Source organism: Paenibacillus sp. NPDC056579, assembly GCF_042793215.1.
Classification (GTDB): domain Bacteria; phylum Bacillota; class Bacilli; order Paenibacillales; family NBRC-103111; genus Paenibacillus_S.
The window spans coordinates 230,685-288,355 of record NZ_JBHTVD010000010.1 but is presented as its reverse complement, the minus strand read 5'-3'; the positions used below and the strand labels follow the sequence as shown (position 1 = coordinate 288,355).

At 52.7% G+C, this 57,671-nt stretch carries 48 protein-coding genes (2 of these 48 cut by a window edge); 47 read left to right on the top strand and 1 reads right to left on the bottom strand.

The features are described 5' to 3' along the window. The 13 genes from ACFQ88_RS31100 to ACFQ88_RS31040 form a co-directional block, all read left to right on the top strand. Positions 1 to 1,123, top strand: partial view of an MATE family efflux transporter gene (locus ACFQ88_RS31100; protein ID WP_379460442.1) — the 3' portion only. 245 nt of this gene lie to the left of the window's left edge; the window shows 1,123 of its 1,368 coding nt (coding positions 246–1,368); its start codon lies beyond the left edge, outside the window; its stop codon occupies positions 1,121 to 1,123. Between the two features lie 91 nt (positions 1,124 to 1,214). Further along, positions 1,215 to 1,982: a ThuA domain-containing protein gene (locus ACFQ88_RS31095; RefSeq protein ID WP_239634059.1), complete on the top strand. Its 768-nt coding sequence runs from the start codon at positions 1,215 to 1,217 to the stop codon at positions 1,980 to 1,982. 37 nt (positions 1,983 to 2,019) lie between these two features. Beyond that, positions 2,020 to 3,300, top strand: coding sequence for an MFS transporter (locus tag ACFQ88_RS31090; protein ID WP_379460438.1), 1,281 nt, complete (start codon positions 2,020 to 2,022; stop codon positions 3,298 to 3,300). Between the two features lie 65 nt (positions 3,301 to 3,365). Continuing rightward, the gene (locus tag ACFQ88_RS31085; RefSeq protein WP_379460436.1) at positions 3,366 to 4,391 is read left to right on the top strand and encodes a Gfo/Idh/MocA family protein; all 1,026 of its coding nucleotides are present in this window, start codon (positions 3,366 to 3,368) and stop codon (positions 4,389 to 4,391) included. A 92-nt stretch (positions 4,392 to 4,483) separates the two neighbouring features. Next, a complete protein-coding gene (locus tag ACFQ88_RS31080) occupies positions 4,484 to 5,251 on the top strand; it encodes a ThuA domain-containing protein (protein WP_379460434.1) in 768 nt (255 codons plus the stop codon). Positions 5,252 to 5,273: 22 nt separating this feature from the next. Next, positions 5,274 to 6,242 carry an ABC transporter permease gene (locus tag ACFQ88_RS31075; protein ID WP_239634063.1) on the top strand — a complete coding sequence of 323 codons (969 nt, stop codon included), beginning with the start codon at positions 5,274 to 5,276 and terminating at the stop codon, positions 6,240 to 6,242. A 56-nt stretch (positions 6,243 to 6,298) separates the two neighbouring features. Further along, the gene (locus ACFQ88_RS31070; RefSeq protein ID WP_379460432.1) at positions 6,299 to 7,195 is read left to right on the top strand and encodes a carbohydrate ABC transporter permease; all 897 of its coding nucleotides are present in this window, start codon (positions 6,299 to 6,301) and stop codon (positions 7,193 to 7,195) included. A 95-nt stretch (positions 7,196 to 7,290) separates the two neighbouring features. Continuing rightward, the gene (locus ACFQ88_RS31065) at positions 7,291 to 9,027 is read left to right on the top strand and encodes a type 2 periplasmic-binding domain-containing protein (RefSeq protein ID WP_379460430.1); all 1,737 of its coding nucleotides are present in this window, start codon (positions 7,291 to 7,293) and stop codon (positions 9,025 to 9,027) included. Positions 9,028 to 9,147: 120 nt separating this feature from the next. Next, the gene (locus ACFQ88_RS31060) at positions 9,148 to 10,788 is read left to right on the top strand and encodes a response regulator transcription factor (protein WP_379460428.1); all 1,641 of its coding nucleotides are present in this window, start codon (positions 9,148 to 9,150) and stop codon (positions 10,786 to 10,788) included. Then, positions 10,785 to 12,644, top strand: a complete 1,860-nt coding sequence (locus ACFQ88_RS31055; RefSeq protein WP_379460426.1) for a sensor histidine kinase — start codon at positions 10,785 to 10,787, stop codon at positions 12,642 to 12,644. Before ACFQ88_RS31060 ends, ACFQ88_RS31055 begins: the two co-directional genes overlap by 4 nt. Positions 12,645 to 12,805: 161 nt before the next feature. After that, on the top strand, positions 12,806 to 13,294 hold the full coding sequence (locus ACFQ88_RS31050; RefSeq protein ID WP_379460424.1) for a GNAT family N-acetyltransferase: 489 nt from the start codon (positions 12,806 to 12,808) through the stop codon (positions 13,292 to 13,294). 17 nt (positions 13,295 to 13,311) lie between these two features. Beyond that, a complete protein-coding gene (locus ACFQ88_RS31045) occupies positions 13,312 to 14,400 on the top strand; it encodes an LLM class flavin-dependent oxidoreductase (protein ID WP_379460422.1) in 1,089 nt (362 codons plus the stop codon). Positions 14,401 to 14,756: 356 nt separating this feature from the next. Next, the gene (locus ACFQ88_RS31040; protein ID WP_379460420.1) at positions 14,757 to 16,094 is read left to right on the top strand and encodes an ABC transporter substrate-binding protein; all 1,338 of its coding nucleotides are present in this window, start codon (positions 14,757 to 14,759) and stop codon (positions 16,092 to 16,094) included. 94 nt (positions 16,095 to 16,188) lie between these two features. On the opposite strand, the gene ACFQ88_RS31035 is transcribed toward ACFQ88_RS31040, so the two are convergent. Beyond that, positions 16,189 to 16,704, bottom strand: a complete 516-nt coding sequence (locus ACFQ88_RS31035) for a C40 family peptidase (protein ID WP_239634071.1) — start codon at positions 16,702 to 16,704, stop codon at positions 16,189 to 16,191. A 483-nt stretch (positions 16,705 to 17,187) separates the two neighbouring features. On the opposite strand from ACFQ88_RS31035, the gene ACFQ88_RS31030 reads away from it, so the two are divergent. The 34 genes from ACFQ88_RS31030 to ACFQ88_RS30865 all read left to right on the top strand — a co-directional run. Then, the gene (locus tag ACFQ88_RS31030) at positions 17,188 to 17,919 is read left to right on the top strand and encodes a GntR family transcriptional regulator (protein WP_239634072.1); all 732 of its coding nucleotides are present in this window, start codon (positions 17,188 to 17,190) and stop codon (positions 17,917 to 17,919) included. A gap of 29 nt (positions 17,920 to 17,948) precedes the next feature. Next, positions 17,949 to 18,905, top strand: a complete 957-nt coding sequence (phnD, locus tag ACFQ88_RS31025) for a phosphate/phosphite/phosphonate ABC transporter substrate-binding protein (protein ID WP_239634073.1) — start codon at positions 17,949 to 17,951, stop codon at positions 18,903 to 18,905. A 19-nt stretch (positions 18,906 to 18,924) separates the two neighbouring features. Continuing rightward, complete coding sequence (gene phnC / locus ACFQ88_RS31020; RefSeq protein WP_379460416.1) at positions 18,925 to 19,671, top strand: phosphonate ABC transporter ATP-binding protein; 747 nt, start codon at positions 18,925 to 18,927, stop codon at positions 19,669 to 19,671. Beyond that, the gene (phnE, locus tag ACFQ88_RS31015; protein ID WP_379460415.1) at positions 19,668 to 20,495 is read left to right on the top strand and encodes a phosphonate ABC transporter, permease protein PhnE; all 828 of its coding nucleotides are present in this window, start codon (positions 19,668 to 19,670) and stop codon (positions 20,493 to 20,495) included. Before phnC ends, phnE (ACFQ88_RS31015) begins: the two co-directional genes overlap by 4 nt. Further along, positions 20,492 to 21,331 carry a phosphonate ABC transporter, permease protein PhnE gene (phnE, locus tag ACFQ88_RS31010; RefSeq protein WP_379460414.1) on the top strand — a complete coding sequence of 280 codons (840 nt, stop codon included), beginning with the start codon at positions 20,492 to 20,494 and terminating at the stop codon, positions 21,329 to 21,331. Before phnE (ACFQ88_RS31015) ends, phnE (ACFQ88_RS31010) begins: the two co-directional genes overlap by 4 nt. A 1-nt stretch (position 21,332) precedes the next feature. Continuing rightward, complete coding sequence (phnG, locus tag ACFQ88_RS31005) at positions 21,333 to 21,773, top strand: phosphonate C-P lyase system protein PhnG (RefSeq protein WP_379460412.1); 441 nt, start codon at positions 21,333 to 21,335, stop codon at positions 21,771 to 21,773. Next, on the top strand, positions 21,760 to 22,428 hold the full coding sequence (gene phnH, locus ACFQ88_RS31000) for a phosphonate C-P lyase system protein PhnH (protein WP_379460411.1): 669 nt from the start codon (positions 21,760 to 21,762) through the stop codon (positions 22,426 to 22,428). The genes phnG and phnH overlap by 14 nt, the downstream gene beginning before the upstream one ends. Beyond that, complete coding sequence (locus ACFQ88_RS30995; protein ID WP_239634078.1) at positions 22,416 to 23,618, top strand: carbon-phosphorus lyase complex subunit PhnI; 1,203 nt, start codon at positions 22,416 to 22,418, stop codon at positions 23,616 to 23,618. The genes phnH and ACFQ88_RS30995 overlap by 13 nt, the downstream gene beginning before the upstream one ends. Next, positions 23,587 to 24,468, top strand: a complete 882-nt coding sequence (locus tag ACFQ88_RS30990) for an alpha-D-ribose 1-methylphosphonate 5-phosphate C-P-lyase PhnJ (RefSeq protein ID WP_379460409.1) — start codon at positions 23,587 to 23,589, stop codon at positions 24,466 to 24,468. The genes ACFQ88_RS30995 and ACFQ88_RS30990 overlap by 32 nt, the downstream gene beginning before the upstream one ends. Beyond that, a complete protein-coding gene (locus tag ACFQ88_RS30985) occupies positions 24,459 to 25,379 on the top strand; it encodes an ATP-binding cassette domain-containing protein (protein ID WP_379460407.1) in 921 nt (306 codons plus the stop codon). Before ACFQ88_RS30990 ends, ACFQ88_RS30985 begins: the two co-directional genes overlap by 10 nt. A 14-nt stretch (positions 25,380 to 25,393) precedes the next feature. Continuing rightward, the gene (gene phnL / locus ACFQ88_RS30980) at positions 25,394 to 26,125 is read left to right on the top strand and encodes a phosphonate C-P lyase system protein PhnL (protein ID WP_379460405.1); all 732 of its coding nucleotides are present in this window, start codon (positions 25,394 to 25,396) and stop codon (positions 26,123 to 26,125) included. Positions 26,126 to 26,140: 15 nt separating this feature from the next. Then, on the top strand, positions 26,141 to 27,328 hold the full coding sequence (phnM, locus tag ACFQ88_RS30975) for a phosphonate metabolism protein PhnM (RefSeq protein ID WP_379460403.1): 1,188 nt from the start codon (positions 26,141 to 26,143) through the stop codon (positions 27,326 to 27,328). A 64-nt stretch (positions 27,329 to 27,392) separates the two neighbouring features. Beyond that, positions 27,393 to 28,349 carry a sugar phosphate isomerase/epimerase family protein gene (locus ACFQ88_RS30970; protein ID WP_379460401.1) on the top strand — a complete coding sequence of 319 codons (957 nt, stop codon included), beginning with the start codon at positions 27,393 to 27,395 and terminating at the stop codon, positions 28,347 to 28,349. 394 nt (positions 28,350 to 28,743) lie between these two features. Beyond that, positions 28,744 to 30,672 (top strand): hypothetical protein, encoded by a 1,929-nt coding sequence (locus ACFQ88_RS30965; RefSeq protein WP_379460399.1) that lies wholly within the window; start codon positions 28,744 to 28,746, stop codon positions 30,670 to 30,672. A gap of 272 nt (positions 30,673 to 30,944) precedes the next feature. Beyond that, positions 30,945 to 31,820: a radical SAM/SPASM domain-containing protein gene (locus ACFQ88_RS30960; RefSeq protein ID WP_379460397.1), complete on the top strand. Its 876-nt coding sequence runs from the start codon at positions 30,945 to 30,947 to the stop codon at positions 31,818 to 31,820. A 1,489-nt stretch (positions 31,821 to 33,309) separates the two neighbouring features. Further along, complete coding sequence (locus ACFQ88_RS30955; protein WP_379460394.1) at positions 33,310 to 34,626, top strand: ABC transporter substrate-binding protein; 1,317 nt, start codon at positions 33,310 to 33,312, stop codon at positions 34,624 to 34,626. A gap of 16 nt (positions 34,627 to 34,642) precedes the next feature. Next, positions 34,643 to 36,397 carry a sensor histidine kinase gene (locus tag ACFQ88_RS30950; protein WP_379460392.1) on the top strand — a complete coding sequence of 585 codons (1,755 nt, stop codon included), beginning with the start codon at positions 34,643 to 34,645 and terminating at the stop codon, positions 36,395 to 36,397. 5 nt (positions 36,398 to 36,402) lie between these two features. Next, positions 36,403 to 38,016, top strand: a complete 1,614-nt coding sequence (locus ACFQ88_RS30945; RefSeq protein WP_379460390.1) for a response regulator transcription factor — start codon at positions 36,403 to 36,405, stop codon at positions 38,014 to 38,016. Positions 38,017 to 38,088: 72 nt separating this feature from the next. After that, positions 38,089 to 39,438, top strand: coding sequence for a GntP family permease (locus tag ACFQ88_RS30940; protein ID WP_239634090.1), 1,350 nt, complete (start codon positions 38,089 to 38,091; stop codon positions 39,436 to 39,438). 64 nt (positions 39,439 to 39,502) lie between these two features. Further along, the gene (gene gnd / locus ACFQ88_RS30935; RefSeq protein WP_379460388.1) at positions 39,503 to 40,405 is read left to right on the top strand and encodes a phosphogluconate dehydrogenase (NAD(+)-dependent, decarboxylating); all 903 of its coding nucleotides are present in this window, start codon (positions 39,503 to 39,505) and stop codon (positions 40,403 to 40,405) included. Position 40,406: 1 nt separating this feature from the next. Then, the gene (gene gntK / locus ACFQ88_RS30930) at positions 40,407 to 41,978 is read left to right on the top strand and encodes a gluconokinase (protein ID WP_379460386.1); all 1,572 of its coding nucleotides are present in this window, start codon (positions 40,407 to 40,409) and stop codon (positions 41,976 to 41,978) included. Between the two features lie 301 nt (positions 41,979 to 42,279). Next, entirely contained in the window at positions 42,280 to 43,839 is a 1,560-nt protein-coding gene (locus ACFQ88_RS30925; RefSeq protein ID WP_379460384.1) for a PucR family transcriptional regulator, read from the top strand. A 129-nt stretch (positions 43,840 to 43,968) separates the two neighbouring features. Then, positions 43,969 to 44,688 carry an SDR family oxidoreductase gene (locus ACFQ88_RS30920; RefSeq protein ID WP_379460473.1) on the top strand — a complete coding sequence of 240 codons (720 nt, stop codon included), beginning with the start codon at positions 43,969 to 43,971 and terminating at the stop codon, positions 44,686 to 44,688. A gap of 197 nt (positions 44,689 to 44,885) precedes the next feature. Further along, positions 44,886 to 45,233 carry a PadR family transcriptional regulator gene (locus ACFQ88_RS30915; protein ID WP_239634093.1) on the top strand — a complete coding sequence of 116 codons (348 nt, stop codon included), beginning with the start codon at positions 44,886 to 44,888 and terminating at the stop codon, positions 45,231 to 45,233. Then, the gene (locus ACFQ88_RS30910) at positions 45,226 to 45,777 is read left to right on the top strand and encodes a DUF2812 domain-containing protein (RefSeq protein WP_239634094.1); all 552 of its coding nucleotides are present in this window, start codon (positions 45,226 to 45,228) and stop codon (positions 45,775 to 45,777) included. The genes ACFQ88_RS30915 and ACFQ88_RS30910 overlap by 8 nt, the downstream gene beginning before the upstream one ends. A 142-nt stretch (positions 45,778 to 45,919) precedes the next feature. After that, positions 45,920 to 46,906: a LacI family DNA-binding transcriptional regulator gene (locus ACFQ88_RS30905; protein WP_379460381.1), complete on the top strand. Its 987-nt coding sequence runs from the start codon at positions 45,920 to 45,922 to the stop codon at positions 46,904 to 46,906. A gap of 292 nt (positions 46,907 to 47,198) precedes the next feature. Continuing rightward, complete coding sequence (locus tag ACFQ88_RS30900; protein WP_379460379.1) at positions 47,199 to 48,272, top strand: Gfo/Idh/MocA family protein; 1,074 nt, start codon at positions 47,199 to 47,201, stop codon at positions 48,270 to 48,272. Between the two features lie 29 nt (positions 48,273 to 48,301). After that, entirely contained in the window at positions 48,302 to 49,600 is a 1,299-nt protein-coding gene (locus ACFQ88_RS30895) for an ABC transporter substrate-binding protein (protein WP_379460377.1), read from the top strand. An 88-nt stretch (positions 49,601 to 49,688) separates the two neighbouring features. Further along, entirely contained in the window at positions 49,689 to 50,573 is an 885-nt protein-coding gene (locus ACFQ88_RS30890; RefSeq protein ID WP_379460375.1) for a sugar phosphate isomerase/epimerase family protein, read from the top strand. A 25-nt stretch (positions 50,574 to 50,598) separates the two neighbouring features. Beyond that, a complete protein-coding gene (locus ACFQ88_RS30885; RefSeq protein ID WP_379460373.1) occupies positions 50,599 to 51,354 on the top strand; it encodes a sugar phosphate isomerase/epimerase family protein in 756 nt (251 codons plus the stop codon). Positions 51,355 to 51,360: 6 nt separating this feature from the next. Beyond that, the gene (locus ACFQ88_RS30880) at positions 51,361 to 52,797 is read left to right on the top strand and encodes a sulfatase family protein (RefSeq protein ID WP_379460371.1); all 1,437 of its coding nucleotides are present in this window, start codon (positions 51,361 to 51,363) and stop codon (positions 52,795 to 52,797) included. Positions 52,798 to 53,005: 208 nt separating this feature from the next. Then, a complete protein-coding gene (locus ACFQ88_RS30875) occupies positions 53,006 to 55,213 on the top strand; it encodes a glucoamylase family protein (RefSeq protein ID WP_379460369.1) in 2,208 nt (735 codons plus the stop codon). A 314-nt stretch (positions 55,214 to 55,527) separates the two neighbouring features. Then, entirely contained in the window at positions 55,528 to 56,451 is a 924-nt protein-coding gene (gene cysD, locus ACFQ88_RS30870; protein WP_239634102.1) for a sulfate adenylyltransferase subunit CysD, read from the top strand. Continuing rightward, positions 56,451 to 57,671: the 5' portion of a GTP-binding protein gene (locus tag ACFQ88_RS30865; protein ID WP_379460367.1), read on the top strand. 489 nt of this gene lie beyond the right edge of the window; 1,221 of the gene's 1,710 nt are visible here — the first part of the coding sequence; the start codon lies at positions 56,451 to 56,453; the stop codon falls past the right edge of the window. The genes cysD and ACFQ88_RS30865 overlap by 1 nt, the downstream gene beginning before the upstream one ends.

The window sequence follows — 57,671 nt, the reverse complement described above, 5'->3', positions numbered from 1 at the left end:
AACGGCGGCGGTCATGGCGGTGCAGCTGACGCTGGTTCCCGGCGCGATACTGAGTGTCGCTTTGTACATGGGAGCCGGACGGATTGCGGCATGGCTGCAAATTCCGGCCGAGCTGCTTGCATTGGCGAACACGTATATCTCGGTTGTAGGCAGCGGCACCGTCTTGACAGCGTTGATGTTGGCTCTGAGCACGATCATCCGCAATACGGGCAACACGAAGGGACCTATGGTAGTAGCCCTCGGGATGAATGCGGTCCATGTGGTGCTGAACTACTTGTTCATCTTCGGAGCGCTCGGCTTCCCGGAATGGGGACTCTACGGTGTTGCGCTGTCCACCGTCATCAGCAGGGGACTTGCCATTGTGCCGCTGCTTTATTTGCTGCGGCGCTCGTTCGCGAAGCCGGTCGGCTGGGGCGATGCGGGGCTGTTCTCGGGTCCGCTGCTTAAGGAGATGCTGCGTATCGGCTGGCCCGCATCGCTCAATGGGGCGTCGTGGACCTTCTCGCAAATGACGATATTTGCCCTGATCGCCACGATGGGGGCGGTAGCGTTGACTACGCGGACGTATATGAACACGTTGGAGTCGTTTTGTTTTCTTTGCGGCATGGCGTTGTCGATGGCGGCGCAAATCCGCATTGCCCAGCAGTACGGCGCCGGACGGCTGGAGGATGCTTACCGCGGAGCTTGGGAGGCGCTGAGGTCCGGGCTCTGCGTTGTCGTAGTGAACACGGTCCTGCTTGTGATTCTGTGCGGGCCGATTTTGCGATTTTTCACCGGCGACCGTCAGGTCGTAGCTCTAGGAACGACCGTGCTGCTAATGAACGTGCTGCTGCAGCCGGCCAAAATGTTCAGCAACGCGTTCATCAGCGCGCTTAGCGCCATTGGGGATACGCGGTTCATTGCCGCGGTAGGCATCTCCTCCATGTGGACCGTCTCTGTAGGGTTGACGTTCTTCCTTGGCATGGAACTCGGTTGGGGGCTGATCGGCGCCTATATCGCCATGCTGCTCGACGAGATCGTCCGCAGCACCTGCTACATCGCCCGCTGGCGCAGCAAGAAAAGATTATGGCAGCTGAACGGAAGTGTGAAAACGGTTCATTTTTCGTTGGATCGTCGTATATAAAACCGGGCGCCGGCTTCGTACAATAAGCTTGTAGGCAAGTCAAGTCAAGGCGCCCATTCAACTATAACATTACGTAAAAGGAGATTTGGTCATGGCTGGCACAATCCGAGTTACCGTATGGAATGAATTTTGGCATGAGCAGCATCAGGACAACATTAAGGCAGTGTATCCGGACGGAATACACCGTGTCATCGCGTCCCATCTGGAGAAGCAGTCCGATATGGAGGTAAGGACGGCAACGCTGTACGATCCGGACCACGGATTGACAGATGAGACGATAGAGTCCACCGATGTGCTGATTTGGTGGTCGCATCTTCGTAACGACCAGGTGCCGGATGAGCTTGTCGATAAGCTGTATAAGCGCGTATTGGCCGGAATGGGAACGATCTTCCTCCACTCTGCGTCCGGCTCCAAGCTGTTCAAGCGGCTGCTCGGTACGCCCGGAGGCCACAAGTGGCGGGAAGCGCATGAGAAGGAGCGGCTCTGGGTGCTGAAGCCGGGACACCCGATTGTGGACGGCATCGGCGAGTACTTCGAGCTGCCGGAGGAGGAAATGTACGGCGAATACTGGAACATTCCCGAGCCGGATGAGCTGATACTTGCGAGCTGGTTCGAGGGCGGGGAGCTGTTCCGCAGCGGGATTACCTACACGCGGGGGAAAGGCAAGATGTTTTATTTCCGGCCGGGACATGAAGAGTATCCGACCTATTATAATGCGAACGTGCTGAAGATTATAGAGAACGGGGTGCGCTGGACGGCACCGCAGAAGGAATCGCCGGCAATAACCAGCGGTAACGTGCCTTCGATGGAGCCGATCAACGGTCATATCCGGGACGGCCGCGGCAACCGGATCGATTGAGGACAGATGCTTCCTTGCGGAAGGAGAATTGCTCATTATGGCTACGGAACAAACGGGAACGGCGCCGGCGGCAAACGCGTCAAGTGCATCCCATCCGTCCGATTCAACGGTTTACCCTATTCTGATAGCGGTCAGCGCCGCCCATCTGATCAATGACGCGCTGCAGGCCGTCATTCCGGCTTCGTACCCGATCATTCGGGATTCGCTTCATCTGTCGTATACGCAGTTAGGCGTGATTACATTTATTCTGTATTTCTCCTCATCGGTGATACAGCCGTTCATCGGGGCTTTTGCGGATGCACGGCCGACGCCCTATATTTTGCCTGTCGGGATGCTGCTTTCTCTGCTTGGCATATTGGGGCTCGCCTTCGCTCCCGGCTACTGGACGGTGCTGGCAGCGGTGGTCGTTATCGGGATCGCGTCGGCCGTCTTTCATCCGGAAGGGTCGCGGATCGTCTATTTAAGCTCGGGGACAAGGCGCGGACTGGCCCAATCCGTCTTTCAGGTCGGCGGGAACGCCGGAAGCGCCATGGCTCCTCTCATAACGGCTTTCATCTTTTATCCGCTCGGCCAAAGAGGAGCCGCTTGGTTTGCTCTGGTGGCAGTGCTGGGGATAGCTCTGCAGAGCTGGATAGCGGGCTGGTACAAGAATTATATTCATCAGGCGCGGACAGCCAGGAAACCGAAGGAGCAGGAGGAAGAAGGGCTGCTGCACAAAAAGGTGATCGGAGCCATCGCCATCATCATCTTGATTTCGTTCGCCAGATCTCTGTTCGGCTCGAGCATCGGGACGTACTTCGTCTTTTACTTGATGGAGCAATTCCGCATGTCCATTCCGGAAGCGCAAATGTATTTATTCGTGTACGCAGGAGCGGGCATCGTCGGAACGTTTCTCGGAGGTCCGTTATCCGACCGGATCGGTCGAAAACATGTCATGCTCCTATCGGTGTTAGGCGCCGCGCCGTTCGCGATGTTATTGCCGCATGCGGATCCGATATGGATCTATCCGCTTCTTCTGCTGCTGGGCGTCATTAATCACAGCAGCTTCTCCGTAACCGTCGTCTACGTGCAGGAGCTCGTTCCCGGCAAGGTAGGGACGGTGTCCGGACTCATCACGGGACTCGCTTTCGGGATGGGGGCCATCGGCACGGTTGTCGTCGGCGCGATGATCGATTTGACGAGCTTGACGACGATCATCATCGCCTGCTCCTTTATGCCGCTGTTCGGCGCTATCGGCTTTCTTCTCCCGCCCGACCGGAGGAAGCGGGGGACGATGCACGAGGCGCAGAGCACTGCTGAAGGTACAGGCAACGGATGATAACGGCAACAAGTACATGGCTAAGTCGAAGGTACCGGAAACCTATTATTGAAGGAGGTTTACATATGGAACGCATGAAAGTGATACAGGTTGGGGTCGGCGGATTCGGAAAGTATTGGTTGTCTAATATTAAATCGGTCCAATCGATCGAAATCGTGGCGATAGCCGATGTGCAGCAAAGCAATCTGGATGAGGCGCAAAAGCTGCTTGGCGATTTGCATATACCGGCTTACTTGTCTCACGAGGACGCTTTCCGCGAAGTGAAAGCAGACCTTGCGCTGCTCATTACTCCGCCGCCTACCCGCCACCGGCTGACGCGCGATGCGCTTGAAGCCGGGATGCACGTCATCGTCGAGAAGCCGATGGCATCCACCTACCGGGAAGCTTTGCAGCTGGTGGATATAGCCCGGTCGTACGACAAAGTCGTATCGGTCAATCAGAACTACCGCTGGGCGCCCGAGATGACCGCTGTCAAGACGGCTCTGGAGTCCGGCCTCATCGGCAAGGCGGAGGTCGTGGAGTGGCAGTTCGACCGCGACGGTTCGAGAAATCGGGGACCCCAGTCCGAGTGGAGGCGAAACCGCGAGGAGCCGCTGCTCACAGAGCTTAGCATTCATCATTTTGATCTGATGAGATATTTGTTGAGCGCACAGCCGGTATCGCTGTTTGCCAAGAGCTTCTGCACGTCGTGGAACGAGCGGGGAGGCAATGCGTCGGCATCCGCCATTCTCCAGTTCTCGGGTGGAACCCATGTCAACTATTTTGCAAGCAGCAGCAATAAAGGCAAAGACACGACATGGACGGGGAATTTCCGCATCGTCGGGCGTCTCGGGGCGCTGGAGTTTACGGACGGCGTACCGTATCACGTAACGGAAGACGGGGAGAGACATCCGTTGGAGCTTCCTTCGCAGCAGTACACCAATGTGGACTATACGGTGGATGAGTTCGTCCAGGCGGTTCGGGCGGGGCGCAATCCGGCCACAGTCATTGCCGATAATCTGATCAGCTTCTCTATGGTAGGGGCGGCGGTGGAGTCATCCAAGACGGGTCAGGTCGTTCGGCTGGACACCGGGTTTTATCACGCGTATTGATCACTGGACAATAAGAACCGGTGGGCAAAGGGGACTTCTCCGCATTTGCGGAGAGCTTCCGTCCCATACGGATAAGAGAGGGGAGCCGTCTTATGGCGCAGCCGATTCGCGTAACGGTTTGGAATGAGTTTTATCATGAACAGCACTTGGATATTGTGAAGCAAGTGTACCCGGACGGCATTCACCGGGCGTTGGCCGGCTATCTGGAGCAGCAGCCGGGACTCGAGGTTACGACCGGCACATTATACGATCCGCAGCATGGGTTGCCGGATGAGGTTGTCGAGCGTACCGACGTTTTGATCTGGTGGTCGCATATGAAGGACGGCGAAGTGCCGGATGAGCTGGTCGACAAGCTGTACAAACGCGTCATGGAGGGAATGGGAGCGATCTTCCTGCATTCGGCTTCCGGCTCCAAGCTGTTTCGGAGGCTGATGGGAACGGGGGGAGGAGGCAAATGGCGGGAAGCGCACGAGAAAGAGCGGCTCTGGGTGCTTAAGCCCGGACACCCGATTGTGAGCGGGATCGGTGAATATATCGAGCTGCCTCATGAGGAAATGTACGGCGAGCCGTCCAACATTCCGGAGCCCGACGAGCTGCTGTTCATGAGCTGGTTCGAGGGCGGCGAAGTGATGCGCAGCGGCAATGTGTATACGCGAGGCAAAGGACGGGTGTTCTATTTCCGTCCGGGGCATGAGGAATATCCGACCTATTACAACAAGGATATATTGAGAGTCATCGAAAATGCCGTCCGCTGGGCGGCTCCGAGTACGGAGCCTCCGCAGATTACCACGGGCAATGTATCCTCGCTCGAGCCGATCAAAGGAGTACGCCGGGATTGGCGGGGGAATCCGCTGGAATAATACGGAAAAGGGGGTACAGTCAATGGATCAATCATCGGCTGCGATACCGTCACCCCGTAGGCTTGAAGGGCGGTCTGTCCTCTGGAAACGCATGAAGCAGCACAAGCTTCTGTATTTGTTTCTGCTTCCGGCCTTCGCTGTGACCGTTGTCTTCTCCTTTACGCCGATGCTCGGGCTGATTATGGCGTTCCAGGACTACACGGCTGCACAAGGCTTTCTCGGCAGTCCGTTCGTCGGACTGAAGCATTTTACCCGGATGTGGTCCAATCCGGAATTTCTGCTTGGTCTGAAAAACACCGTAGCCTTGAACGGCCTTCTTATTGGAATCGGATTTCCGTTACCTATCTTGTTCGCGCTGCTGCTGAACGAAATCCGAAACGTTCTGTTCAAACGCGTTTCGCAGACGATTTCCTACTTGCCTCACTTCATTTCCTGGGTTGTCGTAGCAGGGCTTGTCTATAAGCTGCTGGAGGAGGACTTCGGGAGCGTAAACCTGCTGCTGCAAGCTTTCGGCTTTGAGAAAATATCGTTTATGAGAGAGACGGACTATTTCCGCGGTATATTTGTTACTACGGTGATATGGAAGGAGCTGGGCTGGAATTCGATCATTTTTCTGGCAGCGCTTACTTCCATCGATCAGGACCAGTATGAAGCAGCAACCATCGACGGTGCCGGAAGGCTTCAGAAGCTCATTTATATTACATTGCCAGGGATCGCAACAGTAATCGGACTTATGTTTATATTCAAGATCGCCACCATATTCGGGGGCGGTGGCGGAGGAGCAAGCTTCGACGCCGTATATAACATGGGCAACCCGCTTGTGGCCGATGCATCGTTGACGCTCGATTACCACGTATATTTAGCCGGAATCCGGCATGCAGAAGTATCGTACGGCACCGCCGTCGGCCTTGTGTTATCCATTTTGTCGTTCGGCATTCTAGTCATATCCAACCGGATCAGCAAAAAAATAAGCGGCTACGGGGCGTTTTAGGCAGCTTCATTTTCCGCCTTCAGCTCCCGCAGCCATGAAAGGAGGCGGTTCGGCCCATGGGGAAGGATCGGCGGTTCCAATTTCCGGTTGCAGATATCGTGATTACGCTTGTGATGCTGCTTATATGTTTCGTTACCCTATACCCGTTCTGGTATGCAATCGTCTACTCATTCAGCAGCAGCGGCGCGACGATGAGCCATCCGGTGACTTTTACGTCCATTGATTTTACGTTATCGAATTATGCCACCGTGTTTGAAAATTCACAGATTTTCCGGTCGTTTCTCGTTACCGTCGCAAGGACGCTGGCCGGCATCGTCTATGCCGGGACGATAGTGGCGTTGGCCGCCTATGCGATTTCCAAACGATCGCTGCCGGGCAACCGGATCATTGCCATTATTCTGCTCATTCCGATGTATTTTAGCGGCGGGCTTCTGCCGAGCTACATTCTGATTTACAAGCTCGGGCTGTTCAATCACTTTCTCGTGTATATACTGCCGCACGGCTTCTGGGCGTTCAACATGCTGATCATGAGGACGTTCTTCGATTCGCTGCCTTCGAGCTTGGTCGAATCGGCGATGATCGACGGAGCCGGCGACTGGAAGGTGTTTTGGAAAATCATCATCCCTCTGTCGATGCCTGTCACTGCTACCATCGCCATGTTCAACGGCGTGTTTCACTGGAATTCCTGGTTCGACGCGATGCTGTATGTAAGCAATGAGAGTCTTCAACCGCTATCGTTTATTTTGCAGCGGATCTTGAAAGAAACGCTCGCCGCCCAGCTGCTGGCATCCCAGGGTCTGGTCATGGCCGTCGATATGCAGGCCGAGCAAACGTCACCCGAGTCGCTCAAAATGGCTACGCTGGTCGTAACAACCGTACCGATTATTGTCATTTATCCTTTTTTGCAAAAATATTTCGTCAAAGGCTTCATGATCGGAGCGGTCAAAGGGTAGCCTCCGCATCGGGCAGACGTCCGCCGCACGCCCGAGAGCCAGTCGTTAAGCGATTGTCATGCGTGTGATCAAATAAACATAAAGGGGATATGTCCATGGCAAGGAAGATGCTTCAACTTCTGCTGATCTGTTCGTTAGGGTTCGTGACTGTGGCGGGATGCTCGGGCGGGGGAGACGGTCCGGTCAAGCCGGATGCGGCCAAAACGCCTGAAGGCGGCTTACAGCCGGCCAAGATGCCGATCCGCTGGTACAGTCAGGGCTACCAGACGAAGATCGACGTCGCATCGCATGATGTCGTGACTCCGTATATTCAGAACAAATTCAACATCGAATTTACGGATATGTATGTCAACAACGATCAGCCGCTCAAAGAGAGGCTGAACCAGTGGATTGCGACCAAGAACTTGCCTGACGTAGTCATGATGGATAAGGCTGGAGCCAGCTATGCGATCAGCACAGGGCAATTCGCCGATTTGACGGAATACATCAAAGACATGCCGAATTTGAAAAAATGGTTTCCGGAGCAGTATTGGAGCCGCTTCACGAACGACGGGAGAAATTATCAGATCCCGACGCCTCTCGTGAACACGAACTCTAACGATCCGAAATATGCCGACGATCCGTATAACTCGGGCAAAAGGCTGACCTCGCTCTACGTACGGGAGGATCTCCTCGCGAAGGCGGGGTACAAATTCAAGCCGTTGAAGGAAATTCAGAAGGAGACGGTCGATAAGGGGAAAAAGCCGACGCTGGAGGATTTCGCCATTGAGCCCGCGATCAAAACGCCGGAGGACTTCTATCAGCTGCTGAAAAAAATGAAGGAATTGAACGTCTCGGCCAACGGTAAGCCGCTCATCCCGATATCGTTCCCGATTTGGGCGCAGTTTCATTTCGGCTCGATGTTCGATTTCGGACATTGGACGCTGGATAAGGACGGTACGGTCGATGGATTCCTTGGGTCCAAGGACGCGAAGAAGTACCATGAGTTTATGAACCGGTTGTATCAGGAAGGGCTGCTGGATAAAGACTTCATTATCCAAAAGGACGACCAGCTGCAGACGAAAGCCGCAACCGGGCAGCTTGGAGTCATTCTGGCCGTACTGAATTTGGATGCCGTAAGGCAATCGCTCTTGAATATCGATCCTTCAATGGAGCTTCGCGCCATTCCGTGGCCGAAGGAGAATCCGGATAAAGGATATTACGATATATACGAAGGCTCGTTCTGGCGTCTGCTCATACGCAAAGATTTTCCGGATATAAAACGGCTGATACAATACCTTGACTGGACGCTCAGTGACGAGGCGCTCGATCTCATGTCCTGGGGACCGGAAAACGCCGGTATCTGGAAAATGCAGGACGGCAAAAAGGTGTTCGTCGATCCTCAGGTCGAAAGCGACATGCTCACCGGCAAGCTGGGAGGGAAGGGGGCCGACTATTACGGCCTGTTCTCGCGCCAATTTTACAGCAAGGCATCCTATTTCGGGCTTGGATGGTATCTGGTGAGGGACTATAATCCGAAAAGTCCGCTTCGCAGTTATCCGGCCAAATACGATCTGTATGTGATGAACAGCGGCATGGTTGCGAATAAGTCGTATAACGTCTCGGGAACGGCGTCCTACGGGGATGGGAGCAAGGAAGCGGAAGCGGCATCCAATACGTACTGGACGTTCACTACGCTCGATGTCGCCAAGCTGCTGACGCCGAAGACGAAGGAGGAGTTCGACAAAAACTGGAATGCCATCATAACGAAATATATGAAGGATACGAACTACGAGCAGGCCTCGAAAAATATGGTGAAATGGTTCAAGGATAATCCTCCTGCCAAGCAGTGACGGAATCAGAAAGCTATGAACGGGACTTCCGAATGGAGTCCCGTTTCGGCGTACCATGCCGTCTTAATAAGATTTGGTCAGAGGATTAACATTGCATATTTGATGTCCGGGAGGCGGAAGATGATTAAGGTGCTGATTGTGGACGATTTTCAGATAGATCGGGATAACCTGGTGCAGATGCTGGAAAAAAGCCCGGCTTTCTCTCATGTGACCGTGACCGGCTCCTGTGGGAACGGGAAGGAAGCGCTGGAATGGTTGAAGCTGTGTGAGCCGGACCAGCCGGACATAATGATCACGGATATCGAGATGCCTCTCATGGACGGGTTCGAGCTGGTTCGATCGGTGCGGCAGCTGTATCCGCAAATCAAAATCATTTTTTCCAGTATGTACAACGAATTCGAGTACGCCAAAAGCGCCCTGTACCTCGGTAGCTACGGCTATCTCTTGAAGCCGATCGATGCCGGCGAGCTTCTGCTGTGCATCCGCTCCGTGACCGATAAAATCGACAGCGATCTGAAAGCGCGCAAAGACTACGAGCAGCTATACGGGCAGCTGGTGGAGCAAAGACCTTATCTAATCGAGAATTTGATCACCGGCCTGATGTACGGAACGATAAGCGACGCGGACTTTGTCTCGGAGCAGCTGGAGCTGCTGGAGCTCGCACCGGAGCTGTCGGGCAGCCGGGTTGTCGCATCTCTGATCGAAATAGACGGCTTCGCTCAGCTGACACGTGAAATGAGCATCCAGGCGAAGCACCTGTTCCGGATGAAGGTGCTGAATCGGGTCCGTACCTTGCTTGGAACGGGGCGGCATTACACAGCGATATCCCTTAATGATGCGCATATCGGGGTCGTCTTTTTTATCTGCGGGGTAACCATGCCGGAGGAAGGGCAGCGGCAAGTGCATCGCTTGCTAAACGGCATACTGCTGGATTTTGCCAAATCGGATATCAGTTTATCCATTACAGTTAGCGGTTACTCCAACGATCTGTTAAGCATCAAGTTTTTATATGAGCAGTGCCTCTATATATTGAGATACAAATATTTGCTCGGCGGCGGCAAGGTCATGCATACAAGCGATATCCCGATCAGCAGGGAGAAGCCACGGTGGGATTATAACGCCATTGAGAAGGAACTGCAAATCCTGCTGAATACCGGATCGCCTGATGAGATGACGGCCTATGTGAATAACCTTGCCGCCCGCTTGACCGGAAACGGTTCTCCCAAGGAGCTTAGAGGTTTTTTTTACTTCCTGATGATTTGCCTGCAAAATGTCGTTCATGCCAATCCCGAAGCCTTCGCTGGCAGGCATTCGTTAACCTCTCCTGCAGCCTGGGAAGATTTGCTGGCGCTTGAGACTGTATCCGATGCGGTAGAGTGGATCAAGGATCGCCTGCTGCTCGCCAACCAATGTCTGCGGGATCGGGAAGGCCACAAGAATAGGGCTCTAGTCAGCAAAATCAAGATTTACGTCGAACAGCATTACCGCAGCAATGTGACGCTCGAGAGCTTGTCGGAATCGCTATATTACAGTCCCAATTATCTTAACCATATTTTCAAGCAAGAGACGGGACGAACGATTCTCGATTACGTTACCCGTTTCAAGATGGAGAAGGCCAAGGAAATGCTTGCGGATGACCGTTACAAGCTGTATGAAATCGCTGAGCAGCTGGGGTACCAGCATACGGCTTATTTCAGCAGCCTGTTTAAGAAATATATGGGCTTTACGCCCAAAGACTTCCGAAGGCAGCTGGAATTATGAAGGTCTGGTGGCGGACAACAACGACGGCGGTTCTAAGGCTTCATGAGAATACGAAGCTGAAATATAAGCTCATGTGGGCTTACTCGCTATTGTTCATGACAAGCATTGTATTCGTCGGTATGACGTCCTACTACCACTCCCGGGACTTCATGACGCAATCGGAGAAAAATGCTGCGGCTCAGAGCATGATTCAGCTGCACAATGCGATCGACAGCTTTCTGGAGATGTATTTCAACAAAAGCGAGATGGTGTTCTTCAATCTGCAGCTGCAGAAGCATTTATCCGCGCCACACAAAGAAATCGACGATCTGGTCTATACGCTTAAGGATATTAACGATACGGTCAATCAAATGATGAGTGACGTAAAGCGGCCGTATTTGAAGCATTCCAATTATTTGGGCGGCAATCTCCAGCTGCTTTTGTATACAAAGAACCCGACGCTTTTCTCCGATGGACAGACGATATTCAAATACGATGAAATCAAGGATGCTCCGTGGAACCGGTGGATGCTCGATAACGACATGTATTTCGTATGGGAGAGCGGGGTCCGCTTCAGCAATCAGACGTATATTGCATTGAACCGGCGGTTGATCGACTTCGGCACGTCTACGGATCTTGGCGTCATGAGGCTGCTCATTCCGGTCGACCGTATTCAGAACATTATTGACCGGAGTCTCGGGCATTCCGATTACTTGCTCGTCTATGCAGATGAAGAGGGCAGGAGAATTACAAGCTACGGCCCCATACAATCCGGCTCCGCGTCGATTCAAAGTCTTGTAGAGAGACTGGTGCCGAATGCAGGAGTGTCGGAAGAAATGATGGATGGCACACGGTACCTGGCCGGCGTGATGAAATCGGATATGACGAACTGGAAGCTCCTGTATATGACCCGAATGGATAATATCACAAATAAGGTGAATCGTATTACGTATTCGATCATTGTATCCGTCGTCGTTTCCGTCGTCCTTTGTATTTTTGTCGCACTGCTTATTTCAACGTATATGACCCGAAGAATCGATGTTCTAGTCCGAAAAACCGATATGGCAAAGCAGGGAAACCTGATAATTTCGGACGTGATCAGGGGCAATGACGAAATCGGCAGGCTGGACCAAAATTTCAACGGCATGATGGAGCGTATACGGCATCTGATAGAGGTGGAGTATAAGTCTCAGCTGGTGCTGAACCATACGAAGCTGGAGCTGCTTCAGGAGCAGATCAATCCGCATCTTCATTACAATACGCTGGCGATGATTGCAGCGCTAGCCCATCAATCGAACCAGACGGATATTTATGAGGTTGCCAACCATCTCATTGATTTTTATAGGACGATGCTGAATAAAGGAAAGCTGGTTATCGCGCTTGCGGATGAATTCGAAATGCTCCGGCACTATCTGGAGCTCAGCAAATTTGCATATTCACTTGATCTGGATATCGTTATCGAAGTCGAGGAGGAGGTGCTAAGCTGCTATTCCGTCAAAATGCTGCTGCAGCCCTTGGTTGAAAATGCAATTTTTCACGGCATCAAGCCTTTAAGGCAGGGAACCGTAATCATCGGGGGCAGACCGGTGGAGGATGGCATCGAGCTTTATGTTTCCGATGACGGAGCGGGTATGCCGGAATATAAGCTTGAATACGTAAATTCACTGCCATATGAAACGGGTGAGAGACACGGCTGCGGCTATGGGTTGACCAATGTGTACCGGCGGCTTCAGCTGTTTTTCGGCAATTCGTTCCGCTTTGAATGCGAAAGTGCACAAGGGATGGGCACGACATTCATCGTTTTCATTCCGAGGTTCACCGAACAAGAAATACAGTCGTTTCTGGGGAAAAAGTTGATGCATGATCAAGAATTGTAAGGGTAACGACATAGCCTCAATAGAATCTTTCGATGGCTAAATAGAAAAAGCTTCATCTACATTGCTTCGCACTGCAGCCGATGATACATTAGGATCACGAATGAATAACCGACAAAACAAGTTTGAATTATCGGAATTAAAACTGGTTAGGAGGATTCGTCATGACCCATGTCATTACGGCTGCAGCCGAGAATGTCCGCAGTGAAGATGCGGAGCAATTAATCAAGGAGCTGAGTGCCGAGCTTGCGGCTCTCTATGAAGCCTCCGATGGAACGGCCGGATTCCATCCGTCCGATGTGGAAGTGCCGCGGTCGGCCTTCGTTATCGCCCGCCTCGACGGTCATCCCGTCGGCTGCGGTGCTTTGCGGCCGCTCGACGACAGCTCCGTTGAGGTCAAACGTGTGTATACGCGAGCAGGCTACCGCCGGCTTGGAGTCGCTCAGGCGATTATGGCCGAGATCGAGCGTCTGGCGGCCGAATTCGGGTACACCAGCATCAAGCTGCAGACCGGACCGAAGCAGCCGGAAGCGGCAGCGCTCTATGAGCGCGTCGGCTACTACCGTATCCCGAGATTTAGGGGAGAGTGGGAGCTGGTACTCGCGTTCCAGAAGGATTTGGCGCATGCTCCTGAGATCAGCGTGGGTAACTGAAGGGGGAGCGGCCTGAAATGAAATTCGCCTTGTTCAGTCTCATGATGAATCTTCCCAATGCCATTACAGGCGAGTCCTGGACGCCAACGCAAAAGTTCGAAAATGTGCTCAAGCAAGCGATCCTAGCCGAAGAGCTGGGCTTCGATGCATACGGAGTCGGCGAACGGCACGGGGAGCCGTTTCTCTCCTCCTCTCCCGCCGTTGTTCTGACGGCGGTTGCAGCGAGAACGTCGAGGATTCGTCTGCTGACGACGGTGACCGTCCTAAGCGTCCTGGATCCGGTTCGGGTAGCGGAGGATTACGCCACGTTAGACCATCTCTCCGGCGGCAGGCTGGAGATGATTATCGGGAAAGGCAACGATCCCCGCCATTACCCGCTGTTCGGCATAACCGAGGAGGAGCAGTGGGAATCGCTGGCCGAGAGATATGCTCTCCTCAAACGGCTGTGGAGTGAGGAGCAGGTCACTTGGGAGGGGCGGTACCGTTCGCCGCTGCATCAAGTAACGACGCAGCCGAGACCGCTCCAGCGTCCGATTCCGGTATGGCACGGCAGCGCATCCAGCACGCTCTCGACGGAGCTGGCCGCAAGACTTGGCGAGCCGATTTTTTCCTCCAACACGTTTCATCCCCAAGCGAAATATAAGGCTCTCATCGATCACTATCGGGAGCGTCTCGCCTACTATGGCCACGATCCCGGCAGGGCGGTCGTCGGTGCGGGGGCCGGCAGCCTGTATATCGCCGATACGTCCGAAGAGGCTATTAGGCGATATCGCCCCTACTACGACAGCTTCCGCGCCACCGCTTCGGCGCAGCATAACCGCTCCCCGTTCAAGGATCTTGAAGACAATATCGCGAACGGTCCGATCCTTGCAGGAAGCCCGGATTTTATTATCGAGAAGATATTGTCCTATCACGAGGCGTACGGCCATCAAGTGCTCAGCATTAGCGTGGACGGATTGACGGAAGCGGAGCAGCGTGAGCAGATCGAGCGGTTTGCCAAGGAGATTGCGCCGGTGCTGAGACGCGAAATTCCAAGCTCGGTTTGGGAGACGAAAGTGCAGCCTAAGCCGCATAATGAGACGGTAACGGTGCAGTCGAAGGCTTGAACGGATTTCTAGAAATGTTAAAAAATGAAAAGGAATGTAAGAAACAAATACATATAATATAGCTTCAAGTACACTCAGTCTATCGCAGGATAGGCTGATTTTTTTTGCGTTTAAAGTTGGCTTCGATAGTTATCAACATATTTTGCTAATAACTTACAATAGTATAACAACATTTAATATTAACGTAACAACACATTTTTTAGATTCGTATTGCTATAATTACGTGGAAACGTTTCCTGAAACCGTTTCATTCCAACTTGAAAGAGGCGATAGGATCGGTACGGAAATAAAAGGGTACTTAGTCGCACGTCAGCTATTGTCCAATTCTATTTAGAAAAAGCACAGGAGGGGTAGAGGTGAAATTTCAAAAGCTGATTCCATTAGTTGCATTAAGCATGTTGTTTACTGCCTGTTCAGGAGGAAGTCAAGGAGCTGCGGATACCAAAACGGCGGAGTCCGGGGATGCTGTTCCGCAAAACAAAGAGCCGGTAGAGCTGGTCTTTGCTTCGGATGCAGGCAAAACGCCGGATGATTTCGAGAAGGAAATTGCCGAGCCTCTGCGCAAAAAGTTTCCTTGGCTGACCGTAAAATATATCGAGCGCGGACAAGGCACCAATATCGGAGATCTTGTGACGGCCGGAACGCCGCCGGATATTTACTGGTATGTGTACAATCGGTTCCCGAACCTGGTGCAAGGGCTGGGGCTTGATTATGACATGACCGAGTTGATTAAAAAATACAAATTCGATACAAACCGTTTGGAAGCGGCTTCAATGAAAGCGCTTGATCAGTATACCGGGGGCAAAGGCATCTACGGACTCCCGTTCATATCCAGTACAACGGTTATGTACTATAACAAAGACATCTTCGATAAATTCGGCATGGCTTATCCGAAAGACGGCATGACTTGGGATGAAGTTTACGAGCTGGCGAAAAAGATGACTCGGGAGCTCGATGGTGTCAAATATCGCGGATTGTCCACGTTCCACGGCTATTTACTGAGGGAAAATCCATACGGCCTAAGACCGCTTGATCCTGCAACCGGCAAAGCGAGCCTGAACACGGACGAATGGAAGAAGCTGTATCAAAACCTGGCTCGTATCTATGCCATTCCGGGCAACAATAGACCTAACTCGAGAGCTACGAATCCTGAGCTGCAGGCGTTCGCCAAAGAGCAGACGATTGCGATGGCGGTCATCAACAACGACCTGAACCATGTCAAGCTAATCCCTGAAGGCATGAACTGGGATGTCGTTTCCATGCCTACGTTCCCGGATAAGCCGAATGTAGCGGATCAGCCGTCTCCATGGATGTACAGTATCATGAAGACAAGCCAGCATAAAGAAGCTGCGTTTGAAGTGTTGGCCTACATGCTGTCCGATGAGTTTCTTATGATGGAATCCAAACGGGGGGTACGGACTCCGTCAACCAACGATCAAATCAAGAAAGCCTTCGGTTCGGATTCGCCGTTTATGAACGGGAAGAATGTAGGCGCTTATTATTATCATAAATCGGCGGATACTCCGTCGTCCGGCGGAGATCCGAAGCTCATGGCATTGATTCCCGGCGGCGCCGATGCGGTTGTGAACAATAAGCTCCTCGATGTCATATTGGAAGGAAAAGATATTAACACGGCCTTACGAGAAGGCGACGAGGAAATCAATAAGCTGATTGAGAATTCCAAGAAACAATAGATCAATGATAGGATGAGCCCCCAACCGCATAGGTTGGGGGTTTTATGTACCTTACCTTATGATGCAAGGTACGGGGAGTGTGAAGCGAAGCGTCCTACTTAATAACCCGTCTTGCGACAACAAACCGGTCTTTGTAATAGCTTCCGCTATATATATTCGAAATGACCACATCGTTCTTCCCGTTGGCGTTATGAATCATTTTTCCATCACCGATGTAAATACCGACGTGACCGACATCGCTCTTATTTTTGGAGCTGCTGTTCCAAGTAAAGATCAAATCACCTTTTTGGAACTGCCCCCATGCCACTTTCTGGCCGACTTTGGCTTGATCGTCATCATCCCGGTTGACCAGATTGACATCGATGTTGGCAAGCTTGTAAACGAGATAGGTGAAACCGGAGCAATCCGTTTTATAAGGAGCATGCGCCTCTTGGCGTTGCTTCCAATTGACATATTGGACTTGGTTTTTCAACTTTAGCGCGGTTTGCACCACCTTGTCTCTTTTGGCGCTGACCGACATGGCTGCATCGGCTTGTTGAACATAGGCTGTAACAGGCAGGCTAAGGGCTAGTAGTGAAACGAAAAGTTTGGTTGTAATTCCCTTTCTCAAAATCTCACTCCTCCTCGTAGTTTCTACCCGTATTATATAGAGTCGGATGAAGGTGTTGGTATGCGCAAAAATTGGCAAGCGCTTGCATAATCTTTCGCTGATACGCAAAAAAGTCCAGTCGCAATGCGGGTTTCCTGCCTGTCCATTCCATTTGCTTCACTTAAATGAATATTTTTTAATTTGAAAAGCCACCATATATATGGTAAGATGCCGTCCTTTTGCTAAAAAGGCATAAATAGGTCATGAATCAATCCGCCATTCATACTACTTTCCGCCAGCCATTCGCCTGCCTTCGCAGGCTTTTTTGCGTTGATTTCATAAAAAATACGTAAGCGATGCACCAAAGCTTTGTTAATAAATTACTGCCGTTTGTGAAAACCAATGTAAGCGTAAATCCAACTTCATACAATCTTAAAGCTTGTTTTACACTGCTCTGATGTCGACAAGTTACGGTTGTTTCAGAGTGATGGAGGTGAAGCGATTGTGAAGAGATACGCAGAACCGAAGGAGGAGATTACGCGTCATGTCATTGCCGACATTTTGCAGTCCGAAATTGACGGGGGAATGTACATGGTTGGAGAGAAGCTGCCATCGGAAGCCGAGCTGTGCCGCCGATTTCAAGAAAACCGTTATACGGTGAGACAAGCGCTCGATTTGCTAGTAACGACAGGAATTATTCGCGCGCATCAAGGCAAAGGACATTACGTTTGCGAGAAGCCGCTCGATATTTCGTACACGATTACTCCGGGAATGCGGTTTTCCGACGTGATCAGCCGTCTCGGCTGCCAGCCGGGGGCTCAAGTGCTGAAGCAGGATGTACTGATTCCGCCGCCTCAAGTGGCTCATCATTTGCTGCTGGTAGAAGGTGAGCAAGCCTATAGGCTTGAGATTCTTCGACTGGCCGATAACGTCCCTCTCAGCATCAATGTTACGTGGCTGCCGGAGAGGCATTTTCCAGATTTTTTCATGCACACCTCTTCATTTTACTCACTGTATGGATTGTTGGACGAGCATTACGGCATTCGGCTCCAGCGAATATGGTCCGCGTTTCAGGCCACGTTTCCGAATGCGCAGGAAGCCAAGTTTTTGAACATACCTCCCAATACCAATCTGCTCCACATCGAAAGCCTGATGCGTGATCAGCACGGCAGGCCAATCGAATTCACTTCAGCGAAGTATCGCGGTGATTTGTGCAAGGTTTCCATTTATTGTTAAAAAATACAAAATCGAAGGGAATGTTTCTTGTGAAATCATTCAAGGTAATGGCTGCATCTCTCCTCATCCTGGCTTTGGCCGGGTGCGGAACGACGAGCAAGCAAGCAGGCGGAAATGTAGAGCAAGGAAGCCAGGGAGGTCAATCCGTACAGGCGGCTTCGTCGTCCAATTGGCCGACCGTGCTTCGTTTGGGCGTACTGCCGGGCGAAGAAGAAGGGAAGCTGTCGCGCGGGAACAAGCAGTTCGTTGAAGATTTGGGCAAGGAGCTTGGCATTAAGACGGAGCTGTATGTCGGAGAAGATTATACGGCGGTTGTAGAAGCGATGCGGACGAAAAAAATCGACATTGCCTCGTTCGGCCCGTTCTCCTATATTATTGCGGCTGAACGAAGCGGTGCGGTCGCCATGGCAGTCAAGGCGGTGAATGAGAAGGAAGCTACTTATCAAAGCTTGATTGTTGTACCGGCGGCATCCCCGGCGCAAAAAATCTCCGATTTGAAAGGCAAGACGTTCCTGTTCGCCGATCCCGCATCCACCTCGGGGCATTTGTTCCCGCGCGCAGCGATGATCAAGGAGCTTGGGATTACGAACGATAAGATTGAGTCGTTTTTCTCCAACGTTTCGTTCTCCGGAGGACACGACAAGTCGATTCTCGCCATTGCCAAAGGTACGGCGGACGGCGCCGGAGTATGCGACACCTGTATTAAACGGGTTGTCGATGCCGGTCTTGTCAAAGAATCCGATTACCGTGTCATCGGCAAATCCGATCCGATTCCGCAAAGCCCGATGGCTTACCGTAAAGACCTGCCGGCCGATCTGATCGAGAAGATCAAGCAATTCATGCTCAACTATCATAAGGACAACAAAAATCCGGCGTTTTTCAGCAACGGAACGCAGCAGTTTTTCCTGGTAGACGATAGCAAATACAATGTGGTGCGGGAAACGGCAAAAGCTCTCAACATGAGTCCCGAGCAGCTGCTGAAGTAAGGGAGGTATCAGATCAGCCATGGCATCCACGATTCTTGAGATCCAAAACTTGCGAAAGGTTTATTCGGACGGAACGGCGGCGCTGCAGGGCATTGACTTTCAAGTACAGCGAGGCGAATTCATCGCGGTCATCGGACCGAGCGGAGCAGGCAAAAGCACGCTGCTGCGCTGCATCAACCGGCTCGTCGAGCCATCGGAAGGGACGGTTCGTTTTAACGGCATCGATACGACCAAAGCAAACGGCAGGCAAATCCGGAAGCTGCGCCGGGAAGTAGGTATGGTATTTCAAGGCTTTAATTTGATCCAGCGGGTCACCGTCCTGCGCAATGTGCTGAACGGGAGACTTGGTTATATGAACAGCATGAGCGGGGCGCTTGGCTTGTACAGAAAGCAGGATGTGGAGGAAGCGAAGCACATTTTGCACCGGGTGGGGCTCCACGAGCAGATGTACAAGAGAGCCGACGAGCTGAGCGGCGGCCAGCAGCAGCGCGTAGGCATCGCCCGGGCGCTGTCCCAGCAGCCGCTGCTCATCTTGGCCGACGAGCCGATCGCGAGCTTGGACCCGGTCACGTCCGAGACGATAATGGAGCATTTGCACAGCATTTGCCGCGAAGACGGGATCACTTGCCTGGTCAATCTGCATCAGGTCGAGGTTGCGAAGAAATATGCGACGCGAATTATCGGCATTCATAAAGGAAGCGTCGTATTCGACGGCCCGCCGGACGAGCTGACGGACGAAATGACGGAAAGGGTGTACCGCAAATGAGCAGAACGGAAATGACCGCGAACCTCAAGCTCCCTGCCGCAGACCGATTGCTGGAGCTGCGCAGGCAAAAGCAGCGGCTGAACGCCTCGATTCTTCTTGTCATTGGTGCGATTACGGTCTGGTCGGCTGTAGAAACCGGGTTTTCGGTATCCGCGCTGGTTAGCGGCGCCGGCGAAATCTTCCGCTTTATCTTTATCGACTTTCTGCCTCCGGATTTTACCAAGTTCGGAAAGCTGATCGGACCGGCGCTGGATACGATCTATATCAGCTTCGTCGCGATGGTGGTTGGAGCCGTGCTGTCCATGGTTCTGGCGTTTTTGGCGGCGGCTACGACCAGTCCTCATCCTTATTTGCAGGTAGGCGTAAGAGCGTTTTGCTCCGTAATGCGGAACATTCCGACGTTAATCTGGGGCATTTTGTTCGTCGTCGCTTACGGTCTGGGAACGCTGGTAGGCACACTGGCTTTAATTGTTACTTCCATAGGTACTTTAACCCGGGCTTATGCGGAAATTTTGGAAGAGATCGATATGGGGCAGGTCGAAGCGCTTCGGGCGACGGGAGCCTCCTACATCCAGGTTCTCGCCCAGGGCGTGCTTCCTCAATTCATGCCGGGCTTTATCGGCTGGTCGCTTTACAAGCTGGAATTGAATGTGAGGGCATCCACATTGATCGGGATGGTAGGCGGAGGCGGCCTCGGGTTTGCTATCCAAAAAGGATTGAAGCTGTTCCAATTCAAGGAGGTTAGCCTCGCGATCCTGATGGTCATGGTGCTTGTGCTGATAACGGAATGGATTACAAGTAAGCTGAGGGAGAGGATCATATGAGCTCGGAATGGGTTTCAGCGGGCCGGCAGGCGGCTCAGCTGAACATTCGGGAAAGGCTGGAGGAGCCTAAGAAACCTAAGAAGGACCCGGTGCTGCAAGCGGCATTAGTCTTCGGTCTATTGTTCTTCGGCTTTAGTCTGTACCAGCTAAATTTCAATTACGTTGTGTTGTTTCAAGGAACGTGGAAGTTTGTCCAATCGTTCGCGCTCATGTTTCCTCCGAACGCTTCAGAGTGGAAGCATGTACTGGCTGCAGCACTGGAGACGCTGCAGATCGCTTTGGTCGGCACCGTGTTTGCCGTGCTGATTGCACTTGTCTTGTCCTTTTTTGCAGCTCGCAATCTGTCTCCGCGCACGGCTCCGGTCATCAATGCATTTGCGTCCTTTTTACGGGCTATCCCGACATTGGTCTGGGCGCTGATTTTTATCGTTGCGGTAGGCATGGGGCCTTTTCCGGGCATCTTGGCCATATGCACGCATGCGGCCGGCATGCTGATCAAAGTATTCGCCCAGTCGATTGAGGAAGTCGACGAGGGTGTCATCGAAGCGCTGCGAGCGTCGGGCGCGAGCTGGCTGCAGATTGTATGCCAGGGCGTGCTTCCTTGTGTAGCTACATCGTTCCTGGCATGGAGCGTGTTCCGCCTGGAGGTCGATATCGGCGAATCGTCCGTGCTTGGCGTCGTCGGCGCCGGCGGCATCGGGTTCGAAATCGCCAATGCGATGAGGGCGTATGAATTCGATTCGGCCTGCTTTGTGGCGATCGTTATTTTTGCCATGGTCTTTACCGTGGAACTGTGCAGCAACCGGTTCAAGACCCGCATTCGAAGGAGGAGTTAGCTTGCTGACACGAACGCAAATCACACGTATTTTAATCGAGGGAGACCGAAAGCTGCTGCAACAGCTATGCTGCCAAATCGAAGAGCGGCACGAGATTACCGTCGTGAAGCCGCCAGAGAAATCGCTCGTAATGAGCAAAGCGAGAGATTCGGTGTCTGGACAGCCGTTTTATTTGGGAGAAGTGCTTGTGACGGAATGCACGATTGCTTTGGGCGATGTCCACGGCTTCGGTCTGCTGATCGGAGAGGATGCCGAGCGGGCTTATGAGCTTGCCGTTGTCGATGCGGCGATGATGGCCACTCTGCCTGAAACCGAAGGCTGGTTCGAGCTGTTGAAGAAGGAGGAGCAGCGCATTGCAGAGAGGCGGGCACTCGAGAGCGCGCGAATTATGAAAACCCGCGTTCAATTCGATACGATGGAGGAATCTTATGGCAAACGATAATGCGGTACCGTTCGATCCGGTACATGATACGCAGGCCATCTACCGGGCGCTCTTGAACGCCGTTTCCCGTCCGGGAACCGTTGAAAGGCTGGAGGCGTCGATTGCCAGGCTGCAGCTGCCGTTAGGTATTTGTCCTGCCGCCGCCGGGATTGCTTCCGCTCTGCTGGACGGGGAGGTCCGGTTCGCCATGCTGATGGAGGATCAGGAGGCATTCACAGCCTATGTCCGCCGAATGCTGTTCAGCAAGGAAGCGGCTGCCGCCGAAGCGGACTATTTGTTCGCGGACGGCATCATGCCTGAAGCGGAGATTCGTGAGGTGATGGGCTCGGTGAAGCGCGGAACGCTGGTTGCGCCTGATGATAGTACTACGCTGTTCATCCGGGTGGACCGGATCGAGAGCGGGGACGAGCTGCAGCTGCAAGCATCCGGCGGTCAGGAGCAAAACGTTTGTCTGTTATTAAGCGGCCCGGGGATCCGTACGAAGCAGGCATGCATCATTCATGGCTTGTCTCGGGAATGGCTGATTGCCAGAGGCACGATCAATTCGGAATATCCGATGGGTGTAGATGTGTTCCTGTTCACGGAAACAGGAGACTGCATGGCGCTATCACGCACGACGAAAGTAAAGGAGGCTGAACCGGCATGGCGTATGTAGCGGTTACCGGAGGACAGGAGGCGATCTCGCAAGCGGATCGTTTGACGGAATATTACCGTCTGAAGGAGATCGATGCCATTCTGACCGTAGAGGCGGTGGAGAAGCAGCTCCGGCTCCTCGTTGACCGGATTATGAGCGAAGGCGGGCTGTACGCGCCGGAGCATGCCGCACTGGCTTTGAAGCAAGCGGAGGGAGACCCTTCGGAGGCGGCGTTTCTTATCCGGGCTTATCGTTCCACCTTACCCCGCAATCATTATTCGACTGTCATTGAGCCGGCGGATATGAGAGTCATCCGGCGTATCTCGTCTTCCTTCCGGGATCTGCCCGGAGGTCAAGTGTTGGGCCCAACCTACGATTACACGCATCGGATGTTGAAATTCTCGCTTCGCGGGGAAGACCGCGATGCGGTGCGCGATTTTGTCGAGCAGTATTTACAGGATGCTGCACCGCTACATTCTGAGTCTGAACTTGAGTCGGGGCAAGCCGATTCGGGGAGTGAATTAGCGGATACAGAGCAGGCGGAGCTAACTTTTGTAAAAGTGGCCGATCTGCTTCGGGAGCAAGGGCTGATGGCGAGAACGGAGAAGCAGGAAAGCGAGCCGTTCGATATGACAAGGGAGAAGCTGTCGTTCCCGGCTCCGCGGTCCGCTAGACTGCAAACGCTGGCGAGAGGCGAGACCGGAGCCATGACCGCACTGGCGTACAGCAGTATGCGTGGCTATGGTGCGGTTCATCCTACAATCGGCGAATTGCGGGTAGGCTTGGCGCCGGTCTACGTGCCATACCCAGGCAGCGAAGACGGAGAAGCGGCCGAGCCTGTCTATATCGGGGAAGTGATGCTGACCGAGGTGGAGTCAATCAATTCGTTTACGCAAAATAAGGCTTCCGGACGCATCGAATTTTTGCTCGGCTACGGGCTGTGCTTCGGACAAAACGAGCTGAAAGCCATTTCCATGTCCATCCTGGAACGGAGTCTCGATACGACGGGACCGGCGCCGGCGCAGGACGAAGAATTCGTGCTGCTGCATATCGACAGCGTGGAATCGAACGGCTTCGTATCCCATTTGAAGCTGCCGCACTACATTACATTCCAATCGTCGCTTGACCGTATTAGGGAAACCCAAGCACGCTCCGGCGACAAGAAGGAGGGGACTGCGCATGAGACCAAGCTTCAACCCGCCGGCCTATAATTTTGCCTTTCTGGATGAAGGATCCAAGCGGGAAATTCGCCGGAAGTCATTGAAGGCCGTTGCTATTCCCGGCTACCAGGTGCCGTTTGCTTCTCGGGAGCTGCCGATCGGCAGAGGATGGGGAACCGGCGGGCTCCAGCTTACACTTTCGTTGATCGGCAAAGAGGATGTGCTGAAGGTTATCGACCAAGGGAACGACGACAGCGTCAATGCGGTCAGCATCCGCCGCCTGGTGGAGGAAACGAGCGGCATCCGTACGACGGAGGATACAGCGGAAGCAAGCGTGATCCAGTCGCGTCACCGGGTTCCGGAAGAGCATCTCGAGGACGGGCAAATTCTCGTGCTTCAGGTGCCGCAGCCGGAACCGCTGCGCAAGGTGGAGCCGAGGGAAAGACAATCGCGCCGGAAGCATGCGGAGATGGATTACAGCGCAATGTGGCTGACGCTGTACGAAGGTATCGTCAAGTGGGGCGACATTACATTGGGCGCCGACTATCCGGTCATGGTGCACGAACGATACATTATGGCCCCGAGCCCGATTCCCCGCTGGGACAATAACAAGCTGCACCAGGCGGACCATCTGACGCTGTTCGGAGCAGGCAGGGAGAAGAAAATTTACGCCGTTCCGCCTTACACGAACGTGCTGCCGTTAGAGTTCGAGGATTACCGGTTCAAGGTCGAATCGTTCGAAGGCAAGGCGTGCCGACATTGCGGCAGCACCCATACGTTTCTCGACGAGGTTACGGCCGAGGACGGCGTATGCGCGTTGTACCAATGCTCGGATACGGCTTATTGCAGCAAACGCCAACAAAGCCGGTCCGGTGAAAAGGAGGTGCCGTCATGGCAATAGCTTCACATAAGGAGGAGCCTGTATCCGGATTGAAGGGGACAGAGCAAGCTTTTGCAGCATCCGCCCATCCGTCTCAGGAAACGCCGCTGCTTCAAGTATCCGGGCTAAGCAAAAGGTTCGGAGCCGGCTGCGACCATTGCGAGCAGCCGTCCGCGGATGAGGATGCCTCGGCGCGCTGCCCGGTTTGCGGAAGCATTTGGGCATGCCGATCGTTGGACTTTCATGTGTTCCCCGGCGAAATCCTGGGCGTTGTCGGTGAGAGCGGCTCCGGCAAGAGTACGATGGTGAAGTGCTTGTATTTTGATGAGGAAGTCACCGACGGTGACATGAGATTGTCCGTCTTCAAGGACGGCAGCTCCAATCTGTTTCATGAATCCTCTCAGCAAAAGCGGTATGCCCGCAATCATCTGATGGGGATGGTGTATCAAAATCCGTATTTGGGGCTGCGGATGAATTTTTCCTCCAGCGGCAATATAGCCGAAAAGCTGTTCGCCGCAGGGCATTTCCATGTCGGAACGATCCGGGACAGAGCTGCCAATCTGCTGGACCGCGTAGAAATTCCGGTCAACCGGATGGATGAACCGCCTAAGCAATTTAGCGGCGGTATGCAGCAAAGGGTGCAAATTTCCAAAGCGCTGGCGAACCGTCCTCCGCTGCTGCTGCTAGACGAGGTGACGACGGGGCTCGATTTGTCCGTACAGGCCAAGGTAATTGATCTGATCCGGGATATTCAAAGAGAGCTTCAAGTAGCGATGATGGTTGTATCCCACGATCTCGGCGTTATCCGCATGCTGGCCGACCGAACGATGGTCATGCGCAGCGGGCGCATTGTCGAGGAAGGCTTGACGGATCAAATTTTGGAAGATCCCCGGCATCCGTACACTCAACTGCTCGTCCATTCGCTTCTGTAGGGAGGGAGTAACCTGTGCTCACAATTCAATCGCTTGCCAAAACATTCGAGCTGTCCATGACAGGCAAGATGACGATCGACCCGTTTGCCGACTTGTCCTTCGAAATTGCCAAAGGGCAGTTTCTAGGTATTGCAGGACCTAGCGGTATCGGGAAATCGTCCATATTAAAATGCATATATCGAACCTACCAGCCTACGTCAGGTTCGATCTTATACGACTCCGAGCTATTCGGCCGAATCGATCTGGCCAAGGTGTCCGAACGCCAAATCATCCATCTGCGCAGAGCCGAGATCAGCTATGTGACTCAGTTTCTGAGAGTCGTTCCCCGCGTACCGGCATTGGATGTCGTGGCGGAGAAGCTGCTTCCGAAAGGCTTCACGATGGAAGAGGCAAGGGTCAAGGCGGAAGAGATGCTGGAGAGACTGAACATTCCGCGTACATTGTGGCCGGCTTTCCCGGCAACGTTCAGCGGAGGCGAGCAGCAGCGGGTCAATCTGGCCCGGGCGCTCATCGCCAGACCGCGCCTGCTTATTCTCGACGAGCCGACGGCGTCGCTCGACCATCAAACCAAGATGAGCGTTCTCTCCCTGCTGAATGAGATGAAAGCGGAGGGAACGACCATGGTCGGCGTGTTCCACGACTGGGAAGTGATGGGCCAAGTAGCGGACAACATTTTGGATTTGGGCGAAGTGCTCCAGAAGCAGCAGGCATCGGACCCATCCGGCGTAACGGCAGCCATTCACTAAGGGAGGATTAAGTACATGAAGGGCATTCAAAAAATATGCGGCGGCCGAATCGTCACCCCTTCCGGCACGATCGAGCAAGGCACGCTGGTTATCGAAAACGGGACGATTATAGAAATATCCTCTTCGGCCTCCACGCCGGGGCCACGTGATATCGACGCAAGCGGCATGCTGGTGCTGCCGGGAATTATCGACACGCACAGCGACGCTATCGAGCATGAGATGCAGCCTCGTCCTTCCAGCTTGTTCCCTGTTGAAATGTCGTTTCACGAGCTGGAGCGCAAGCTGGCGGGGCAAGGCGTGACGACGATTTACCATTCGCTCAGCATGTGGGACGACAACTCGGCCAAGGAGGTTCGCCGCAACCAATCGGTCAAGCAAATGATCCGGACGATTCGCCGTCTGGCGGCCGAGGATCATCTGATCCGGCATAAAGTGCATCTCCGGTTTGAGATTGTTAATCTGAACGCCGTCCCTCATATCGTCGAGATGCTGAACAACGGCGAGCTGGATCAGCTTTCGTTCATGGATCATACGCCGGGCCAAGGACAGTACCGCAATCTGGAGGTACAAAAAAAGTTCGTCATGGAGCGGCAAAAGCTGACGGAGGAAGAGACGCTCAAAGTGCTGGAAGCCCGCAGGCAGCAGCCGAAGGTAAGCCGGGAGGATCTCCAGCTTGTAGCCGACCTGGCCGGGAGCCTAGGCGTGCCCCTAGCTTCGCATGACGACGATTCCGTCGAAAAGCTCGAGCTCGTTCAATCCTGGCGCGCCGCCATCAGCGAATTTCCGATCACGATGGACGTGGCGAAGGAAGCGAAGCAGAGAGGCTTGCACGTCGTCATGGGGGCTCCGAACGTGATGCTGGGCCGGTCGCACAGCAACAACTTATCCGCCCTGGACGCCATCAAGGAAGGGGTCGTGGATATTCTTTGCTCGGATTATTATCCTCCGGCCATGATTCAGGCCGCCTTTTTGCTGCACAATCAAGGGTATGAGCTTTCCTATGCAATGAATATGATTTCTTTGAATCCGGCGAAAGCATTGGGTCTGGACAAAAGACTGGGCTCATTGGAGGAAGGGAAAGCAGCGGACGTGTTACTGACTCGCATCCATAACGGCCGTCCTGTCATTGAGAAGGTATGGGTTGAGGGACAAACGGTATGCCAGATGGATTACCGGATGAATGCCGCTGCAGCGGTAAGGTAAAGCAGGGAAAGCCGGATCCGGTGCATGCAGTCTAGGATCTGAGGGCGGAAGGAGAGAGGATGTCATGAAGATAAGAGGTATGGGCATCTGTGCATTCATTAATGAGAGCACAAGCAACCCGGAACGGTTAAAACTCAAGCTGCACAGAGCGGCCGAGCTCGGCTTGGACACGGTGGAGCTGCCTATTCAGGGCATGAACCTATTGAGGAACGGACAAATCGACCGCGATCGGCTGCACATGTACCAGCAATTGCTGCGAAGCGTGCCGCTTAAGTATACGACGCACGCTCCCTTTGACCTGAATTTATTCAGACAGGGCGATTATTCAACCGATGCGGAATGCCTGATGGCGTCCGTAGAAATCAGCGGGGCGCTCGGTGCAGAGCTCATGGTTTATCATGTCGGGAGATTTGTCGGTGAGGAGCAATTCATGTTCTCCCACACCTGGGCGAAGCTTACGGATATCGACAAGCGGGCCCTGATGGTCAGGGAGCAGGAATGGATGCGGCGCGCCGGCGATCTCGGCAGAGAAACCGGGGTCCTAATCGGGATGGAAAACATGCGGCCTTATCTCGATTGCGAGGATTACGCTTATTCCGTTAGTCCAAGCGCATTGGCCGAGCAGCTCGAAGCGATTGACCATCCTCAAGTCGGTGCCGTGCTCGATACGGGTCATTTGAATTTGGCGGTCACGATGTACGGGCTGGATCTGATTCGCGAGATGGAGTGTCTAGCGCCCCATATCATCCACATGCACCTGCATGACAATTTCGGCAAAGCCTGCTTTTCTACGGAAAAAAGCCAATATGAGCTGATCCCGCTTGGACGCGGGGATATGCATGCTCCGATAGGCGACGGCAATGTGCCGTTTCATCTCATCGCGGAATGTCTGGCTTCCACCTTTGACGGGCACATTATTCACGAAGTGAGGGAAATGTATGAGCCCTTCTGGCCTGAACTGCGGGAGCGTTATGCCAATGCGCTGATTCCCGGCTCAGAGCAGATGATGGCTGTGAAATGATAGATGCTGGAGCGGGGGAAGAGATTAGAAGAAGCCTGGTACGAGAAGTACTAGAAGGGTACAACCCGAGTGCATCTCATGCAGTCGACCTCACCGCTTCCGTCCCGATTATCAGTCATAACTAATGGAGCAGTCCATTTGAGCCTTTGATCTTCTGAGCTGCTGAACTAGGCGGAGGAAGTAATACCCCTCGGGGTAATTGCATAATATGATAGTCGGCGCAGACGTGAATCGTTTGTGCTCTTTTTTTGCGCTTGGTTCTGTATTCCGCTTTTTTAGCAAAATGCTGAATTTACTGCAAAAAGAAATGAAGTATAACCATTTATTTCAAAAGGCGTTACAGTATATGATCAAATGAGCGTTTTGTCAAATATATACTATCGGAGGAAACAAGATGCAGTCCTTGGAAATAGCAAACGATGAGGTTACAATTCAGCTGTGCCACGATACTATGGATATTCGGATCGGCTATCCGGCCCTTTTGTCTCCCGGTGATTCATTTCCTGGAGTTATAGTGTCCGCAAAAAATGAGTGGAAAGCGAGCGTTTCTATTAAATCGCTAACAACCTGTGAAATCGTTGGGTCCGCTTTGGAGCAGACTTACCGACCAAACGAGCCTTTGGCGATTGCGGCATCGGGAGAGGTTTCGCAGGACGGCGGATATGAAATCCTAGTAGAACTCACGCCGGCTGCCGGTGGTAAGGTGGAAGAGAGGTTTTATTTTACCGTCTTATCGGAATACCCAGAGCACAGCAGTGGTGCTGCCTATACTAACGCAGAAGGGCGAATGGTGTATGTGCCCGATTATCGGGGCAACCGGCTGCCGGACTTTTCAGGCGTAGGTTATATGGGCGGCGGCGTAGAGCTGCCCGAGCTGCCGGTCAAGGTGACCCTGGAGCCGATCCCGGGGGACAATACAAGCCGGATTCAGGAAGCGATCGACCGGGTTTCCGCCATGGCGCCGGATGACAACGGCTTTCGCGGAGCGGTGCTATTGAAGCAAGGCGTCTATGAGATCGCAGGCGTTCTCGAAGTTCGGACCAACGGCGTTGTGCTTCGAGGCGAAGGACAGGGCGATATGAAGAAGCTGTGGTACGATCCCCGGCAGATCGGCAGCTTCGAGGAATTGAAAGCGTCGGTGGCTTCGAAGGAAGCAACCGTCCTGATCGCTACGGGAAGCGAACGGAGAAGAATTCTGAAATTCCATGGTACGGAAGACGTACGCGTCCCATTGACCGAAAAGAGCGAGATTATCGACAGCTATGTTCCGGTAGGGGCGAATTCATTCCGCGTAGCGGATCCGGGCTTGTTCCAGGTCGGAGATACGATTATCCTGCAGCGCAGCAGTAATGCCGCATGGATCAGCGAGATCGGAATGGATCAAATTCCGGATCGGGAGGACGGTGGAAAAATCACGCAGTGGTCACCGTTCGAGCTCCATTTTGAGCATGTCATTACGGCCATCGAGGGCAGCCGGATTACCGTCGATTCTTCCCTGATGAATGCGGTCGAAAGCCGCTGGGGAGGCGGCCGCATTTTCAAATTCTCCGACCCGGGACGGATCAGCCAGATTGGATTGGAGAATTTGCGCGGGATCGCTTTCTGGACTCCAAATAGCGATGGAGTAGATGATACAAGGCATGCCAATGAGTTCGTGGAGCTTGACAATTGCCATAATGGATGGGTGCGGAACGTGACGCTGGAGCATTTCAACAGCACGAACGGCGCATTCCGGACAGGCCGCGGCTCCAAATGGATTACGATCCAGGACTCGTCCAATCTGATTGCGGACAAAGCTTTTTATAACGGCAAAGGCTACGATCCTACCGGTCGGACGTTCTACGAGACCAACATCTATGTTGGCCGATACGGCTTTTATTTGAACGGGCAATCTGCGCTCGTCACCCGCTGTTTTGCGTTGAACAACCGCCACGGTTTTACACTCGGCTCCCGGGTAACAGGGCCCAACGTGTTCCACGATTGCATCGGGGAGCAGCCGTTGACGTGGAGTGAGCCTCATCACCGCTGGTCGGTAGGCGGCTTGTACGACAACGTCCACGATATGATTTCGCTGATGAACCGGCTGAACATGGGTTCGGGGCACGGTTGGGCCGGCGCGAACTACGTCGCCTGGAACACCGAGGGCACGCTCGTATGCCATCAGCCGCCTACGGCACAAAACTGGTCGATCGGCCATATCGGCAAGAAAGATGTTGGAGGCAACCGCGGGCCTGACGGGTATTGGGATTCCCACGGTCAGCATGTGGAGCCGCGAAGCCTGTATACGCAGCAGTTGAAGGATCGGCTGGGGAAAGAGGCATAGCCAGTAGTAGTACATTTTGAGCGGTGAACTAAATTGAAATGATCGGGAAGGCAGCGATATTCGCTGCTTTTTTTGTTAGAATGAAGTTAATGGGTTCAGGGATAAATTGGAAATAAGGGAGGGGGAGTCATCAAATTTTAAAGACCGGTTCGGACTATTCTCATAATGTTAATGGTCGGATGGTAAAAAAAGATTGGCACGGCGAGCGCAATATGCTGCATCATCGTGCTATAATGACTGATAGATTACTATAAAACACAAAAGGAACCATCATGAGAAAATTCAAAAAGTTTTATATTGAAATAACGAGCATCTGCAATTTGGCGTGCAGCTTTTGTCCGCCGACGAAGCGGTCAGCTACTTTTATTAAAACCGAAGAGTTTACGCATATATTGGATCAAGTAAGGCCTTTTACGGATTATATTTACTTTCATGTCAAAGGCGAGCCGCTGCTGCATCCCAAAATTGGAGAGCTGCTGGACTTGGCCCACGAGAAAGGCTTTAAGGTGAATCTGACGACGAACGGCACCTTGATTCCGAAAGCGAAGCACAAAATACTGCCTAAACCGGCGCTGCGTCAAGTCAATATTTCGCTGCACAGCTTTGACGGCCATGAAGGCTCTACCGATAAAGAGGGATATGTATCGACTGTACTTGCGTTTGCCAAGGAGGCGGCGAGTCATAACGTGCTCATTTCCTTGAGACTGTGGAACCTAGACATGAATAACGCTACCAATTCGGAGAAAAATAGAAACCGTGAAATTCTCGCCATGATAGAAAAAGAATTCAATCTCGATTACCGGATTGAAGAAAAAGTCGTGCGCGGCGGCGGGACCAAAATCGCCGATCGGATTTATATTAACCAGGACCATGAGTTTCAATGGCCCGATCTCAAGGAAGACGAGGATGACGGCAAAGGCTTCTGCCATGCGCTGCGCAATCAGGCCGCGATCTTGTCCAACGGAACGGTCGTCCCATGCTGTCTTGACGGCGAAGGGGTAATTAATCTCGGCAACGTGCACGAGAAATCCTTTGCGGAAATTATCGAAGGCGAGCGGGCGAGAAATCTGTATGACGGCTTTTCGCGCCGGGAGGTCGTAGAGGAGCTGTGCAGAAAATGTGACTACCGGAGAAGGTTTAATGCCTAGTAGACACAGCCGAATATCTTTTGACATGAGCAGGTCGCGTTAACGATCTGCTCTTTAATTTTACCTCATAGAGGTTCATGGTGCAGGAGAAGCCTTTGCGGACCGTGGTTCCGCTATTCAAGCCAAATAGCCCAAAATGGCGGGCGGATCGGACTACAGATCCGTTATTTGGCTGAATTAGGCCGATTTGGACAGGAAAACCTATCAATAACGGATCCTGTGTCCGAAAGCCTCGCCAAAATACCGTATTTCCGGCAAATAGCGGACTCACGGTCCGATCGGTAGTGTAGTTTTATTGCGCATCCATCAAGCCGGCGTTTCAGAAGCCGATCAAGAGCAGTATTGTACAAAATGTAACTCAAAACGCCCGCGCCTCAGCTACTCCATATAATGAGTTTCCTACGTCACAATCTAGCCTGCGTCGAAGAGTCCAATCGATTTCGCGGTACATACAATGTTACTCCATCACGCCTTACCTTTGCCTTTGATCCATACAAAGAATCTCCAACTTTCACTATATTACAGATCTAGCCTGCGTCGAAGAGTCCAATCGAGTTCACGCTTTTCATACAATGTTACTCCATAACGCCTTTCCTTTGCTTCGATCCATAAAAAGAGTCTCCGGGCGCTCACTATATTACAGATCTAGCCTGCGTCGAAGAGTCCAATCAAGTTCATGCGGTACATGCAATGTTACTCCATAACACCTTCCCTTTGCCTTCAATCCATACAAAGAGTCTCCGTGCGCTCACTATATTACAGATCTAGCCTGCGTCGAAGAGTCCAATCGAGTTCGCGCGGTTCATACAATGTTATTCCAAAACGCCCATACCTCCAGATACATACAAAGTGTCCCCTATCGCTTACTATACTTCAATCTACCCAACGTCCCAGCGGCCGATCAAGCACAAGTGGTGCACACAATGCCAGCAAACGACCATCCCGTCACAACTCCATACATATGGACCGAACGTGCACAATGCTAATCAGCAAACAGTAACTCCGCTTACACCATATTTTCAACATGCGCACTTATTCTAAGCTCACGTATCGCCTCTGTAATGCGGTAGGTCGAACTCTACGACCTTACGTTCCATGCACAAAGCAGAGCTCCCCAACCACACATGTGCCACCATTTTTCACTCCACTCAAACACCGCATGACGCTAACCGCCGCGGCATGAAACGCCTGCGTTGCACTACACACGACACAGCGACCACGTTCCTCACACCGGAGCTTACAGCGCACCGTGCGAGAAGCCCGATACACCCAGCAGATTGCCAAGCCGAAGGCAATCTGCTTTTTGCTGTGCCTATTAGTAAAAAACGCAGCGAATGGACAGATTAACCAGTAGCGATACCCAGTTTCGACATGTTCTTCACGGATTGTTATCGAAGTTTAGTTTTCGTTATTTCGGGTGCAAGCCGGATCAAGTAATCTAAGATAGTTCAAGTTCTAAAGCTAGCGCTATCTAGGTGGGAGGGAGACGATGAAGTCATTATGGAGCCGATGGAACTTTCCGGCAGCAGTCCTTGTTCTTGCATCCGTATCCATAATGATGGCCGGATGCGGGAATCATTCCTCGCCGGGTCAGACGGCTCCCAGAGCATTTGAGGGCGAGAGCATTACGCTGATCATCGCCAATCATCCCTGGGGCGAAGCGATGAAGCCGCTTCTCCCGGAGTTTGAAGAGGCTACGGGCCTTAAGGTGAATGTTCAGGGTTTCTTCGAAGATCAGCTGACCCAGAAGCTGACGGTGCAATTCACATCGGGGTCGGGGACCCCGGAAGTGTTCATGTATCGTCCGCTGCAGGAGGGCAAGCTGTTTTACAATAACGGCTGGCTGGAGCCGCTGGACGACTATGTACATCGGGATGCGGATTACGATTTCGCGGATTTCTCGAAGCAAGCGGTCGGCTCGGCAACGGTCAAAGGCAAGCTGACCGGCATTCCGATCATCACCGAGCAGGAAGTGCTGTATTACCGCAAGGATTTGCTGAAGCAGTCGGGCATTGCGGTACCGGCGACCATCGAGGAGCTGGTCGAAGCCGCGCGCAAGCTGAACGATCCCGCGAATGGGGTGTACGGCTTCGTCGCGCGGGGCCAGCGCTCCCCGCTCGTGACGCAGGTCTCCTCCTTCCTATACTCGGAAGGAGGAGACTTCACGCAAGGCGACCGGGCGACGCTTAACACGCCGGAAGCGATCCGGGCGTTTACAACGTACGGCACGCTGCTGAGAAATTATGGGCCGCCCAGCTCCATTACGATGTCGTGGCCGCAAGCGAGCGCGTTTTTTGCAGCGGGCAAAGCAGCGCTGTACACGGACGCCAGCTCGATTTACAAAAATGTGCTCGATCCCGCGCAGTCGAAGCTCGCGGATCAAATCGGCTATGCGCCGTTCCCCGCGGGAAGCCACGGATCGGTGCCGTACAATATCACGTCCTGGGGCTTGGCCATGCACCCCAAGGCGGCCAATAAAGAGGCGGCGTGGGCTTTTATCCGCTGGGCCACGAGCAAGGAGATCACACTCAAGATTCAGCAAAAAGGAAACACGGCAGCCCGCTTATCCGTATGGGAGCGTCCGGACGGAACGACGGGATTCCCGGCGGAGCTAGTCAGCGTCATCCGCAAGAGCAGCCAGGGCGGCGTCGATCACGACCGGCCGACGGTAGTCAGTGTAGCAGAGGCGCGCGACACCGTGGGCGAAATCGTCCATAAAATTATGGCCGGAGAACAGCGGATCCAGGAGACGGCCGATCAGGCCAATCAGCAGCTGCAAGCCATTTTGGATAAAGAAGCGAAGTGAAGGGGATAAGCGAGGCGTGCCGTACCGACGGAATATTTTCAGCAAAATTCTCATGACGATCACTCTGCTGCTTGTCCCCGTGCTGCTGCTGTACAGCTACTCCAACCGGATGACCCAACAAGCGGTGGAGCAGCAAATTCAATCCTCCGCTTTGAATCAATTATCTTTTTTTCTGTACCAGCTGGACTCCAATATTGAAAATTTGTCGATGTTTCCCGTCATTTTGAGCTCGGATCCGCATATCCGGGAATTCATCGAAGTGGCGGGCAATCCGCTCAGCGGCCTGCTCAAGGCGCAATCCCGCATTACGGAGAAGCTGAGCCTGCAGAGCGTATCGAGCAGCTGGTCCAACGATTTGTCGTTCGTGATCCCGAGCGCGAAGAAGGTGCTGTCCTCCAACATCTACATTAACGGTCTCGATCAATGGCCGTGGGAGCGACCTGTGCGGACGGCTTGGACTTATGACGAGGATGTATCCCGTGGACAGCCGATCGGCACATTTATCCGGGAAATCAGCGAGCCGGCGAACGTGAGCAATACCCAACAAGCGGATACAGTGTTTCAGGTGCGCTTTCCTGTTCAAGCTTTGATCGATCAACTGGACCGGTACAAGAAGGATAAAATGAGCGACCCGTTCCTGATTCATCCGGACTTTAAGCCGGTGTTCAACAGTACGTCCAGCTCGTCCTTAACCGAACCGATGATCCGGCAGCTGTTCAGCCAGACATTGGCGGATGCGGGGCAGGAGAGAATGCAGATTGACGGCCAGGACTATTTGGTCAGCTACGCGAAGTCACGGCAGCTGGGGTGGTATTTGATCGACTATGTTCCGGTGCAAAAAATGTTGGAGCCCATTACGGCGCCGAACAATCTGTTCAACATTTCCGTCGGTCTCCTGCTGTTGATGGGGGCTGTCGCTTCGTATTTGCTGTACCGCAACGTGCAAATCCCTATCATGACGATAACCCGCACTGTACAGCGGATGAAGCGGGGCGATCTGTCGTCGCGGATCGACGCCCGGTTCAAGAACGAATTCGACCATTTGTCCCAGCATTACAATGAAATGGCCGAAAGGATCCAGGTCCTCATCGAGGATGTGTACACGGCCAAAATTCGCACGAGGGAAGCGACGCTGAAGCAGCTTCAGTCCCAGATCAATCCGCATTTTTTATATAATTCGTTATTTTTTATCATCAACTCGGCCATGATGGATGATCGCGACGCGGTTGTAGCCATGGCGGAAAATTTGGCGGAATATTACCGTTACTCGACACGCGTGGAGAATCAGACGGTTACGGTTCGGGACGAGCTGGAGCTGGTTCAGCATTACTTGAACATCCACAATTTGCGGATGCGCCGTCTGACCTACACGATCGACGTTCCCGAGACGATGATGGACGAGCCTATACCGAGACTGCTTTTGCAGCCGCTGGTGGAAAATGCGATCGTCCACGGGATCGAGCCCTTACGAGAAGGCGGCGAGATTACGATCACGGGGGAGCAGAACGAATCGTTCAACCGCATCGTTATCGAGGACAACGGGACGGGTTTGACGGACAGAGAGCTTCGCAGCATGCAAAGTCAGCTGCAAAAGCAAATGACCGAAGAGCTGAGCCACGGCACATGGAACGTGCATCAGCGGCTGCAGTACCAATTCGGGGAAGGCTCGGGCTTAACATTCCGGCATGGCTCCAAGGGCGGATTAAAGGCTGTGCTGACATGGAACCGCAATAATGAAGGCAAGTTTCATCCTCATGATGAAGGAGGGTAAGCGGGATGCAGCTCTTGCTTGTCGATGACGAAGCGCATGTAGTGGACCGGTTTTCCACCACCATTGACTGGAAGGCGGAAGGCATGGAGCAAGTGTACAAAGCATACTCCGGCTTCGAGGCGATGGATCTGCTGAAGCAGTTCTCCATCGACATCGTCATTACCGACATCAAGATGCCGGGCATGTCGGGACTGCAGCTCATCGCGGAGATCAGACGGCACTGGCCGAAGACCAAATGCATCCTGCTGTCCGGGTATTCCGATTTCAACTACGCCAAGGAAGCAATAATCTATCAGACGGAGGATTACTTGCTGAAGCCGGTGAAGGAGAAGGATCTCGTCGACACCGTGAAACGGGTGAAGGATAAGCTGCTCGCCGAATGGGAGGAAGTCGTCTCCGTTCAGCGGCTCACCTATACGCTGCGCGAGAATTTGCCGCTCCTTCGCGCCAATCTGCTGAATGAACTGCTCCAAGGGCGAAGCATCGCCGAATCGAGATTGCACGACAGGATGAACATGCTGGAGCTGTCCGATTTTGAAGGCCGTTCTTTTGTGTTGATGATGATCCGGCTAGAGGAATATTTTCTGAAGGTGGACCCGGAGAGCCTGTCGTGGATGGAATATGCGATCAGCAATATGGTGGAGGAGCTGTACGGCAGCCGCTACAAGTTCTGGTATGCGAAGGATGCCCACGATTATTTGGTCTTCGTCATGGCGCCTAGGCAGGAAGGAGACGGCAAGGAGGACTCGCTCTGGTTCGAGCGCACCGCATCTTCGCTGCAATCGGCGGTCAGCACGTATTTGAAGGGGAAAATTTCGATCCTCGTCAGCGGAAGCGGACAGTTTCCGCAGGATGTGAGGGAGATGTACGGCCGCTCGATAGCTGCTTTTCGCAAGCGGATCGCCAACGAGCAGGAGCTGTTCATGCGTTTGGAGGACGAGCATGCGACGGTCGATATTCATCCGCTGCAAAACTTGTACGATCCCCCCAGCTTGATTCATCTGCTTGAAGCGGCGCGCTGGGACCATGCGAAGACGAAGCTGAAAACGGTTTTTGAGGATTTGGAGCAGCGGTATCCCGAATCGCAGGAGCACATATTGGAAATATATTTCCATATCGCTTCGGCATATGCGTACATTGCGCACAGAAACGGGCGGCACTTATCCGACATGCTCGGTTCCGATTACGACAAGATGTCGGAGGGGAATCCTTTTCGCTCGGTCAATCAGCTGAAGGAATGGACGTTCCGGACGCTGGAGCGGATGAAGCAGGACACCGACCGGGAAACCAAGGACACGAGAGCTTCCCTGATTCACGACATTCAGTCGTTCGTCGACGAGAATATTACGAATGATGTGTCGCTGCAGTCCATCGCCGATCATGTCTATCTGCATCCGGTGTACGTGTCCAAGGTCTATAAGCTCGAAACCGGAGACAACCTGAGCGACTACATTCAAACCGTGCGGATGCAGAAAGCGGAATATTTGTTAAAAAGCTCGACTGAAAAAATATACGAAATCGCCTCCCGGCTCGGCTATCAGCGTCCGCATTCCTTTAACCACGCCTTCAAGAAGCATAAAGGAATGACGCCTCAGGAGTACAGGGATCAGTTCACATAAACTTATCATTTATCGTTTCTTACCGTATTGCAGCACTTACAACAAGGGCAAACATAATTAGGAGGTTTCATTATGCTGTTATTCATCGTGTTGGTGGCCATCGTCGCTCTGCTCCTGATGATCACTGTAATCAAATTGAATCCTTTCGTCTCTCTGATCGTGACGGCTATCGGTGTCGGCTTGGCCGCCGGAATGCCGCTCGTCGGGCCGGATGCAGCTCATCCGGGAATTATCGATTCCATCAAGAACGGGATGGGAAGCACGCTAGGCTTCCTCGCCATCGTATTGGCGTTAGGAACGATGCTCGGTAAAATGATGGCCGAGTCAGGCGGTGCGGAGCGCATCGCCAAGACATTGATCGGTCTGTTCGGTGAGAAAAACGTTCATTGGGCAATGATGTTCGTAGCGTTCATCGTCGGAATTCCGGTATTTTTCCAGGTCGGCTTCGTCCTGTTGATTCCGCTTGTCTTCACGATTGCCCGCCAAACCGGAGTTTCTCTGGTCAAAATCGGCGTGCCCCTCGTAGCGGGCTTGTCCGTCGTCCACGGTCTCGTTCCTCCGCATCCGGCAGCGATGGCTGCGGTAGGCATTTTCAAAGCGGATGTAGGCACTACCATCTTGTATTCCATCATCGTAGGTCTTCCTGCAGCGATTTTGGCCGGACCGGTGTACGGTAACTGGATCGGGAAGAAGATCTACCGGGAAGTTCCGAAGGAAATGGGCGATCAGCTCACAGAAAGCGTAGAAGCGAAGGAGCTGCCGGGCTTTTTCAACACGATATTCACGATTCTTGTTCCCGTTCTGTTAATGCTAATCGCAACGATCGCCGACTTGTTCGTGGCCAAAGGGACGACGCTGTATCAAGCATTCAAGTTCATCGGCGATCCGATCGTCGCCCTGTTGATCGCAACGGTATATTCGTTCTTCAGTCTTGGGTATGCCCGCGGATTAAGCCGCGAAACGGTATTGAAATTTACGAACGACTGTCTTGCTCCTACCGCCACGATCTTATTGGTTATCGGCGCAGGGGGAGCTTTCAATAAAGTGCTGCTCGATTCGGGCATCGGCAATTACATTGCGCAGCTGGCTACGGCATCCCATATTTCGCCGATTTTACTAGGCTGGGGTATCGCTGCGATGATTCGCGTCGCGACAGGCTCGGCTACCGTATCGATGATGACGGCGGCAGGCATCGTAGCTCCGATAGCTGCTGTAATGCCGGGTGTGAACGTGGAGCTGCTCGTTCTGGCTACAGGCGCAGGCTCGCTGATTTTATCCCATGTCAATGACTCGGGCTTCTGGCTGATCAAAGAATACTTCGGCATGACGGTCAAGGAAACACTGGCAACGTGGACGGCGCTGGAAACGATCATTTCGGTCGTTGCGCTGGGGATGATTTTGCTGCTAGATGTGTTCGTGTAAGGGAAAGCTATCGGCCATAAATGAAATTGCAACTATCCAACGGTAATTAAGGAGGAAGACAGCAATGCAAATAGGGTTAATCGGTTTGGGAAAAATGGGATCCAACCTGGCTCTCAATCTATTAGACCACCAGCATGAGGTCGTTGTATTTGATGTGAACAAGGAGGCCGTTCAACGCGCTGCCGAAGCGGGAGCAGCGGGCGCGGGCTCTATTGCGGATATGGCGGCCAAATTGAGCCAGCCGCGCGTCGTCTGGATGATGGTTCCGGCGGGAGATTTGACGGAGCAAGTGCTGCAGGAGCTGAAGCAGCTGCTGGATTCCGGGGACATCGTCATTGACGGAGGCAATTCCCACTACAAGGATTCCATCCGCAGAGCGGGCGATCTTCGGGAGCAAGGCATCCGCTATCTGGACGTAGGAACGAGCGGCGGTGTGGAAGGGGCTCGCAACGGCATCTGTACGATGATCGGCGGGGAGAGTGAAGCGTTCCGGCATGTAGAGCCGATGTTCCAATCGATTTGTGTGGAGAAAGGATATTTGTACGCAGGCGCGAGCGGCAGCGGCCATTTTCTGAAAATGGTCCATAACGGCATCGAGTACGGAATGATGCAGGCGATAGCCGAAGGGTTTGAGGTATTGGATAAAAGTCCTTACTCCTTCGACTATGAGCAGGTGGCGAGAGTATGGAATAACGGCTCCGTTATCCGCTCCTGGCTGATGGAGCTGACGGAGAACGCCTTCTCCAAAGATCCGGCGCTTGAAGGGCTCAAAGGCGTCGTCCACGCTTCCGGCGAAGGGCAATGGACGGTGGAGACGGCTCTTGAATACGGGACGGCCACTCCGGTTATCGCATTGTCTCTGATGATGAGATACCGTTCACAGCAGGAGGACACGTTCTCCGGCAAAGTCGTTGCAGCGATGCGCAATGAGTTCGGCGGACATGCGGTTGTAGCTTCGGACAATTAAAATGGATTCGGATAGGCAAAGGAGGACGATTGTCGTGAGTACGAAATACATGATAGGGGTAGACATCGGAACGACAAGCACGAAGTCGGTATTGTTCGAAACGTCCGGCGTGTTGAAAGCAAGTCACGGCATCGAGTATCCGCTGTATTCGCCGAAGCCGGCTATTGCGGAGCAGGATCCGGATGAGATTTTTCAGGCGGTCGTCGCTACCATTAGACAGGTGGTGGCCAACAGCGGAGTCGATTCGAGCGACATTTTGTGCGTTTCCTTCAGCTCCGCCATGCACAGCGTTATTGCCGTCGACGCGCAGGGTACGCCGCTGACGAAGTGCATCACGTGGGCGGATAACCGGAGCGCAGGCTGGACGGAGCGAATTAAGCAGGAAATGAACGGCCATCACATTTACTTGCGTACGGGTACGCCGATTCATCCGATGTCGCCGTTAAGCAAATTGACATGGCTGCGCCATGAGCAGCAAGAGCTGTTCGATAAAACGAGCAAGTTTATTTCCATCAAGGAGTACGTCTTCTACCGGTTGTTCAACCAATATGTGGTCGACTATTCCATCGCATCGGCAACAGGAATGTTCCATCTTGAGAAGCTGGCATGGGACGAGGAAGCGCTGCGCATTGCCGGTGTTACGGCTGACCGGCTGTCGCAGCCGGTTCCGACCACCCATTATTTGACCGGGATGGAGCCTCATTGGGCGCAGCAAATGAATCTCCCGGCCTCTATCCCTTTCGTGGTCGGAGCGAGCGACGGCGTGCTGTCCAACCTCGGCGTTAACGCGATTGATCCGGGGACTGTTGCGGTAACCATCGGCACAAGCGGCGCCATCCGGACCGTGACGGACCGGCCGGTGGTCGATCCGAAAGGGCGCATATTCTGCTATGCGCTGACGGAGAACTACTGGGTGATCGGCGGGCCGGTGAACAACGGCGGCATGATTTTCCGCTGGGTTCGCGACCAGCTGTGCGCATCCGAGATGGAGACGGCGCTTCGTTTGGGCAAGGATCCGTACGAGATTTTGACGGAGATTGCTTCCCGAGTGAAGCCGGGCTCGGACGGATTGATTTTCCACCCTTACTTGACGGGCGAAAGAGCTCCCCTGTGGGATGCCAACGCAAGAGGCTCGTTCTTCGGACTGGGCCTTCACCACAAAAAAGAGCATATGATCCGGGCCGTGCTCGAAGGGGTTATTTTCAACCTGTACTCGGTGTTCATGGCGCTGCAGGAGCTCATCGGCATGCCGAACAAAATTCAAGCTACAGGCGGCTTCGCCCGCTCCGAGCTGTGGCGCCAGATGATGGCGGACATCTTCGATCAGGAGGTCCACGTTCCCGAGAGCGTGGAGAGCTCGTGTCTGGGCGCCGCGATCCTAGGCTTGTACGGAATCGGCGAGATTGATTCGCTGCATGTCGTATCGGGCATGGTAGGCGCAACACACCATCACGTGCCGAACAAAGACAACGTGGTCATTTATCAGGAGCTGAGCCGGATTTACGTCCGATTGTCCCGTCTGTTGAAGGAAGAGTACGGGGAGATCGCGGCTTTTCAGAAAAAATGGCTCTAGCGGCGGAAGAGCGTAAGCGACCGCCTTTGTTTTCAGAAGATTACCGCTATTGGCGTTAAATTAAAGATTTTCTGAAAACAACAGCGGCTGGAGGGAGGTACCACACCGGGGTACCCTTACAGCTTTTCCGTTCTAAGGGTTTCTTGGCAAGCTCAGAACAGCACGCTCTTAAGGAGCTGCTGTTCTTTTTTTGTGCCGGGTGATTCCGCCGCTTCCGAATGATGGCAGGCAGCAAACGCCGCACTCAAAAGTATGGTAACATGGAGGGATACAACATACGTAGCGTTTTGAGGTGGAGAGTATGGAGAACGCCCCTTTTACCGTGAAAAGCTTGCTGGAGCTGCCATTATTTCGCAATGCGAAATTGTTCGGCGGGCATGAGGGACTGGGCAATGAAATTTACTATATCGACAGCATGGAAATGCCGGACTTGACCGGATGGCTCCGTCCCAACGAGCTCATTTTGACGACGGGCTATTCGTTTCGCCATGAACCGAAGATGCTCGGGCGGCTGCTCGATGAGATGCATAAAGTGGGGGGATCGGCGGTAGGCATCAAATCCCGTCGGTTTTTTCACGAAATTCCGCAGGAAGCGATAGAAAAAAGCAACAAATATCATATCCCCTTATTTGATATTCCGCTGGAAGTTCCGTTCATGGATATGACGCGGACGATTCTGGATCAAATATTGCAGCGGCAGGCGTACATGCTGCGGGAGCTGCAGGAGGTGAACCAGCAATTCACGAATCTGGTGCTGAACCGCCGGACCTCGGAGCTAGTCGTTATGATTGGCCAGCTGCTCAAGTGCGAAGTGGCGGTAATGAACCACGAGCTGGAGATGGAAGGCTGTACCGCTCATTTTCACCGTGCCGACATCGCCGAGCAGCGGAGCGTCCGCGTCGGCAACCGCGTATTCGGTTATTTGGCCATCACCCGCAAGCTGGGGGAGCAGGACCGTTACGAGCAGATGTGCATGGAGCATGCGGTGACGGTGATGGCTGTCGAGTTCACGATCCGGCAGTCGCAGCAGCTGCAGAGGGAGCGGGAGCAGGAGGCGTTCCTTGTGGAGCTGCTGTCGGGCACGGATCACCAGGAAGACTTCATGCGCTACCGGGCTACCCGGCTCGGCATTCCGATCGGTACAAGCCAGTACGCCATGGTCATCAAAGGCGCTTGTCAAGCAGCAGATGCCGAAATGAAAGTAAGCCGGCAGTATCAAGGACTGCTGCGCGAAATCAACCAGCAGGGCGGATTTGCACGGAGAGCGATAGAGATGAACGGCCGCATCCTTATACTTTGTGCTGCCGCGAATAAGGACCGGGATAGCCAGCTGGAGCAGTCGAAGCGGTTCGCGCACGAGCTTATCCGGAAAGCGGGGGAATCGGACCCCGACGTCACCTTGTCGTGCGGCATAGGGGGGATCCGCGAACGGTTCGCGGAGCTGTCGGGCAGCTATCGCGAAGCTCTTAAGGCGCTTGCGATCGGCGAGCATTCCTGGTCGGCTGCTGGGGCTGCGGTTACCCATTACGACGACGTCATGGTCGAGCAGCTGCTTCTGGATGTGCCGGGACATCCGGTGCTTATGGGCCTCGCGGAGCGATTGGTCGTTCCGTTGGAAACGTACGACAAAGAGTATGGCACCCAGCTGCTGCAGACGCTGGAAGTGTATTTGAGGACGGGAGGCAATACGAAGCGGGTTGCCGAGGAGCTGTTCATTCACCGGAATTCCGTGCTGTACCGGCTCGAGAGAATCCGCGAAATCCTTCAGATCGACTTCAACGCCCCGGAGACCCGATTCCGGCTTGACCTGGCTATCCGGTATTGGAGAATGAAGACGATAGAAATTCCCAGTATATTGTGATGCTGCACAAATAAGGGTTTTGCGATTTAGGATGCTTCCTATAGCTGAAGCGTCCTTTTTTGGTTTATTCTAGAAACACCTGACGACAGGAGCCAAAAGTTGATGCAATTCAAGGGAGATGACAAGTTCATGACATTGAAGGATCATCGTGTAGTTATTATTGGCGGCAGCTCAGGTATTGGACTGGCTACAGCCAAGGCGGCGATAGCCCAAGGGGCGCGTGTAGTCATCGCCGGGCGTTCGTCCGAGAAGCTGGAGAAGGCGCAGGCGGAGATCAACAGCGAATCGCTGCAGGCATTTCAGCTGGACAACAAGAAGGAGGAAGCGATCCGGGCGTTCTTCAAGCAGGTAGGCAGCTTCGATCATTTGTTCACGCCGGGAGCTTCTTATGTCCGCGGACCGGTCACAGCGGATACCGACATTGCCCAGAGCTGCTTCGAGGGAAAGTTCTGGCCGCAATACTTTGCGGCGAAGCACGCGCTGCCTTACTTGTCCAAGCAAGGCTCGATCGTGCTTATGTCCGGTGCGTTCGGCCAGCGTCCGTTAGCGGACGGCGCCTCCTATGCGGCCTGCAACGGGGCGATCGAGAGCCTGGGGAAAGCGCTCGCCGTCGAGCTGTCTCCGATTCGGGTGAACGTCGTCTCGCCGGGCACGATCCGGACTCCGTTTCGTTCCGACGAGGGGGAGGCTGCGAATCGGGAATTGGCTTACGAGGCGTACAAGCAAATGTGTGCGCTTAAGAGAGTAGGGGACCCGGAAGACGTCGCGCATTCCGTCATTTATTTGATGACCAACCGTTATACGACGGGGAGCACCTTGTTCCCGGATGGCGGCTACATTTTGAGCTGAGATTCGCAGACTGGCCAATCGATAAATAGATTCAGGAAACCGCTGGGATAGCGGTTTTTTGTTTTTCCCAGTCATTCAGCTGCTCTTTATGACGAAACGCCCATTGACAATAGAAAGTAAATTCATTACTATATCCATAACGGATATATCATTAATGGATATATTGATAATGGATATAAAAGAACGGAAGTGATGTTTTGTCCAGAAACAATTCATTAACAGCCGAGCAGCTAACCGACTCCGCTTATTACATCATGCTTTCTCTGCTGTCTCCAAGGCACGGTTACGGAATTATGAAGTATATTGAAGAACTGACGGATGGGGAAGTGACCATCGGGCCAGCAACCTTGTATACGTTAATTAAGAAGCTGCAGGAAGCCGACTATATTCTGCTGGATGAGAGTGACACGGAACGGAGAAAGACGTATACGGCTACGGAGAAAGGGAAGGCTATTACGTTAAACGAGATAGAACGAAGGGCAAGAATGGCGCACCATGGCAAGATCGCTTTAGAATCTGTTGGGGAGGCGAAGACGAATGAGTAGGGCCCGATATGTCCTGTCAGGCGGGTTGGCATTTACGGAGGAAAAGGATATGAGGAAATTAAGTCAATGGGCCGAGAAGGGCTGGCTGCTAGAATCGTTTGCATTCCTCGGGTATACGCTGCGCAAAGCGGAACCGCAATCCGTTCAATATTGCATGGATATTCAGGACTTGAATAAAGCCGACCGGGAGGACTATTATGATATGTTCCGAGCCGGGGGATGGGAGCCGGTGTGCTCGTCAGGCGATACTATTCATATATTTAGAGCCAAACCCGGGACGAAGCCGATCCATTCGGATAACGATACGTTATATGAGAAATACCGCGGCGGGGCTAAGCCTCTGAAGTCGATGTTCATCGTGCTGGCTTTGGTGGCCGTCGCTTCTTGGATCCTTCAATATGCTTCCAAAGCGTTCGCGTGGAGTGTGGTGATCTCGAATATTTTCATGGCAATCTGTACTGTAAGTGCCGTCTTAATCGTCCCGGTTCTCATGACTTATAGCGCTTTTCGTTGGAAGTCCAGTAGGATCCGGCAAAATCGATAACAGTAAAATAGGGCTGCCGAGCCTTCGGCAGCTTTCTTGTTTTCTTTTTTTTGAGAAAAAATGGTTGACGAACCGATCCGTTCCGATTTAGTATATAGATATAATTCGAAACGTTTCGATTATGTTGAAGGGATGATAGAAGTTGTCTACAATCAAAGACGTTGCCAGGTTAGCGGGAGTTTCCTTGTCGACGGCCTCCTATGCTCTGAGCGGCGACAGCAAGGTCAGTCAGAAAACGAGGTTGAAAGTACTGGAAGCCGCCAAGCAGTTGAATTACCAGAAAAATGGCTTTGCGATGGATTTGAAGAAAAGCAGCACGAAGACGATTGCTTTAATATTTTGGGATCTTGCGGGGCCGTACTATTCGGAACTGATCAAAGGCGTACAAGAAGTGACGATTGCCAACGGATATGACCTTATTGCCTGCAGCTCCTTCGGTCAAAGCTCGACGGGGATGCGATTTTTGAAGGAGAAGCGGGTGGATGGAGCGATTATTTCTTCCCAAAATATTGACGATCAGGCTATATTGGACGCGGCGCGGGAAGGCTTCCCGATCATTCTGCTCGATCAGCATTTGGAAGGGGACTATATTACCCATGTCATGATCGATAACAAGCAGGGAGGTCGGATGGCAGCCGATTATTTGATCGGTCTCGGTCATAAGCAGATCGGGATGATCAGCGGTCCGTTCAGCTCGTATGCTAGCCGCAACCGGTATTTAGGGTTTCAGGAAAGCTTGAAGGCCCACGGCTTGGAAGAACAGCACAGATGGGTAATGCACGGAAGAATGAACCGTAAGGATGGGTATCAGGCGACCAAGACGCTGATTTTGCAGGGAGACTTGCCGACGGCTGTCGTATACGGCAACGACGAAATGGCGATTGGCGGGCTTGAGGCGTTTCGCGAAAGCGGCATACGTGTTCCCGACGATATCTCGATTATCGGATTTGACGATATAGAGCTTGCACAGTATGTGAATCCGGGGCTAACAACGATACGCCAGCCCAAGTATGAGATGGGGAATTTGGCGGCGCACGTCATGTTTCAGGCTCTTCGGGGCGATATTGTCAACAAAAGCTATCAGCTGCAGCTGGAGCTGATCGAGCGAAATTCATGTGCTAGCAGGTGATGGACATGGATAGGAAGCAGCAGGAAGAATCGGAATCTTGGGGGCGATATCCAGGTCGGATGCGTCGCCCCTCTGACTATCTAACATAAGGCAATGAGGCTTAGCAGGATATAAGACTGAAGCGGGTTCATCGACAAAATGAAATCGCTTACTTGGACGGTCTTGAAGCTTTTATCGTTTCCTGCATGCAGGTTGGTTATCGTTCAAGAACCGCTCGGTAATGGTAATTTTTTGACATAAAATCGAAACGTTTCGATAAATCACTAATTTAGCTGATAAAGGAGAACGAAGCATGGTCAAACGGCTGGGTATTATAGGTACGGGCAAGTCTATCGGAGTATCGAACGATCATTTGAAAGGAATACGGGCTGTTCCCGGCTGGGAGCTGACGTCGATTTATGATTTGCACAGGGACCATGCCGAGCATTTCGCCGAGAAAAACGGACTGTCCAGCAAGGTCATCCGATCGTCGCTTGATGATCTGCTCTCTCAAGTCGACGCCGTAACCATTTGCACGGACAATAAATCCCACGCGGAGCTGGTACGAGAAGCGCTGAAGCGGGGGCTGCCCGTACAATGCGAGAAGCCGCTCTCGCGTAATTATGCGGAATCGTTGGCGCTGGCCAAAGAGGCTCAGGAAGCGGGCGTCGTGCATTACATGAGCATGCAGTACCGGTATCATCCGTACGCGCAAATCATAAAAGGACTGATCGGCGAGCTAGGCGAGGTGTACTATTACCGGCAGAAGCTGGGCGGGGCTCGTATTGCGAATCCGGGGATCGGTTTGGAGTGGAGGATGCAGAAGGAATTATCAGGCCCGGGGGCGCTCATCGATTTCGGCGTTCATGAGCTGGACCTTCTTCACTACTTCCTGGCCGAAACGTGCGGGGACATTACGGAAGTACAGGCGGAGCTTGTAACCGCGATTAAAGAACGGGATAAGCTGGACGGTTCGGGTCGCTCTCAAGTGACTAACGATGACATGGGTGCAATCATCGGCCGTTTGGAGAATGGAGGTTTGGTGACGCTGAACAGCTCACGTGTGGTTCCCGACGACGGTAACGGACTCGAAATTGTAGGGACGCGAGGCGCGATCTGGATGGATGGCAGGGGAGACGTTTATTTCCGCGGCAAGAAGCCGAACGGGGCTTGGGATCAAGCAGCGCTCGTTCCGGCTGAAGCAAAGCATATGTTCCCGGGGCTTGCGCGAGGCAAGCAATATGCGGAGTTTCTCGATATTATCGAGAATGGAACCGGTTATGAGCTCGATTTTTTCTACGGGGCACAGATCGTCCGGGTCATTGACGCAGCCGTACGTTCAAGTGAGGAAGGGCGCAAAGTCAGTATCTCTGAAATCAAGGGTTAATACAATATCCGTACCGGGAGGAAACCGTCATGTTGAAGCTGAAAGGACTCGTTTGTTGCATGATGACCATAACCATTGGCGCGGGCTGCACAGGGACGAAGGAGCCGATGAATGAGAAGACGGAGGGCGATAAGCCGGTAACGCTGACAATGTATCAGAAAACAGCCGGCATTACGGATGAAGAATTTCAGGAATATTTCGTGAAGCCCGTTCAGCAGAAGTTTCCCCAAGTCAAGCTGGAAATGGTAAGAGCCTCCACCCAAGGCAATACGGAGCAGGAGCTCATGGTTAGCGGTACGTTTCCCGATTTGATTTACAGCAGCAATCCGGGCATTGCCAATTTCAAGACGCTTGGTCTGGTGGACGATTTGACGGATACGATCAAGAAAAACGGGCTGGACTTGAACGTTTATGATCCGAAAGCGATCGACTCGATCAAGCAAAACGGAGAAGCGGGACAGCTGTACGCTCTGCCGTTCTCGCAAAATTTTGGAGCCCTCATCTATAACAAAGATCTGTTCGACAAGTTCGCCGTACCGTATCCGACTGACGGAATGAGCTGGGAGCAGCTGCTCGAGCTGTCCAAGAAGCTGACGCGCAATCAGGACGGAGTGCAGTATATCGGCCTGGACCCTTATGCGGTCAATTTGATTGGATCCGGCTTGTCGCTGCCGTTTGTCGATCCCAAGACGAATAAGGCAATGCTCAATAACGACGGCTGGAGAAAAGTCTTCGATCTTTACAAGCAGCTGTTCGCCATCCCCGGATACGTAGATAACGAAAAAAGCAAGTACCAGTATGGCGTCAACGGTTTTTTCAAGGATAAAAACGTAGCGATGTTCACGCCCTGGTTCGATACGGTTGTTGGTCAGGCCGGTGCGATTCAGGATATGAAATGGGATTTGGCTGCGCTGCCGAACTTCAAAGAAGCGGTTGGAACCGGCAGAGAGTTCGACGTTCATGTCATCATGGTGTCCAACATGAGCAAACATAAGGAGCTGGCAGCGCAGATCATGCAGCTGGTGACGACGTCAGAGGAAGTTCAGGCGAAGATGACCAAGCGCGGCAGAATGACCGTCTTGAATAAGCCGGAAATGCAAAAGCTTTTTGCGCAGGATATTGAAGCGTTAAAAGGAAAGCAAATAGCATCGGTCTTCAAATCGAAGCCTGGTCTTGCGCATGTGCCTACCGTGTACGACTCGATAGCTTCTCAAAAGCTGAACGCCGCCTTGAAGGATGTAGCATTAGGCAATAAGGATGTGAACACGGTGATAAGGGAGACGGAAGAAGTCACCAATCTGGCGATTGAAGCAGCCAAAGGGAAGTAATGAGAGAGCAGATCGATTAAGGGCTAGGGCTGAATGCTTCTTAGTTCACCGTTCGATCATTCAGGAAAGGAAAGGATTGGAGCTAGCTATGAAGCTTGGATTTTTAACGAACGCACTCGTATGGGAGGGATTGAACAATATACGCGATATGGCGGATTGGGCTGCCAGCCACGGATTCGAGACACTCGAGGTGGGACCGAACATTCCGCTTGACGAAGCGCTGTTCTCTGAAGTGTTGGAGGAGGGCAAAATGACCATCTCCGCGCTTACGTATTGCCGGAACTATCTTAGTCCGGATGCGGAGGAACGATCGCTGCACCGCAAAGAGCTGATCAGCCGGATTCAATCGGCAGGCAGGCTGGGAATCCCCGTCGTCGTAACCTCAACCGGATTCGACTCCACGCGTGAACGCGAGCACTATGATGGTTACGAGGCAATCCGCAACAAGCCGTTGAACAGCCTGGACCCTGTAGTCCGCTTGTTCGCAGAGGTGCTGGAAGCAGCGGAAAAGGCTAATGTACGCGTAGCCATAGAAAATTGTCCGTTGATGGGCAATATGATGATTTCGCCGGAAATGTGGGAGCGGCTGCTCGAACGGCTGGAATCCCCGTATTTGGGTATGGCGTATGATCCTTCCCACCTGCTATGGCAAATGATTGACCCCTATGAGCCAATTAAGGAATTTGGGCCGAAAATCTTTCATGTTCATGCGAAGGATACGGAAATTTTGCGAGGGCGTCTGGCGAGAACCGGGATTTTGACGGATTTCTCCTGGTGGCGATACCGGCTGCCGGGATTAGGAGAGCTGGACTGGGTGAAATTCATCTCCAATCTGAGGGAGGCCGGTTATAACGGTATGGTCAGTATCGAGCATGAAGACCCAGTCTGGGGCGGAACGATCTCAAGAATTCAGGAGGGACTGCTGATCGCCAAGCGGTACATAGAGCAGATACCGGGGTTCCGCGTGCAATGAAAGCTATGAGAGGGAGAGGATTCGTTTGAAGCATCAATTAGCGGTACAGCTGTATACGCTGCGCAAGGAATGCAAGGACAATTTCCCGCAGGTGCTTCGCGACTTGCGCAAAATGGGCTGGTCCGGGGTACAAATGGGGGGCTTTTTCGGCTACGACCCGCAGGAGATTGCAGCGGTTATGGCGGAAACAGGGCTGAAAGCCGCCGGGTTTCACGCCGGCTTCGATCAGATGATGAATAAAACGGAACTGGTGGTGGAGCAAGCCCGCATACTGCAAACCAAAGATATCGTTTGCCCTTTTGTCCAGCCGCAAAACCGGACGGAGGAAGGGTACCGCAGGATCAAACAAGGTCTTAACGATGTAGCGGCAAGGCTGAGAGAAGAAGGCTTCCGCATCAGCTATCATAACCATGATTTTGAGTTTGATTGCCTGATCGATGGCCACAATGCGCTTGAATACTTGCTTAAGCCGCACCCGGACAACGAAATCCATGCGGAGATCGATGTATACTGGATTCAAAGAACAGGAAGAAACCCGCTCGAATTCATCCGCGCTTATGCCTTCAGGATGCCGATCATTCATTTGAAGGACATGAAAGGCGATGAAACGAAGGATTACGCGGAAATCGGTACCGGGACGATCGATTTCCCTCCCTTATTGCAATGGGGGCAGGCTAACGGGATTGAATGGTATGTCGTTGAGCAGGATGAATGCCGGCGCAGCCCGATGGATTGCGTAGAAACGAGCTATAACAATTTAATCCAATGGATACGGGAGTGACCGGCGATGCGAATCATTTATCTGGATATCGATTCATTGCGGCCCGATCATATGGGCTGTTACGGATATGAACGAAATACGACGCCGAATATCGATGCCATTGCAGCGGAAGGGGCCATATTCACACGATGCTACTGCGCTTCTTCGCCTTGCGTTCCCTCACGGGCAAGCTTCATGTCGGGACGGTTCGCCATCCATCACGGAGCGCTTACCCATTGGGGGCCAGGCTACGATTTTTATTATCCGGAAGGGGACGGCCACAGTGAGCATTATGCTTTTTTTACGCGTCACTTGCGGCAAGCCGGATTGAAGACGGTAACCTTCTCCTCGTTCGGCGACCGTCATCATGCTTGGTGGTATTTTGCCGGGTGGGATGAAGTGCATACGCATACGCTCAAGGAAGGGAACGAGAATGCGGACGAGGTGAACGCAGCGGTGATTCCGTGGCTGCAGCGGCACGGGAAGGAGGAGGATTACTTCCTGCATATTCAGTATTGGGACCCTCATACGATGTACACGTATCCTCCGGAATACGCTGAGCAGTGGAACGGCGAGCCGGCGAAGGCATTCCCGGATGAAGAGACGATCCGGAAGCATCGCGAGGATGTGTTCCCGAGGTCCGCATCTTTCCTGCATACGGCCGAGCATATTCCGGAGACGATGCCCGGACAAATCCGCGACCGCCGGGATTTCGAGCGGCTGCTGAACGGATACGACGGCGGAATCAGTTACATGGATAAACATGTGGGTGAGCTTCTTCAGACGTTAAGAGGGCTCGGCATAGAGGATGAGGTCACGTTCATTATCAGTGCCGATCACGGAGAATCGATGGGCGAGCAGGGGATTTATATGGAGCACGCCAGCGCTACCGAGCCGGTACACCACATTCCGCTGATCATCAAGGCTCCGGGCATTACGCAGCCGGGAACCGTATGCGATGAATTCGTATACAACGTGGACGTGATTGCAACCATAACCGAAATGACCGGGTTAACCGTTCCGGGAGGCTGGGACGGCCGATCCTTCATGCCAGCACTGCGAGGCGAGCATTGGGCTGGCAGGGATTATCTTGTAATGGATCACGGTCTGTATACTTGCCAAAGGGCCGTTCGTGACCGCAAGTGGCACTATATCCGTACTTACCACCCGGGGCTGTATCGCTTTGATCCGGTCACTTTATACGACATGGAGAACGATCCGTTTCAATTGGACAATGCAGCGGAGCGATATCCCGATATCGTCAAGGAAATGGACCACCGAATAGCGCTCTGGACACAGGAGCAGCTGGGACAGCCGGGCAGCCGGATGGACCCGCTGCATCAGGTTATCGAGACGGGTCCATGGAAGTACGTGAAACTGGAGGACTGGGTGGAGCGGCTCCGCCGTGAAGGGTGTCATGAAGCTGCAGAAGCGCTGATGGCGAAATACGCGCCGGTTCATTAATGGAATCCTGTTTCGATTGTTGTGCAGGTACGGAGCTGCTCTGTGAGGAGCAGCCCTACTCTACCGCAGGAGATGAGAACAGCGGATCCGATTTGTACGGACTAATTTGAAAGCGATTACAGAATTTCTTGGAATCGGCTATTATACTTTCCACGCACATGATGCAGGGGACCGCCGCTGATGTCAAGTGACCATTAGGAGGAAAACAATGAGTGTTCATCCATATCACAAAGGTCGAATCGTGACCGTATTCATATTGCTGCTAGCATTATTAATGGCAAGCTTCAGAATAGTTCCTGCTCAGCAAACAGCACATGCCGGCACGGTTCCACCTTTGCTTGTAACCGAGTTGATGGCTTATCCGAACGATCCTAATGAGGCTTACGAATACATTGAGATTTACAATAACAGCTCGACCGCCATGGACCTAGTCACTACGAATGTATATCTGTTTTGGGACAATACGCAGCCGTTCAGCTCCTCCAAAATAGCAGCGCTCGGCACGATCGAGCCCTATCCCGGTTCATCCAATGCGATTATTGGAGCTTACAAGAGCAAAGTCATTTGGCTGAAAAAGAAGAGCTTATCGGGAACCGCAGCCGGAAGCTTGAACGGTTTCAATACGTTATACGGAACGAGCTTGACTTCCGACGATCTGGTTATGCTGCAGGTCTCTGGCAATGGGCTGCCGAACGGCCTGCGAAGAGATATTGCGCTGGTTCCGGCCGGCACAGACCCGGCAGTTGGCCGGATCGTCGGGGCAACCTTCGTTGGAGGCACCGATTTCATCAGAGGAGAGAGCGTGGACTATTACTATCCAATAGATGGAAGTAGTATTATGCAGCGTAAAACGCCGGACTCCTATCACCGGCAGCCGTTCCCGGGTACGGTTGATCAGACCCAAGTGCCGCTGACTATACCGCCTTCTGGCGATCCCCCCATCCTGGAGCTTGTCAGCCGCAAGTCATTCGACTATTTCTGGAATACGGCCAATACGGATCCGAACAGCCCGGGCTACGGACTTGTACCTAAGGGCATCACGGGCAACAATGTGAATACAAGCAGTACGGCCGGAGTCGGCTTTGGCCTTGCTGCGCTTGCGATTGGAGCAGAACGGGGGTGGGTGTCGAGGACGGACGCCGAGACCAGAGCGATTGGAACGCTCAACACGCTGTTGAACAACGTGGATCATGAGCACGGTTTTCTGTACCACTTCGTGAATACGTCCACGGGGAAGAGAAACAGTGAAGCTGAGGCTTCGTCCGTCGATACGGTCCGTGCCGTCAGCGGCGCGATTGTGGCGGGTCAATATTTTGGCGGGACGGTTAAACAGCTGGCACAGCAGCTATATGACCGGGTCGATTGGCAATGGATGCGAGACCCTGTGACGAATCAGTTTTATAAAGGGTACCGTCCGGACACCGGGTACGGCACCCGCTGGACCAACAGCGGCGAGCAGCTGGCTCTCTACGTACTGGCGGCCGGTTCGTCAACCCATCCGGTCAGCGGCGATATGTTTTACGGCTTCAACCGGAATGAAGGATCCTACGGAACGGGACCATCGTACATTTATTCATGGTTCGGTTCCATGCATACGTATTTGTACTCTCATGCCTGGGTCGATTTTCGCAACAAAGTCGATCTGCAGGGAGTGAACTGGTACGACAATTCACAGAAAGCGGTGCAAACCAACAGGCAGTATTCCATTGATATGGCGTCACAGTATTCTACCTACGGAACGAATGCATGGGGGCTGCTGGCGGGGAAAGGCCCGAATGGATACGAGGGGAAAAATGGAGCGCCGCCGTCCGGGAGCAGCAATACGGCTCAGCAGACGACCGGGACATTGCCTCCGGCCGGCGCAGCCGCCGCTATCGTGTTTGCCCCGCAGCAGTCGATCGATGCGATGAACCATTATTATAATGACCTTCCTGAACTCTGGGGACCTTACGGGTTTTATGACGGAGTCAATTTGGCTGTAAGCCCGGCATGGTATGCTGACGATTACTCGGTCATTAACGTGGGTGGACCACTGCTGATGATCGAAAATTACCGCAGCGGCTTCGTCTGGAGATGGTTCACGAACAACGCTTCGGTTCAGGCCGGTATGAAAAGCATTGGACTGTCCGGCATTCAGCCGCCTGCCGATGTACTGAATCCGAGCGTGAGCTGGGGCAGCGGGTCGGCAACCGTAAGCTGGAGCGAGCCTGCCGAAACGATGGCGAGATCGGACTATACTTTTGTCAACATATATCGGCAGGACGGCACGAAGGCAGTCGGGCCGATTCCGCAAGGAGTAACAACCGTGACAATTACCGGGCTTACAAGCGGAAGCAGCTATACGTTCAAGGTAGTCAGAGTAAAAAATGGGGTCGAAAGCGGCGGTGTACAGATTGCCGAAGGGCAGCCTTTTTAAAAGCCGAGTCACTGCATAGAGCTGCTCTATCGTGCGAGCGGATAGGTTCTACGAATATCAATGTCATTGGGGTCGCCGATTCAGGCGGCCTTTTTAGCTTTTTTGGATGGGTACAAGAACTTACGTCTCATTCCAACAACTGCTCCCGCAGCGGCAAAGAATGTCGAATTTCAAAAAAAATACCCATTATTCAAAGAAAAATAATAGAAATTTGGAGAATCTTAGATTCTACCACTTTGCATAAAAGCTAGAATCTGATAGGATATAAAGAAATACGATAGATTTAGTATGAATTAAAAGGAGGCACCTTTTCCATGGAAAAACTGATGCTTGATTCCATACAAGAAATGACGCATCTGGATCAACTCGAGGCTGAAGCGATTTATATTATTCGAGAAGTAGCGGCGGAATGTGAGAATCCCGTGATGCTGTATTCGATCGGGAAGGACAGCTCCGTGATGCTGCATTTGGCGCTGAAAGCCTTTTATCCCGAGAAACCGCCATTTCCTTTCATGCACATTGACACCACGTGGAAATTTAAAGAAATGATCGAATTCCGCGACCGCAAAGCCAAAGAATTCGGGATCGAAATGATTGTCCACTCGAATGAGGAAGGTGTTAAGCAAGGAATCAACCCATTTGATCATGGTGCCGCGTATACCGATATTATGAAAACCCAAGCATTGAAGCAGGGATTGGACAAATACGGATTTACGGCTGCGTTTGGCGGCGGAAGACGTGACGAGGAAAAGTCGCGTGCGAAGGAGCGGATTTTTTCATTTCGGAATAAGAACCATGCGTGGGATCCGAAAAACCAACGGCCGGAAATGTGGAAGCTGTTCAACACAAAAATCAATAAAGGCGAGAGCATTCGCGTCTTCCCGTTATCCAACTGGACGGAAAAAGATATTTGGCAATACATTCGCAGAGAAAACATTGACATTGTGCCCCTCTATTTTGCCAAAGAAAGACCTGTCGTTAACCGCGACGGACATATCATCATGGTGGATGACGACCGGTTGAAGCTAGAGCCTCATGAACAAGTGGAAATGATGAAGATGCGTTTTCGCACGCTAGGCTGTTATCCGCTTACTGGCGGTATCGAGTCGGAGGCGGATACACTTGATGCCATTATAGAAGAAACTCTTGGCGCGGTTTCATCCGAACGGACAAGCCGGGTTATTGACCAGGAAGCGGCTGGTAGTATGGAAAGACGGAAACGGGAGGGCTATTTTTAATGAAAAGTCTGCTTAAATTTATTACATGCGGAAGTGTAGACGACGGCAAATCCACGTTAATCGGACATATGCTTTATGACGCGAAGCTGTTGTTCGCCGACCAAGAAAAAGCATTGGAGCTGGACAGCCGGCTCGGAAGCCGCGGCGGAAAAATCGACTATTCCCTGCTTCTTGACGGCTTGCTGGCTGAGCGTGAACAAGGGATAACGATAGACGTGGCGTATCGGTATTTTACGACGGATCACCGTTCATTCATTGTAGCGGACACGCCGGGACACGAAGAATATACCCGTAACATGGCGGTAGGCGCATCCTTTGCGGATCTTGCAGTGATTCTCGTAGACGCGACCAAAGGGGTCATTACTCAGACCAAGCGCCATGCCCGGATATGCGCACTCATGGGAATTAAGCATCTTGTATTAGCTGTGAACAAAATGGATTTGGTAGGCTTTGATCAAACGAAATTTGATGAGATCAAAGAAGATTTCTTCCGGACGACTGCCGAATTTCACCTTCAAAGCATCGAAGTGATTCCTGTTTCTGCCACGGAAGGGGATAACATTACCAAAAAATCGCAAAATACCCCTTGGTATGAGGGTCTTCCGTTGCTGTCGTATTTAGAAAATGTGGATGTCCATAATACCAACGACTTGAAGCAATTTATGATGCCCATTCAGCGTGTCTGCAGACCGGACCATACGTTCCGCGGCTTCCAAGGCCAGATTGAGACCGGGCATATCGCGGTCGGCGATGAGCTGACTACGCTGCCAAGCCGTGAGAGAGCGAAAGTCAAACGGATCTTAGTGACGGATCAAGACAGGGATTCGGCTCATGCCGGACAACCCGTAACTATTCAATTGGACCGGGAGGTCGACGTTTCGCGGGGCTGTGTTTTCACGAAGGACAACCAAATAACCGAGGCTGACAGTTTTACCGCGACGATTCTGTGGATGGATGATTCCGTTCTGACTCCGGGTAAAAACTATTTGGTCAAAGTAGGCACAAAAGTACTGCCCGGCACGGTAACGGCAATTACTCATAAGATCGATATTAATACTGGAAATACGGTGCCGGCTGATCAAATTGTCAAAAATGAATTGGCGAAATGTGAGTTTTCTTTAGCGGACAACATCGTTATTGATTCCTTTGAGCAATATAAAAGCATTGGCGGATTTATTCTGATCGATCGTGTAACCAATATGACATCCGCTTGTGGCGTT

What these genes read in the sequence shown, in the direction of transcription:
- ACFQ88_RS30945 (WP_379460390.1), top strand. Translation starts at nt 36,403, where the DNA reads ATGCAGCTCTTGCTTGTCGATGACGAAGCGCATGTAGTGGACCGGTTT.
- ACFQ88_RS30925 (WP_379460384.1), top strand. Translation starts at nt 42,280, where the DNA reads ATGGAGAACGCCCCTTTTACCGTGAAAAGCTTGCTGGAGCTGCCATTA.
- ACFQ88_RS30890 (WP_379460375.1), top strand. Translation starts at nt 49,689, where the DNA reads ATGAAGCTTGGATTTTTAACGAACGCACTCGTATGGGAGGGATTGAAC.
- ACFQ88_RS31060 (WP_379460428.1), top strand. Translation starts at nt 9,148, where the DNA reads ATGATTAAGGTGCTGATTGTGGACGATTTTCAGATAGATCGGGATAAC.
- phnC (WP_379460416.1), top strand. Translation starts at nt 18,925, where the DNA reads ATGGCATCCACGATTCTTGAGATCCAAAACTTGCGAAAGGTTTATTCG.
- ACFQ88_RS30880 (WP_379460371.1), top strand. Translation starts at nt 51,361, where the DNA reads ATGCGAATCATTTATCTGGATATCGATTCATTGCGGCCCGATCATATG.
- ACFQ88_RS31075 (WP_239634063.1), top strand. Translation starts at nt 5,274, where the DNA reads ATGGATCAATCATCGGCTGCGATACCGTCACCCCGTAGGCTTGAAGGG.
- ACFQ88_RS31045 (WP_379460422.1), top strand. Translation starts at nt 13,312, where the DNA reads ATGAAATTCGCCTTGTTCAGTCTCATGATGAATCTTCCCAATGCCATT.
- ACFQ88_RS31085 (WP_379460436.1), top strand. Translation starts at nt 3,366, where the DNA reads ATGGAACGCATGAAAGTGATACAGGTTGGGGTCGGCGGATTCGGAAAG.
- ACFQ88_RS30875 (WP_379460369.1), top strand. Translation starts at nt 53,006, where the DNA reads ATGAGTGTTCATCCATATCACAAAGGTCGAATCGTGACCGTATTCATA.
- ACFQ88_RS30895 (WP_379460377.1), top strand. Translation starts at nt 48,302, where the DNA reads ATGTTGAAGCTGAAAGGACTCGTTTGTTGCATGATGACCATAACCATT.
- ACFQ88_RS31070 (WP_379460432.1), top strand. Translation starts at nt 6,299, where the DNA reads ATGGGGAAGGATCGGCGGTTCCAATTTCCGGTTGCAGATATCGTGATT.
- gntK (WP_379460386.1), top strand. Translation starts at nt 40,407, where the DNA reads ATGGATTCGGATAGGCAAAGGAGGACGATTGTCGTGAGTACGAAATAC.
- ACFQ88_RS30910 (WP_239634094.1), top strand. Translation starts at nt 45,226, where the DNA reads ATGAGTAGGGCCCGATATGTCCTGTCAGGCGGGTTGGCATTTACGGAG.
- phnE (WP_379460415.1), top strand. Translation starts at nt 19,668, where the DNA reads ATGAGCAGAACGGAAATGACCGCGAACCTCAAGCTCCCTGCCGCAGAC.
- cysD (WP_239634102.1), top strand. Translation starts at nt 55,528, where the DNA reads ATGGAAAAACTGATGCTTGATTCCATACAAGAAATGACGCATCTGGAT.
- phnM (WP_379460403.1), top strand. Translation starts at nt 26,141, where the DNA reads ATGAAGGGCATTCAAAAAATATGCGGCGGCCGAATCGTCACCCCTTCC.
- ACFQ88_RS31065 (WP_379460430.1), top strand. Translation starts at nt 7,291, where the DNA reads ATGGCAAGGAAGATGCTTCAACTTCTGCTGATCTGTTCGTTAGGGTTC.
- ACFQ88_RS30900 (WP_379460379.1), top strand. Translation starts at nt 47,199, where the DNA reads ATGGTCAAACGGCTGGGTATTATAGGTACGGGCAAGTCTATCGGAGTA.
- ACFQ88_RS31055 (WP_379460426.1), top strand. Translation starts at nt 10,785, where the DNA reads ATGAAGGTCTGGTGGCGGACAACAACGACGGCGGTTCTAAGGCTTCAT.
- ACFQ88_RS30995 (WP_239634078.1), top strand. Translation starts at nt 22,416, where the DNA reads ATGGCGTATGTAGCGGTTACCGGAGGACAGGAGGCGATCTCGCAAGCG.
- ACFQ88_RS31095 (WP_239634059.1), top strand. Translation starts at nt 1,215, where the DNA reads ATGGCTGGCACAATCCGAGTTACCGTATGGAATGAATTTTGGCATGAG.
- ACFQ88_RS30990 (WP_379460409.1), top strand. Translation starts at nt 23,587, where the DNA reads ATGAGACCAAGCTTCAACCCGCCGGCCTATAATTTTGCCTTTCTGGAT.
- ACFQ88_RS30970 (WP_379460401.1), top strand. Translation starts at nt 27,393, where the DNA reads ATGAAGATAAGAGGTATGGGCATCTGTGCATTCATTAATGAGAGCACA.
- ACFQ88_RS31090 (WP_379460438.1), top strand. Translation starts at nt 2,020, where the DNA reads ATGGCTACGGAACAAACGGGAACGGCGCCGGCGGCAAACGCGTCAAGT.
- ACFQ88_RS31050 (WP_379460424.1), top strand. Translation starts at nt 12,806, where the DNA reads ATGACCCATGTCATTACGGCTGCAGCCGAGAATGTCCGCAGTGAAGAT.
- ACFQ88_RS30965 (WP_379460399.1), top strand. Translation starts at nt 28,744, where the DNA reads ATGCAGTCCTTGGAAATAGCAAACGATGAGGTTACAATTCAGCTGTGC.
- ACFQ88_RS30960 (WP_379460397.1), top strand. Translation starts at nt 30,945, where the DNA reads ATGAGAAAATTCAAAAAGTTTTATATTGAAATAACGAGCATCTGCAAT.
- ACFQ88_RS30985 (WP_379460407.1), top strand. Translation starts at nt 24,459, where the DNA reads ATGGCAATAGCTTCACATAAGGAGGAGCCTGTATCCGGATTGAAGGGG.
- phnH (WP_379460411.1), top strand. Translation starts at nt 21,760, where the DNA reads ATGGCAAACGATAATGCGGTACCGTTCGATCCGGTACATGATACGCAG.
- phnE (WP_379460414.1), top strand. Translation starts at nt 20,492, where the DNA reads ATGAGCTCGGAATGGGTTTCAGCGGGCCGGCAGGCGGCTCAGCTGAAC.
- gnd (WP_379460388.1), top strand. Translation starts at nt 39,503, where the DNA reads ATGCAAATAGGGTTAATCGGTTTGGGAAAAATGGGATCCAACCTGGCT.
- ACFQ88_RS30920 (WP_379460473.1), top strand. Translation starts at nt 43,969, where the DNA reads ATGACATTGAAGGATCATCGTGTAGTTATTATTGGCGGCAGCTCAGGT.
- ACFQ88_RS30955 (WP_379460394.1), top strand. Translation starts at nt 33,310, where the DNA reads ATGAAGTCATTATGGAGCCGATGGAACTTTCCGGCAGCAGTCCTTGTT.
- ACFQ88_RS31080 (WP_379460434.1), top strand. Translation starts at nt 4,484, where the DNA reads ATGGCGCAGCCGATTCGCGTAACGGTTTGGAATGAGTTTTATCATGAA.
- ACFQ88_RS30940 (WP_239634090.1), top strand. Translation starts at nt 38,089, where the DNA reads ATGCTGTTATTCATCGTGTTGGTGGCCATCGTCGCTCTGCTCCTGATG.